The sequence below is a fragment of the Marinomonas posidonica genome (assembly GCF_043643765.1).
GTDB lineage: Bacteria > Pseudomonadota > Gammaproteobacteria > Pseudomonadales > Marinomonadaceae > Marinomonas > Marinomonas posidonica_A.
Window position 1 is genome coordinate 308029 of sequence record NZ_JBHZSP010000002.1, and the last position, 54914, is coordinate 362942.

Consider the following 54914-nt stretch of genomic DNA (forward strand, 5'->3'; position numbering starts at 1 on the left):
GTTTTAATACCCGCCTCTTTGATGAAAAAACCGCCATCACTGGCTGGAATCTCTGCTCGAGCAATCCACACGTTGGGGTCTAGTTCATCCTTTTCTATGGTGATGGCGTATTCTCGCACTTGGTGAATTAAGTCTTCTTGGGCGGTTGGGGACGCATTGTCTGCGAGCACACCATCACCTACGACTAACACCGATAGGTCAACATGAGTGTTGTTAAACTTGGCATCCCGCTCTAGGCCAAAGCCCGTTTGGGTGATGTAGGTTCTAAAGTCGCTCATTTCTGGCTGGCTCCGAAGTGGAAATAATTCTTAGATGTTGGGCAATGCCCGTATGGGGTAATGCATTTACCTCACTACCTGCGGGAACAAATGGCGTTGAGGTACTGGTGATGCCTATTTCGGTAGCAACAGCTATTCTAGGAATGGCAATCGACTCACGAGCAAGGTTCATTGAGTAGAAATCCCGCTCTGATTTCATTTCTAAGATCAGTGCATCCACTCGTGTATTGATTTCTGGAGTAAGTACTTGATCGGATCCGTATACCCAAATGTTAAAATGATAGGGTTGGCCCTCATTCTGATACCAAGGAGTAATAGCCGCACTAAAACCCATTTGCTCAAAGGCTTTTACGAACCCCAAGCGTGTACCGCTTAGCTGACGGTTTCGCCATGCAAATTCTCCACGAGTCCGCTTTATTGCTTCTGTGTCGCTTGATTCCCACACGGGTACCTGACGATCAATACCCAACAATGTGACGGCAGATTCTGGACAGGATTGAGCATTGAACAGTTGAGGATAAGCATGCTCTACCGCAAAGAGGGATTCACTCAGTGCCAGTTCTAAGGCTCTTTCAAGTGGGCTTCTGTTGTCCGGTAAAAGACTATGGATTTTGAGCTGCGACAGTAATGTTGACTGACTCAAGGTAAGGTGCCTCACTGTATTGGCAACGAATTGGTGTGGTTACGCTATTTAACTCACCACGATATGCCCCAGTGGCTTTGAGTAAAATGCTGTAGAGCATGGAAGGCTCTATACTGCCTGACAGCCTGTGTTGCTGACTGGCGTAGTCTTGCACGGCTTGTTCTGCTAATTGTTTCGCTTGAGCTTCATCCACCCCCGGCATCACAAACAAGGTCGCTTCGCATGACCAGTTCACGATGTTTGGCGCTTTGACTGTGAGCAAATCGGTTTCCTGTGCTATATCATCCCGTTCAAGATACGCCTGAGTGGCTTCCAAGAGCGCGTTGCTTGGTGTGCCATTTCCTGTGTGAGATAGGATGTAGCAATCCACTTCACCTGGAGCCACTTGGCGAGCTTGGGCGTCTTTGGTTTGGCCTGCCATATCATGGCCCAGAAATTCATACTTCATGATGACGGTGTTTGCTTCAAGGCTTTCAAGCTGGATTTTAGGACGACCACCAAGCGTCATGGCGTTGAAGCGATAACCCGACCGCGTCCCCGTCGTGGCTAAGGCATACACCGCTAAGTAATACCGAGTTAAAAGTGCATCGTTGCTTTCCATGGTGGCAGGCACTTCAGGAAAAGCATTTGGATCGCCCTCATCAATAATCTGTCGTTCAATGCCAAGCTGGCTTACGATCAGATCCACCATGTCGTCACCTGTGGCGTACATGCCAAACATTTGTAACGCCTGAGCGTTCATTTGTCGAAAATGGCTTTGCAGTATCACTGTGAAAGCTTCAGTGAGCTTGGTCATGAGCTCCGCTTGGTTTTCAAAGGTTTCCGCTACGGCTTCCACATCGTCTGGCGCATTGGTGTTTAAGTAATCCAGCACATTGTTTTTAATGGTCTGAAATAAGTTATCGAAACTGGGTGTTTTGATGATCTCAGGTTTAGGCAGTGGATTCTGATGTGGAAACATCCAGTGGTACCTCAAATTCTATTTTCTTACCCTTCCACTGCCCTTCAAAGTAAAGAGCAAGGCCATTTGTTAAACGCCTAGCAACGCAGCGTGAAGGTACGAAATCCGTTAAGCCATTTTTGGGTTCGTAAAAGGCTTCGATGGCAGCCGATTGAAGACGGATTAAGGTACTGTCTGTCATATTCGCGCCTAAGTATTGCCTAACATCACTGCCAAAGTTAGCGCGTTTGACTCGACCCGCTTTTGGTGTGGTCATCACTTGTGTGATGCGGCTAACGAGCTGTTCAAAGTCTTGTAATGTACGCCCTGTTTTTCGATCAATGCCTATCATTCGCCTACCCTTTTTTTACTTTTAAGTGACTTTATAGGTACCTGCAGAAGAACCGCTTGCCACAGCTACATCAGCATTTTGGGTGATGTGATTTACAATGCCTTCGGCAAATGCCAACCACCATTCGTGACCGGCTGCATTATTTGCCAATGGGTCAAATCCCTTTGCCTTCATGGCCGCTTCAATGTCTAGTGCTAGTTGCTCTGAATTTAATGCCATCTAGGTTGTCTCCTATCACTTGGCCGCGGTGACAGTTGAGGAACAGTCTGCATGGGGCAATCCGGTGATCATGCATTTGTGCGCACCTGTAACAACGCCGGTACCGCCATTTAATTTGATGTTTGACGCATCTACTGTGGTATCACCAGAGGATTTCAGTGCAGTTGTACCCTTAACATCAACCGTGGCATTTTGCTCCACGGCGACTACGGCTGAGCCACCGACATTGATGTTGAGGTCTCCAACCGATTTGATGGTCATTTGGTGCTTTTGAGTGTGATATGACACGAGTGACCCATCGGGGTAACAGCGCACTATTTCATTCACATCCTGACTTGGGGCTGGGAACTTGTCACTGAATAAACCTATCAATGCAACGGTTTGGGTGCCGTTGTGGCCAGCTCCGTAATTCAGCAATACCGCTTGCTCCCCAAGTGATGGGCAGCGGTAATCTGTGGTCGCGCCTGCTGCAGTGGAAAACCATCGAATGAACGGACTTTTCAACGCACCATGTTGCACGCGAATTAGGGTATTAGACTCATGTATTTCACAGACAAAGCCCAAACGAACCATACTTTGGAGGCGTCTTCTTAGGTCTTCTGTTTCTTCGCTTAGCTCTTCGATTCTATCGAGATAAGGGGTCAACATGTCCCGAACCATGGCTTCAATCAGTTGACGCATTAAAGGCTCCGATATTCGTCTTGGTCGTTTTCATTAGTTGGGTTGGTCGTTATTCGAATGCCGTGTTTAACGATTTCAGGTTGCCAAGTGGATGCTCCGAGGTAGAGCTTTTGCTCCCAATTCACGACCCACGAATCAAAGCCGCCTTGAGTTTCTTTGCGAAAGTTGCCGGGGTAGGCTTCAATGTTGAATGGTTTTTCTAGAACAGAACCCGTTAGCCAAATGCCCTTTTCATAAACAAATTGGGATACCGCGATGGCAAACTCTTGGAGTTCCATTTGTAGGTTGTCGACTTCTTGCCCCAGCACACAATGAATAGCGAATTGCGCCACAACGGGATAACGGCCATCCCCCACATCGGGAGCTTTTGGCAGCTCTTCGATGTTCAATAAACAGGCTGGCGCCAGTTCGTACATATTTTTGTTTGGGTCATAGCTTTCTATGGTGACTTTAGGAAAGCGACTTTTTAGCGCATCCGTGATGGCTTGGTGCACATCGGTTAAGTTGATATGGGTTGCCACTCATTGCCCCTCAATGTTCATTGCAAAGTGTATTTCTTGCTTAAGTATCTGTTTGAATCGCGCCTCGGCTCTGGCGTGATAACGCTCAATGATGGGTTGTGCGATCTTATCTATTTCCATGGTGACGGCTTCAATGGGTAATTCTGTCCATTGGCCATCTTGTCGTTTCGTTCGTTTGCCACCAGCGGCATATTTTCTTTTAAATATGCCGGTGTGACCTGACTTCATTGTGGCGATGAAGGCGCCTATAAAATGATGTTTGCCCACTCTGACACCAAGGTCGGTTTGTTTCGCTTTACCAAGTGAATAAACGGAAATGGGTGATAAGCCAAACCAAACATTCACTGTTCGCTCACCGTTTTTTAGATAAAAGGTTTTGTAGTAACGTGCCGCCAAAACCCTTTGTGGTACTGATAGCGCCACCCCCAGCTCACGCTTGGTATGGGTTTCTAACCAACGAGCCGTTTTCTTGAGCGTGCGTGTGACCGCTTTCTGTAACTGACGAACGGATAGCTCGAGCTGCTCTTCTAATTCTGCTATTTCGCTTCCTAGATGGATTTCTAAAATCATATCAGCGCCAGTTGTGGTCTTTTTGTTGGGTCACTTTAAGGGGTAATACCGTTTCAAATTCCCCTTTGTGGAAAGCTAGTACCAGATAATCCACGCCATCTATTTGCAACGTGTCACCTTCCTCACACACACATTGGTTTGGTCTTACGCAAAACGTGGCAATCACGGTGTCTAGGTAAATTTGACCCGCTTGCTTTGCCTTTGAATGAGTGTGTATTTCTTTTTCGATAAAAGAGAACGTCCCTGTCAATGTGCCGGTTTGCCCGGCTTTAGAGAGCCATGTCGCCTGTATGCCAAACAACTCATCAATGTCACTTTTTAAGGCGTCTAAGTCAGCATGGTGCCTGAGATTCATAAACGCCTCATGTGATTTTGATTAAGTATTTGGCAGGTGAATGGCTAGTTTGAAGAGAAGATTTCCGCTAACAAGGAAGGATCACGAGCGATCGGCAAGTAAATCGCACGAGAGCGAATTTCCAAGCCTTCGTCGTGTTTCATTGGCTCTGTCGTGATATGACACTCACGGGCTTTAGCTGAACTTGAATGCAGCACGTCCGCTGGCGCTCGTAACATACCAAACAAGCCTTTCACTCCAAGAGGATAAGAGGCGCCTTTTTCAGCGACTTCATCGGCTTCGTCAGACACAAACTTGATACCACAAATATTGATTTCACTCGGGTCATCCGCAAAAGCCACCACACGTTTGGCGTGAATTTCTTCGCTATAAAACGCTTTGATGCTTGCATGATTCAGAATGCGCTCAATCATTTCTTGACCAATGCGACACTCGACACCCTGCAAAGTAAGATGACCATGCTTTTTCGCATTATCAACCGTTTGCTTACGAAGGGATTTTAGCAATGCGGGAACATCCGTGCCTGTATTGCCTAGCTTCAAATCCAACTTGCGCTCTACTACACCCAGCACTTTGTGAAGATCCACCAGCACTTTGTTTTTCTTGTTTTTAACCTTGCCCTTTAATGCAGAATAAGCGGTAAAAGCAGCCGTGTAGCGATGGTTGTCTTTGTGCTTGCTCATATGACTTTTGATCAAAGACGCCAGCTCTTGCGCTTTGATCTTTTTATCACGCAATGAACTAATGCGTGACAGGTCACTCGGAACAATTTGTGTTTCAAATGGATAACGAATCAAACGCACCGGTACCGCGCTTTCGGCATCGTGTTCGTCGATGTTTGGGTTTTGGCCAATTTCACCTGGCATTAAGACTTGAAGCTGTTGACCAGACTTCACAATCATCACATTACGATGCTCTACATTTTCCACTGTGAACATGCTTAAGACGGCAGCATCAATGTGAACGGACGCATTAAAGCCCGTTGTTAATGCGCTCAGCGAGAACGCTTCGTGATCGAATATATCTTCCATTACTGTGACCCTTCTTTGATAACGATGAATGCTTTTTCAAGCTGTTCGGTGATCAATGCCTTCACTGGATCGGTCACCCCTTCTGGCCACGCGATGTAGAGCGTATTGAATACGCAATTGGCCCAGTACACTTTGCCGCCACCCGCATGAATACCGTAGGCGTCACTGCCATCGTAGTTTTCATCAGATACGGACAAGCCTTCACCTTCTTTGGTCACAATGGCCCACTGAGGTTGGGAAGCCGCTGCATCGATTTGCTTAATGCACATTTCCCCTTGCTCGTGAGCCCAAAGAAGAATCAGCGACTCGGAGACTTTGTTATGAATCTCTTGCATTACGCTTCCTCAATCAGTTGTAGCATGTCGTAGTCTTCATCCTTGGATGACTCCAACCCGCTGGTTAATGAAATGTCTTCATCCTTTTTCGCGGCGGCTTCCTTTAGCGCTTTTGCTGCCGCTTCTTCACTGGCGTTATCTTGAATAAGCTGCCCTGCCAATTCTGGTACACCGGCGGCTTGTGCAAGCTGGTTAATTTTCTGGGCCAGCTCTTTATGCGAGCTTTCCTGTGTTTGCAGCGAGGTTTGTAGCGCTTGGATCTGTTCCTTCATATCGGCTGTTTCAGCGTCATGAGTGGCTTGGATCTCGGCGACAATTCGCTTGTGTTTTGCGTCTGTCATCATGGCGTGGATCTCTTCCTCTGTTTTGATGTCGTCAATTAAACCGTGAGCCAACAGGTCACGAGCGGTAAAGGATTTCGCTTGAAGGGCCTGCACCTGAGCCGCTTCAATGCCTCGGTTGTGAGCCACTAGCTGAAAGAAAGCATCGCCTAATTGGTCGACCATGGTTTGGTGTCGCGCTCGCTCTTCATCACTCAATGCCAGATGCGGTGAACCATCGGCTTTGGCTTCCCCTGTGGTGAAGTAGGTAATGGTTTCTTTGTCGTTGTGAACTTCGCGGCGACCAAAGATCACCCCAATGGAACCGGCCATGCTGTGAGGGCTGGCATAGAGCTCAGTACAGGCACTGGCTAAGGCATAATTGGCCGAGTAAGAGCCACCATTGATGAAACCAATCACCGGCTTAATCGCGCCAATGTCTTTGATTAAGTTCGCCAGATCAAAACAACCACTTGCTTCCCCACCGGGGCCGTCAAATTCCACAAAGATGCTCTTCACAGAATCGTCTTCAACAAGGGCGTTGAAGCTTTGCCGTAACGATCGATAAGACAGTACTTGGTTACAAAGCGCATCTAGGCCATTGAAACGGTGTGACGTTGGACCAAAGATGCCGATGTGGCAAAAAGTGTCTTTGTGCGTTTCTTGTTCATTGGAAAAGAAGAGTTCTGGATTCAGGTAAAACTGGTTAAGTAAATTGAGATTGGCCTGATGAGCGTCAATCGTCATCATCATCGGAGCGTTCGTCATCAATTGCAGTAGATGGCGCATCGTGTATTCCTCTTGTTTGTTTGGCGTCTTGACTGCGTTTCACCCCATCGAGGTGTTTGTCCAGTGTCTTACCACGGCTATTGGAGATTTCTTCCAGGGATGTGATGTCGTTCTGAACTTCAAGCACCAGTGCTTTGGCGGCTTTAAGTGGGTCGATTTCTTCCCATTCTGGCCAAATCCAAGTGGGGTTCAGGTAGGTGTATGGATTCTCAAAGTAGTTGGGTAAGCCGTCTGTGTTGGCGAGGTGATAAGCGTCGATAAACCAGCCAAGCACACGGTTAAAAGCAGGGCCAAGCATGATGTCCCTTAGCTGACCAATCAGCCTTCGGTGGTTGATCATGCCCGCGCGAATACTGGAATAGTTCACCTGAGTTAGATCACCTGTCAGCATTTCGTAGGTAATACCCAGTAAACCGGCGATCATGCGCAGCACTTGGTTGTTGTGTTCTTGATAGTTGCCCGCGATCTCGGCTGGCGAAGCGGTTTTCACTTCTTTGACGCCATTCAAAAAGGTGACACCACCTGCGTGATGCACTAATTTACTTGGTGTTTTCTGGCTGTTTGGGCCTGCTGTTGTTTGGCTGACTTCGGCTTCTTTGAGTGCAAATACCTGTTGGCCTACTCGCTTCATTCGAGATTTGATTTCAACGGTTTGGTTGTCTTGGTATTGCTTGGCGAAGTCGGCCCCTGGGGAAATCCAAGGTTGCGCGGTGCTTTGTGACACATGCACTACATCTCGCAAGTGAATCACATCTTCTGCGGGTAGCCAGTTCACCGAGTCTTCATCAAAATCTGGATGATCTCTTGGCAGTTTGTAAAAAGCGTATTTTTTGATTTTGCCGTTCTTTGCGTACAGGATGCCGCCACGAACGTAACTGTTAGAGCCTGTTCGCTCCAAGTCGATTGCCAAACTAAGTGGACTGACTACTTGGATTTGCAAAGGAATTGGGTGCAAGGTACGACGACGAACAAGAAAAGCACTGCCGTCTAGTAACATGGTCATCACGGCTAACGCTTGAACGCCCGCTAAGTTGGTGTTGTCGTAGAAGTCACAATACAGCTCCCATTCTTGAAAGCGTTTGATGAAGGCTTCGCTGAATAACTCAGGATCAAATACGGGTTTGGCGCCACCACCAATGCAGCTGGCACGAAACCGTGACGCGCCCACTCGCAGCAATGGGTTGTTTCGAATGAGGTGATGGCTGGCGGTGATCTCTTTTAAAAGATGGCTTTCGCTCTTTTCGTTATCATGCAATTCGGCCCCTTTGAATAAGGGGGATTTGGCAACACTGGAATAGCTCAAAATAGCACCTCGACATCAACGCTTTCCATGAGTGGCGTGGTTTGCAAATCGCTGATCATTTGACGCTCTAAAGCACGTAACTCTGACAAGCTCACTTCCGTGTACTGCATGGCCGTTCGGCCACCTTGAGGGTTGGTGTATTCCACTCTCACTTTGCGCTTGCCTTGCACTAGGTCGGTAATGGCTTGCTGAACGATTTTGAGATTGTCTTCAGTGGAATAAATCGGCATTAGTAATCTCCATAATCTGACGTTTCGTAGTAGTCGCCATAATCGTTCTCTATCACGTCATCCGTGAGTTTGTGGGCATTTGGGTCTATTAGGCCAAGTGGATCTTGTGGGGACGCATGTTTGATTTCTGGGCGCAGGAAGTCCCACAACCACAGCACGTACACGAGTAAATCCCACGGTTCGTTGCGCTTTTGATCTGGCTTTTTGTCCCACTTCACATTGCTGCCACTGCCTTTCAGTTCTTCAGCGGTAAGCATTTGGAAGTAGTTCAGGTCAAATACATCACTCACGGGAAAGTGAATGTAGTTTTTACCTGGTGCTTCATTGTTTAGTCGTTCGGCAGCTCGGTTCTTGAGCTGATGCACGTTAAGGCTGCGATACTCACACTTTACCTCTGGGTGCACTTTAAAACTGAGCGTAAATTCTGGCTTGAATTTGGTTTTTGCGTTCACTTCACCGCGAATGGCGAAGATCCAACCCTGGTAAGGCGCGCAAAACTCCAGCATGGCTTTCCACGCATGGCCGTTACAGTCCATGGCCGCGGCAAACACGCCAATGTTTCTCCCATCGGGCAAGGTAAATTCGGTTTCTAATTCATGGATGAGGCTTTGTTGCGTGCTTGTATCTTCAGGATCGCCATGAACTTTGCCATAGTGGATGGCCCACATTTCACCACGGTCACCAATCGCCCAAAAGTGGTAATCAAACCGGTTCTTTTGGGTATCTATGGTGGCCAGTACACAGCGCGTTTGCTCGGGCAGGCTTTCCATTGGCGAGTAGTATTCTCGTCGTTGGTATAAGGTCTCAAAATTATTGAGTCTATGAATTCGCGCGGCATCGGAATATTCGACACCGACCTTCGTGTTCATGAAGGTCTGCATCTTTCGCGGGTCTTTTTTCGCCTTATCGTATTCAGCGGCAATCGATGGCAACGAGGTATTTGGGTTGTCGTTGTAAGCCGACCAGACATGAAAACCTGCGTCTATTTTGCCGCGTTCGTTAGTGTCCCCTGGTTCACCACATTTACAGCACAGTGCACTGCCTGTTTCATCCCATTGTTCTGGTACCTGATGAACACCGCAGCATTCAAACTCTCGCGTGGCACGCCATTCGCCTGCTTCCACCATATTGAACTTATGGTGTTCTTCTATCTTGCCGCTGCAGTGAATACAAACGAAATGGGCGTTTTTGTAGTTCTTTGGTGAGTATCGGAGGTTTTCTAGTTTAAGACGCTGTTTAAAACCACAATGTGGGCAAGGCACATACAAGTATCGCTGATCGGTTTGTAGAAACTCGCGGGTAATCTTACAGGTACCGGCTTCTTTCGGCGTGGAGCCAAGTACAATCTTACGCTGGCCTTCACTTTCGGTTCGAGTGATCGCCAAATCAATTGGGTCACCCTCTTTGTCTACGTTATCTGTCCAGCCCGATATCTCGTCCATGAACAGATACTTGATGGTCACCATCCTAAAACTGCTGGCAGACGTGGCCCAAACCACAGACAAATCGCCACCAAAAAAGCTTTTTTCAGTAGTGGTGTTTTTGCCGTACAACTTCGATATCACGGGTAAGCAGTGATTAAAAACCTTACCTATCTCTTTCGTCGCAAACTTTTCTGCATCACCCTGAGTATTCTGAACAATCATGATGTTGCTAGGGTCATTGGAGACCAGCCATGCCACCGACGTGTTTATAAAAATGGCATAACCAACCCGAGCACTCTTGGATAAAACGATCTTTTCGATGTAAGGCGATTCCATTGCCAAGAGCCAAGCCTCTTGAAACGACTTAGGAGGGTAAATCTGAGCATCGGAGTTATAGTTTTCCTTGCTCCACGGTATCAGTGGTATCTTCTTCGGCGGGGACGTAATGCTTAGAATATTTTTCGAGAATGTTCTCGATAAGCGACGGTAATTCATCATTTCCAAGCTCATTTAAACTGTCAAAAGCGCCCTCAACAACTTGCTCAATCGATTTCACCTCTTTGGGAGATAGCTTTAAGCGTTTTTGTAACTGGTTGGGTACGTCTAAAAGCTTCCTTCTAAACATCGAAAGTGGGCCATTGACCAACTCTAAAAGCGCGTCATAAGGCACTAACTCGCCGCTTTCACGGCCATTTTGTAAATGGAGTTTTATGGCCGCCTGCTTTTCCTTCTCTTTTTTCCAATCATCAAGGGTTTTGGGCTGTTGAGTATTTCTTCTAGTTCCACTCGATTCCCTCCCTTTATTAGCCTTCATGTGACGTATTTTTTCAGACTGATATTTCACATAAGAATGAACCGATTTTTCTATATCAATTTTCCCTGATGCCAGATAAATCAATTCATAGCCATCTTTAATATGATTTCGAATTGTACGATCAACAATACCTAATGCACTGGCAAGCCCAGTAATAGAACTCATATCAAAATTTCCTCTTATTAATAGAGAGAGTGGATAAAACCGGAAACGGAATAACAAGTTATTTTCTGAAAAATTTCTGAGAGGCCGCGCGTCTATGACTCGCAGAAAAAAGGGCCCTATAGAGAGTACCTTTTCTATATAAATCAATATATTACAATCAATCCAAAAAACTGACCGATCGATCAGGAATGACCTAAAAAACGGCAAATTTGCACATTTATTGCACACATTAGAGGTGAGCTATTTTGTTAGCATTTTGTGGAATTTTTGACAAAACGAAAAACACTCGAATTTTGACAAAAATCACGATTCGTTGAGAGCTTTTTTTACTTCGGCAACAAGCTTATCATCGAGAGTATTCGTGCTCTTTTTTGTCAGTGATTCGGCTATATGTATGAAAACCGCAATTAACACCTTTTCAGTCACCAATTTCGTGAGCATTGTCTGCAAAATTGCTAATAAAATCTTTGTCATTTTAGTTCTCCAGAAGTAATTCAGCCCCATACAACTCAGACGGGAAGTTATTGATAAACTCTTCAACCGTTCCAGCACCCAAATGAGTGTTGTAATGATCTTTCCAATACTCGCCCAAAGCCTTAATATCATTGGCTTGCGGCATAGACTGAGGCTTTCGCCAATAATGAACGCGACACATTGCCACGGCGTATTTCAAATTACTGACCAGCTCAAGAGGGTCAGGCACACCACTCACCTCATACACATCATCCGCTTCACCAGACAACAAACCACGCAAATCACTGATAAGCGCTTGTTTGTAATGGATAAAGTTCACCCAAATGTCATGATGCGTAGCAGGCTCCATTTGGATGATGCCCAATGCTGGGCCCTCTCCTAGCTGTTTCAAATAGACTGCACGCGATTCCTGCGTGATCGTTCCCATAATCAACTGATCAGCCGCTAGGCTGTACATGCCTAGGTTTGAAAGCGTTGGAATCACAACGAACTCACGCAATTGCTCTAGGTTTAAACTCATGACAAACCTCGCTTAAATCGATCTATGAATAGCTTTATTGCCTCGTCTCCCATCAAGCCTGCAACACCTGCCATAAACCCAGTCAGTGGCCCGCCCATATTGAGAGAAGTACACAAAAAATAGGTCAACATCCCAAGGAAGCCGCCAGTAAACACCGCGATAAGCATATGAATTAATGAGAATTTCTTTGCTTTGTACTGAAAGTCACGAAGATATTTCACAGCACCACCTAGCACTCCGACCACCACGAAAACTGCAGTTTGTATAAGCTCATCGGGCAGGAATTTCATAAAGTGCATCCAGTCCAGAAACGAAAAAGCCCCGCACATTGCGAGGCCCAGAAATGACAAAGCCCCGCAAAACGCGAGGCTCTAAATTGTGTTGCCGCCACACACAAGAATGACAGCTTGAATAAACTGTAACGGCTAATTCCTAGGCTCGCAAGCCTCGCGCGCGTATTTATCGAATGTCGTTCTCTTCTTATGAAAGCGACATTTTATAGTTAAAGCCTTATTTTTATTGAGCTAGAGGGAAGCGCATTCACAGCGCAATGGCGGCATGTTGGCGGTAAATCACAAATATTTTTTAAGGAAAACGTTTCATTCAGGCACAAAAAAACCACCCGTAGGTGGTTTTTTAAAACACTATGATTTTTATTACACTTGTTTCCATAATGTATTACTGTCGGTATGAAACTCTTCTGGTAAATTTGAACCATATTTCAGACCTGATACTTCAAAATAACAAAGCTGCTTCCTTTTAACTGTTATAGTCTTTGAGGGGTCATATACATTAGGTTGCTGCTGCTCAATTGTATTAATTTCAATAATCTGAGCAAATGAGTTGATGTCAAAATTTTGATCAAGATAGGGCGTATTAAGTATCCCATAGCATTTGCTGCCCGCAGATGCAGAAAGATAGATAATAAAGTCAGTCGTATTATTACTCGTTGCCTGATAGCTGGCATTAACCATTTTTCCGGCCTCGTTTTCAAGGAAAGTAGGAGGAATAACTGGACCTGGCTCAAGGGGAAGATAAAGGCCACCGCTCGCCATCAACGCTTCTCCACGAGGAATTGCAAACGTTTTGATAATTTCTTTACTTTCAGGGTTCCATAATAAGTACCCCGTTTCTTGATGCTGCTGTTGAAGAAATGCATCACCGATCAACTCTGTCAAATAGCGAACACCATAAAGAGTCTGAGGACCATTTTGTATTGGTGCTATTGGAGAAAAAGTCATTGTTTCAACATAACTACTTTTTATTTTTGGTCCAGTATTAGGTGGTGTTGGAAATACATCTTTTCCTTCATTTCCATACCATACTCCAACTAAATCAGCTAAAGGCCCTAGGTTTGATAAATCACTCATAAACAACTCCTGTAATTCAATTGATTTATTCCCGTGTCAGGGAGATTTAAACATAGCAGGAGAATGTACAAAAAACATACAAAATATATAAAAGCTAAATAAGTTACTTCTATCATTACTTTTGCCAAACACCACGCGCCACATTGCGCACCACACAAGTCACCACGCCCATTATCTCCAAGCCAGATTCCTCCGTAATGGGAATCGCCTTGTAAGCCTTGTTCTTCGGGCGAAGCAACACATTCGGTTTCAGCTCAAGCGTCTTCACCGTGATTTCACCATGAATGCACGCAATCACAACGTCCCCATGCTTGGCCGTGAGAGACCGATCAACCACCAACACATCGTCGTGAAAAATAGCCACCTCCTTCATAGAATCGCCACTCACTCGTACAAAGAAAGTGGCACTAGGATCGGCAATGCACAAATCATTCAGATCCAATGGCTTTTCAACAAAATCTTGTGCCGGTGATGGAAAACCCGCCGACACAGAATCACCATAAAGCGGGATCAACACTCTATTTTGTGCAATAAGAGAAGCGGAGCCGGATGCCCCAAGGTAAGAAACACGCATAAGCCACCTGAAATTATACTGTATATTTGTACAGTATAATTTCAGAGTATGATAAAGGCCAAATAAATTTTTGTAATAGGTAGGTTTTCCGGTTGTTTGACCAGAAATGAGGGTACTAACTAATCACTTTTTAGCATGATAAAGTTAAAGCCCTGACATTAGTATGACACTCAGAATGACCACAATGACAAAGGAAGTTCCAATGCATAAAAATAAATTATCGTATGCTTTAGTGATAATCGGACTAATAATAGGCGCTTTCTTTGCTATAAAGTGGGATTTAAAGCTAAGCGGCCACTGGAATTTAGACTTAAATTTAAAAGTAAAAGAGACATCAGAAAACACTATTTGGGAAATAATTTCTTCTTTGGGATCATTTTTTTCAGGATTCCTAGCCTTTATTATTTTTATATTAGGCTTAATGAAAGGTAAAGAATGGGTTTCAGAGGTTAAACTATCTAACTTCCTAACAGAATTCAGATACTCCGCTGAATCCATAATGAGAATGGAAGAGTACTTTTTTGAAGAATTTTACCCAGGCTGCAGTGAACTTCTTAGGATTCAGAATCTCAGGATTAAGATTAAAAACGGTGATGTTACCATTGAAGAAGTAAAGAATACACATCGAGAAAGAGTCCATGATTGCGACCTAAACAAAGAGCTAATAATTCATAAGAACAGAGCAAGAATAAAGCTTTGGGACATCTATTATTGCTTAACAACCCTCATAGGCTTAGCCCAGAAAAACACAGTACAGTTAAATGATGGTCAAAGTTTAATAGACAGTATAAAACAACTACTGAATATGGTCGATTTACTTGATGCTGAATTAGACAGCTTTGAACAAGACCTCATAAATATCTCACAAAGCCTAGGGAACATAAGTAAAAAGCACAAAAACTATTATGAAAAGGAACTAAAGCAAGCCAAATAAAAAACCAAGGGGCATTTCGCCCCTTGTTGCTCCCTGCTCTAACCCTCCCCGAAGTGTCTTCCTGTGGCGTTTTTGACGCGTTCGATGGTTTGGTCGACCCATGCAGGGCTGGTTTGGATTTTGGCGAGTTGTTGTTGGTAATTTCGGATGGTTTGGACCATGTCCATGATGTCCGTGGCGGAGACGACGGCGATGCTTTCGGTGATGCCCAAAGATTTGGCGACGTCGTTAATGAGTTTGAGCTTTTCGTCGTCTTGGATGGGGTTGGGTAGGCTTTGTTGCACCGGTTCGGGTTCTGACTGTTGTTCTGTTTGGGCTTGATCGAAGGCGCGGATGACCTCTAAGTGGAACTTGGGGCTGATCCACATGGCGTAAGCGTAAACCAGTTCTTTGCAGACATAGGTTCCTCTATTGGCTCCACCATGAACCGATTTTATTCCAAGACCCAAACTTGGGTTTTGGTTATTTCCTTCAAAGCAGGAATTACTGCTTTGCTCAATTTCTTGGATTAACGCTTTGGTTTGTGCGTTGGCAATAAATAAACTTGGACGATGTTTATTCTCTGCGCCAGCGGCTTTATGAAGATCATTAAGGGAATACAATCCGTCGAGTGTGCGGATATCTTTCGAAGAAATAGTTAGATGAGCCATCTATGGCCTCCTACGGTCTAAGTTAGACCACCTAAGCAAGGTTCCAATCTCATTAAGGTGGTGAGTCAATATCTGGGTTGGAACTACCGCCCGTAGGAACGGCCTAGCCGAAGCTAGCCCAAACAAAGACCCACCATAACAGGCGAATCTCGGCCACAAAAAAACACGCGGTGCGTGTTTTAGGCCGCTACGGTTCAAACGGGGTTCCAATCCCGACACTGGATTTTGCCAGTGTAGGGAAATAGTAGATCAGGAAGGCTGGGAGGTCAACTGACTAACAAAAGTTCACAATTCGGGTAAAGAAAATGTCAGCAAGGGGCTGACAAAGTGTGATGGGTCACATAGTATCGAATTAACAACTTAATCAATGACAATTTCGCGACAACCAAGGAAGGTGAAGCAATATTAAACCCTCCCCTTCTCTTAGCTTGTCAGCATACTAACAGAGAAGATTTATGCAGTTTTTGAACCCAGTAATTAGCCGTATTGTAATACATCAAATTTACAAAAAAAATAAAGATGAAAAGTTAAAAGAGCCCCCATTTAAAGGGACAGAACTGACTAACTTTGAAGACTCAGCAATGAGAAACTTCACAAAAAGATATGATGAGGCTATTGGCGAAAACAGCAGAGCGATTGAAATGCTTATAGATCTAGATAGAAATGATGCTGTTATCCAAAATGTTATTAAATCAATACACGATTCCGATGACGATTTTATAGACTCATCATTTGAAATAGCAAAAAAACTTGATAAGGCACAAGACCAACCAATACACAAACAAGGGATTGTTGTTGTTTTTACAGGGACATGTAACTACCCAGTAAGAGAGTTTCTAGGAATAATCAAAGCTGAAACACATAGCGGTTATGAAAAAATAAAAAATCCTAAGACAGGTAAAATTTCTTTAAAGTTTATAGAAGAAGTACTATTAACTCCGGGCACGAAGCTTTACAAAAGTGTAGCCTTCTTAAAAAAAATACAATATAACCCTAACGAAACTAACCTAAATAAAAACTGGGAAGTTTGGGTTTCAGATAGCCAAGTAAACAAAGCCGAAGGGAAAGCTGCCGCCGCATATTTTCTAGAAAAATTCCTTGGCTTTGTTTACCCTCAAACAAGTTCGAGAAAAACAAAAATCTTCTATGACACCACCTTACAATATATTCAACATTTAGACATTGAACAAGAAAAGAAAAATGACTACTTAAATGCCTTAACTACGTATTTAAAAGTCGACAAATCAAATATAATAGACCCTATTGATTTTTCCGAAAAATACTTTGATAAAGAAGATAATACAGGCTATCTAGAGCATCTAGAACAGATGGATATTGAAACCACTTCTTTCGTCAAAGATATTGAAAATATAAAGTCAAAGTTAAAAATCAGAAAACTTTCATTTAATGGAAATATCAAAATCATAGGATCACCAGAAGAATTTAAAGATAAGGTTTCCTTTGAGCCAATAGACGGTGAACCAGATAAACATGACAACATTCCTAAATGGACTAAAATAATCATTAAAGACGTCATCAAGAGCCAAGAATGAACGAAGAAGACTTTTTAGACTTATGGAAAAAAGACAAGCCTCGATATGAGGCTTGGGGAAACTATATACAAGAAAAAGTCTGTAATTCTCTTAAAAATCAAAATAAAAATCTCGATACCTTCTTAAAAATCCCAGTTAAATATCGTCTAAAAGAAGACAAGTCTATAGTAGACAAAGCGTTCAATAGAAATAAAAAGTATGGCAACCCCTATGAAGAAATAGAAGATAAGGTAGGTATTCGATTCATAGTTCTTTTATTAGAAGACATTAGAGATATTTGTAAAATAATTGATAATTGCGAAGACTGGGTTCATGACCCTTGCAGAGACTTTAATAAGGAAAGAGAAGATAACCCACTTCTATTTGACTACCAATCAATGCACTACATTCTTAGACCTGTAAAAACTTTAGTCATCGGTGAAGTAGAAATACCAGAAAATACTCCATGTGAAGTACAGGTTAGAACGCTACTTCAACATGCCCATGCTGAATTAACTCATGATGCTATTTACAAATCCAAGAAAAAAGTAAAAGCAAAAACTCATCGTAAAGTTGCTAGAAGTATGGCGCTAATAGAAACAACGGATGATTTTTTCGAAGATGTGAATAATGAACTTAATACATCCAGACTGCAAGAATTTCAGTTAAAAGAAAATCTAGATAACCTTTATCAAACATTGATTGGTGTTCCACCAAATTTCGAGAAGTCGTCTCTTATAATTTGGGATGCTTATGATGATATAATTGACGATAAATTATATTCTAAAATAGACAGACACTTACAAAAAAGACCAGACATAATAGAGCTTATAAAAGAAAAATCAAGAACAAAATCAATATATAGACAAGGGATTATTTTTTTCCTGACTTGGTTAGCCATGAAAAGGAGATCAGAAATAGAAAATAAGTGGCCTATCGCATCAGAAGTAATTGAAGAAATCGCATTGGATTGTGGCTCAAGCTATTTTAGAGATTAAAACCATAGTTTTTCCTAAACCAATTATTCGACCCAACATCTCATCCATTCAATAAATAAATATTCATAGTAGTTGAAAATAATAAAACCATCCGTATATAAATAAAACACACAAATAACAAAATAGGAAAAAATATGAGTGTATTTAAAATAGAAATTTTTAGCCCAAGATGGAAGCACAATGATACTTACACTATCGAAATGACTCCTGAAGAAATGACAATTACTATGCAAGTTAGGGCTGCTACTGCAGTCTGGAGAGAGAATCTTGACCCAGAATGGCAAGGTGAAACTCTTGAAAGGATAATGAGTAACGATCATATTCCAGCACCAGCCATCCTTCCCCAATTACTTGAACATGCATGGGAAGAATGGAGAAATGGCGATATAAACGATGCTCAATTACAAACAGAACTAGAACAACTAGCTAATTGGCTAAATATCGTTACAAAAAACAAACCAGATAGTCAGTTTTGGAGCAACTATTTTTAACCATTAGAAAAAATGTTAATAGTTCCCCCCCACTCCCCCAACGCTTTGCGCATCTGTTCTCTCGAATGGGTGTGCATGTAGCGTTTGTCCAGTCCGTCCCGTTCGTGGTTGAGTAGCATTTCCCCTATTACCCAGTCGATGCCCATGTCTTGCCAGCAGTCACGGGCGAGTTTGCGTATGTCGTGGCTGGTGAATTTGATGCCTAGGTCGTCACTCAAGCTTTGGTACCAACGCTCTACGGTGCGTTTTGCTATTGGGTTGGTGCCGTTGGCGCTGAACACGTAATCGCCTTGTTTGGGTAGGCTGTTGATGAGGTTCATGGCCTGTTGGGTGATGGGCAAGCGATGTTCGTTGCCGTTTTTGGTGTTCTCCGCAGGCAGATACCATTCCAACATCTTGTCCGAAAAGTGCGACCATTTGGCAAGGCAGGTTTCGCCTATGCGGGTGCCGTGGAGTAATTGGGTCATGAAAAACACGCGCTTCATGTGAGGCTGTCGGTTTATCGCGGCCACTAGGTTGGTTAGGTCATGCGGTTTGAGTTTACCGGGCTTGCTGTCTGGCTGGGTAGTGGTAAAGCTACTGAAAGTGATGTGTTTGATGGGGTTGGTACCAATCAGGCCAAGCTCGCTGGCGCGGGTAAAGGCGGTTTTGAGTACGCCCAGCACGCCTTTGATGGTGGACAAGGCATAGTCCCTTTGCATAGGCATGTAGAGCTGTTTGTACAGCAAGGCTTTGTTGATGTCGCCAATACGGCAGTCATGAAGCACGGCCAGTAAGTGGTTACCAATGTAGCTGGAAGCCGTAGCCGCGTACGATTCTGAGTAGGTTTTGTCGGCGTCTATGTGTTGCATAAACCAGAGCAAGACTTCGCCGCCGGTTTGGTAGGTGGCAACCGTGAGGCTGGCTTGCCGATCGGCCAGCGCGTTAGCACGAATGGCAGGAAGCTCGGCAAACAGACTTTTGGCACTCACCGCTGGCCACTTGGCGAGCTTGGTACGCTGGCGCTTTTTGCCTTTGTAAACCACATCGTAAAAGGTACCGCCAGTACGCGCCGCGTTGATGTAAAACTCCACGCGGCGGGTGTCGTATAGGTAGGTTTTGTTGCGTTTTAAGGCGGCTCGGATAGAAGCATCTGTGATGATTTTGGCAGAGCGTTTGGTCATGCAATGGCCTTGGCGTTTTGCTTTTCTCTGACTAGGCTAATGAGTTCTTTTTCAAGCCGTTTAATAAAGCGCTTGCGCCCTTCTGCCACGTTGTTGGCGAAGGTCTTTTCGCTCATGCTTTTGTGTGCGGGGCCAAGGCGCAGCTCGGCAGCAAAGACAGGCAAGCTGGCTGCGATACGAGCGTTGCTTAGCGGTTTGCCTTGTGTGGTTTTGCGCCCTTCGGCCAGTACCGCAGCAAATAAACATAGCTTTTGCATGCGGGATAAGTCTGCAAATAGCCAAGCAAAGCCTTTATCTTTGGCTGACAGCATGCGGATTTGTCGCATCATGGCGGCATTGCTTTCTCCACCACCCTGGAAGCTTGGTACCACGCCAGTTTGTAATGATTCACAAATGCGCCCTGTGTTGCCCACGCCTGTCCAACCGGCATCGGCTGAGCTGGCAGTCAGGTAGGTGATTTGGTCGTTGATGATCCGCCATCCTAGCGCGCCCAGTGTGTTTGGTTTGTCCCGGTCTAGCCAGCGCATGGTTTTTATTTCCTGTTTAAAACGTGGTTGATTGGTTTGGAACCTTGTTACTCTTACTGCTACATTTAAGCTCTACATAACATCAGAGGACGATTTTTTATGAGAACGAAAGAGCAACTTAAAAGCGCCAAAAAACTTCACTCTATTCAGAGCAATATCAACTTCAATATAGATCTGTTTGGTGATCATCTTGCCGAACGTGAAGGCTATAAAGTGCACGATGGCATTGACGCTATCCATTTCTATTTAGTTCAAAAGTACAACTGGACACCCGCCACAGTCAGACAATTCTCTTTCGACGACTTAGATTTCTTATTGAAAGAAGAAATGCATGGCTGGTCCGTGCCGAAAAAACTAAGAGATATCTGACAACTTTCTTTTTAGTGATTTAAGCTTTTCACGTTGGAGCTGGCGTTGTGCCAACTCCAACTTTAATTTCACTTTAAATAAATCACTTTCCAGCTTTTCAACTTTGTTCATTAAACTTCCCTGTTCCATTCTTGCGTGTATCGCTGCGGCTCTTAGGTGCATGCGATCTGCCACGCCAAAGCGATCCCATAACCACTTTACAAATCGCTGGCTAGGTGTGTTTTCCCAATGTTTGTATTTCTGCTTTTTCATTATTGGCTCCTATTTCTCATACTCCCACTGGCCGTGGGTAAGCGTTTTTCATAATCTCTGTAATTCGAATGGGATTAGTGATCTGCTCCCACTCATGGAACTCAACATCCACTAATTTCCATAACCCTTTATCATTCACTTTCAGGAAGGCGTAGACGCCCTTAAAAAAGTAAATGTAATTACAGTCATGTGTTGCATCTCTCCAGCTCGCAGTGACCTCAGTGCCATCGTCAAAGTGATAGCGAATTAGGTTTTCTGTGCTCATGTCGTAGCCCTTAACAAATCTTTCAACTGACTAACTCGCTCGCGACCAATGACACGACGTTGCAGTAATTCTCGCTCTGTCAGCTGCTCGCCAAAGCTAGGCGCTTCGATGACAACACGCTTAAATCGCTCACCTCGTTGCCATGCCTTGCACACGTCTTGGTAGATTTTGGTGAAGGCTCGTTTGCCAGCCCCAGTGTCGCGTCGACGCAGTTTTGAGAAACCGACTCGTCGCCCAGCTTCGTACACCGTATCGTGGCTTGGTTGCCAGTGTGCTAGGTCGTGTGAGTTGCTTGCGGCTTCAAAATACGCCGCTTCTGCGGTTGGGAATTCATCAAACAAATCGTACATGGCTCGCTCCTACCAGTTGGTATCGTGGATATTCGACAAGCTTTCGCTCACTTGCTGTTTGGCCGAGTGCAGCGGCGGCGGTCGCCCTGTGGCGAACTTCATGGAATTGCGCATCCACGTTCGCCATGCGGCCACCCAATCCGCCATGGTTGAGCCCTTGGCTCGGTGATGGTCCAAGAAATTATTGGTCTCGGTTCGCCAGTCGGTGGTGATTTGGTTCACCGCCAGCCAGTCGAGCATTCGCTGGTCAACGAGAAATTCATCCGGAACGCCAGAAGCCCGTTTTGATTTTTTGCGTTTGGGCGGAACGACCAAAGAATTGACTGGTTCTTTGACTGGTTCAAGAAAGTGACTGGTTCTGGGTGCAGCATTTGCACCCCCCCCTGGTGCAGCATTTGCACTAGGGGGTGCGACATTTGCACTAGGGGGTGCGACATTTGCACTAGGGGGTGCAGCATTTGCACCCCCATTGTTTACTGGCTTGGCGTCGAGATTCAGCACATAAACATTGGATGAATTCCCTTTTGCGCCTTTTCGAATGGTTTTCGTTAGCAAACCAGACTCTATCAACGAATCAATGTGACTTATCACGGTTCGTTTACCGATTTCACATTGATCTGCAATGTACTGATAACTTGGCCAACACTCACCATGATCATTTGCATTATCAGCGAGCTTAATAAGCACAAGTTTACGAAGTGGGTTACCTACCTTGGTCTTCATGGCCTTAACCATTAATTCCATACTCATGGCAGCTAACCTTTCATTTGCTTCATACTGTGTTTGAGCACCGATTCACGAAGCTGCATAAGCGCCTCGATGGCTTCGGTGATTTCCTTCTGGCATTCCTCTTGCTCTCGCATCGTCATGCGGCCGTCTTCCAGCGACTTATAAATCGCCTGAACCACATCGCCATGCTCTTTGCCCGCTTTAAAGGCCGACTCTAAGATGCCCAACACAGGCCCTCGCTCTTCCGTTTGCACGCTAAGCTCGACGCCCATTGCACGGTGAATAGCGTGATTACCGGTAATGAGTTGCAAGGCAACAGACTCCCGCAGAGTGAGTTTGTGCGTCTCTGATTGTGGGTTGGCCTTATTGATCAGAACTTGATGCCCTACCCCCATCAGCGGCGCGATGGCTTTCGCACCCATCCCAGAGTTATGGACTGTGTCGTATATCGCTTGGTCAATGTGATCCATTGTTTTCTCCTGATTCATTCAAACGCGTCCTTAACTTGAAGCCACGTTTTTAATGTTCTAAATTCGGTATTCCATTACTCATAAAGCAAGGAAAGCGCATGAATATTGTGATTCTCAAAGAAATCGGTACGAGCCTTCACGTTAGTAAAAGGCTCCCAAACATCTCTGGCCCTGTGCCCCGCTTCTTAGAAGTTCTTAACCTTCCAGCCGAAATTCAAATCGAACTCAAGGCTCCAGATGGATTTATTGTTGTCTCTGTTACCTACGAAATTGAGAACAACGTATTAATCCCCACCGTCGACTGTCTCCCCTTCCTCGGTGAAGAATCTATTCCTGACCTGATTAGAAAGTTCAGGCACTACATCGTGGAAAAAGCACCTGAGGAAGACGAAGAGGATTAGCTCTCTCTGTCTTTATTAAAAAATTCAGGCGTGATGGTGAGGTTTGTTATGTCTTTAAGGACAGCCTCAACCATTTTTTCTGTTTGAAATATTTGATCTCTGACCTTCGTATCACTTAAGCCGGAGCTTTGAAGCTTTAACCCTGCGGTGTTACAGGAATCTCTCAAATGATTCAAAGCCCGCACTACACGTACAGCGCTAGGGCAAATAATGACGCGGCGTATCTCTTGTTGTTCACTCATTGTTTTCTCCTGATTCATTCAAACGTGGTTTGCTTAAACACCGTTCGCTATGCTGATTTGGAATAGAATGCTGGGTCGTACTTCAATTCTCCATTGGTCAATTTCTCAATTCGAAGCGCTTGCTTCTCAGGAATAATCTCTCCCCATTGAGAAATTGAACTCGGAGATATTTTTAAAACGGCAGATAAATTTGTTTGACTACCAAAATGTTTCATCACTTTGTGTTTTAGCATTTCTTTACGTCCGACCTATTAAGTTTTCCTAAATATAAATCATTAGGAAAACTTAAGTCAACATAACTTAAGATAACTTACATGAAAACATTAGGCTCTCGAATTCGCGTCAAGCGAAATGAATTGAAAATTACCCAAATGAAGCTATCTAAATTGGTAGGGGTTTCTCACGTCACAGTCTCGCAATGGGAAAGTGACACGACAGCACCTAAAGGTGAAAACCTTTATAGACTTGCTCAAGTATTACGAACTCAAGCTAATTGGCTGATATCTGGCGTTGAATCTGATTCAGAAAGCAACGTTGTCGCGGCTCCATTCTTTCATGAAACCAAGAAGCTTCCTGTGATTAGTCATGTACAAGCTGGCTCTTGGACGGAAGCGATAGATTACCGAACTCTCGGTGATGATATTGAATGGGAAGATGCTCCATCAAACTCAGACGAAAATTGCTTTTGGCTAAAAGTCGTTGGAGATAGCATGACAAGCCATAATGGCATTAGCGTGCCAGAAGGAAGTTTGATTTTAGTAAACCCGAACATCCCCGCTGAAAACGGCAGCTTAGTTGTTGCAAAGCTAGAAGGTACAGATGAAGTCACTTTCAAAAAACTTGTACTTGATGCTGGTCAAAAATACCTTCGCCCTCTCAACCCCAACTACAAAGCTCTTGAAATCAATGGCAACTGCCGAATCATCGGTGTTGTGACTGAGTCGAAATTTAAGTTTTAATCATTCCCCCGGGATAGGGCAAAGATCATTTTTGCCTTATCTGTTAATCACAATATTAAGTTTTCCTAAAATTTATTTGACATTTGATTTAAGTTTAACTAAATTCACATTAAGCAAACTTAAATCAACAAACCAAAAGGATAGGAAATTATGTTAATTCTGACTCGACGCATTGGCGAAACCATCATGATTGGCGATGAAATCGAAGTAACGATTTCAGGCATCAAAGGCAATCTAATCCGCATTCGTACCGCTACCCCCGCCCTACTCACGCAAACTCGCAAGGTTGGACAAGCCATCAACATTGGCGACAACATCAGCGTGGAAATTCTGAGCGTAAAAGGCATGCAAGTTCGCCTTGGCATTACCGCACCGCGTGATATTGCCGTTCATCGCGAAGAGATTTACCTAAAAATCAAAGCCGAACAAGCCGGCACAGTTGCCAGCTTGGCACACTAAAAAATGAGCATGGATGCATCATTAAATCGCTGTTAGCCACACAAGGAGATACCATGAATACCAATCAATATAACTGGCAAGAAGACCTTACTGCTGGCCACGACCAAAACAGTCATCCAATTACCGTTCGACAGCTTATCGAAGCCATTAACGGCTACGAAAGCCTATGCACAATCGCCTCTATGTCTGACAGTATGCGGGATAACCTAGCTCGAGCCGCTGCAGAAAACTATCGAGTAAAGCAGCACAACGAAAGCCTGCAGCGCACCGTCAACCAACTTGAGCAGCAACTCAACTCTGCCAATGCTCGCATTAGCCAACTTCTAAATGAACACGCAGAATTTGATAACAGCAAAGCCCTAAACATTTTGGCCCAATATGCTGACCCAACATACTGGCGCAACCCCTACAACCAACATGGCGAGCTAAACACCCAACAAAGAAGCGTGTTCGCCAAAGGTTATCACGGCTATGAACTGGCCATGTCCGTCATCAAGACAACGCAACAGGTTGCGTAAAAGGAGGATGATATGAGTTTCGCAGTATTTGGAGTATCAAAAGAACTGGCAGAAAAACAAGCCAAAACACGCCTCGCTAACATTGAAAAAGCGGGAGCCAAAGCAGCACAAGAAATAGTCTCTAAGTGGAAGTTCGACAGACGACTAAGCAAAGTCGACATCGCGGTAAAAATCCTTGCCAATATTGGCGAGATTCCAGAAGAACCCTATCAAAATGCTTTGAATGAATTAGTAAGCCAGTACATGACAAAACTAACGCCAAAACAGATATCACCGCTGTATGGCGACCCAAAGCGCTGCAATGAATTCACCGAAATCGCTCGTAAATTTGGCGCCAGTCAAATTGGCTATAAACAATGTGTTCGTCTGGAAGACCCAAAACATGCGGGAAAATTCAAAAGCACATGGATAGACGTTCCACCACGTCTATTAAACTAGGGAGTATTGATATGAGTTCAAAAACACTATTTTTACTCATGGCTGAGTTCGAAGGGCGTGCTGCTGTAACACTTGAAGAAGCATTGCATTACACCAACTTCAAAACGCTGCACGAGGCCAATAAAGCAGCCAATTGTGGGGAGCTTCCCATTCCAGCCTTTCGAATGAGCAAGTCACAGAAGAGCCCCTACATCATTCATCTGGAAGATTTGGCCGAGGCACTGGACACAGCGCGCGAAGAAGCCAAACAACGCGCCTTACTGCTAAGTGGTAAAGCGCCTATTGCGGCAAAACCAAGCAAAAAGCAAAACCTAACGAAAGAAAGCCCTGTAAGACGGGGCCGACGCGTTCAAAGAGAAGCTATACCGGCTTAACTAAGCCGGCCTCTCCGAGGTTTCTTGCGGGTTCAAAATCGGCGTATTTATCAAACGCTTCCACTTTATTTAGATGCGTGTATCGCGCCAAATTATTCCACGAGCGATGTCCTGACACCATGCTCACTTGTGGTATGGTATAACCCAGCTCAAACAAGTGACTCACACCTTCGTGGCGCAGATCATGGAAGGTCAAATCTTCAATATTCGCAGCCACGCAAGACCGACGAAAACCCGAACCAATTGTTGATTCAGCGTACGGAAATACTCTAGGCTCTCCATCTTGCCTTGGTTGGCGTTTAATAATCTCGATCGCTCTATTAGGAAGATGCAACAACATATCGTTGCCCTTCTTTTTACGAGGGTGCTTCATGTCTTTGATCAACACCACACCTTCTGCAAAATCAATATCGTTCCATTCGATACGACAAATTTCACCCAGTCGACGAGTTGAAAAGATGGCGAACAATACAACATCGGCCAGTGGGGTTTTAAACACCGAGCTTCTGGACTTCCCATTCCTTTCTCGGTGGACATAATCACAAATACCGATTAACTCATCGAGTGATGGTCGACGTGTTCTGGCGGTTGAACGATCGATAATGCCCATCCGATTACCCAGCTCTAATGCGTCGTCTATCTCTTGTAAGTCGATAGCAACTGACCACGCCACCCTGGCATACTTTGCCAACACACGAATATAACTGATGTCTTGATTCACTGTAGCTGGTTTGGCGCCATCTTCATGGTAACGCTTACGAAGATACACCATTAAATCGGCCGAGGTCATTTCAGACAAAAAGACCTCTTTTAACAGTGGCTCTTTGCTCATTAGCATCATCGTACTGCGTTTGGTTTTGCCAAGTGGGATTGGTGCGTCTTCATGTTCAGACACATAACGCGCCATGCCCTCAGCAACCGAAAGCTGAACCAACGACTTGCCACTTTCTAGCTTGCGCTTAACTTCAGCTTCACGATTAGCTGCCCATAACTTAGCATTTTTAGAAGCTGATTTTCCTTCGAAACTCGATGCCTCACTAAAAACAACCTTGCCTCCACGAGAAATTCGAATTTGAGCAACGTGAACAATACTTCCATTTTTTTTAGTTCTAGTTTTAAAAGTTGCCATATTAATTTAGAAACCTGTAATTTTATGACATAATCAAACGCACTAAACGGTAACGAAGAATAATGTCTGGTATGAGACTAATTACAACGCGAAATGCTACAAAAAAAAATGTAGCAATCTTGTAGCATTATATTACCTAAAAGCCCAAATAACGACCCAAATTGACCCTATAAATGCTAAACGAAACCACAGACATTTTAAGCTCTAAGCCAGTAAAATCAGGCGATACAGTCGATAGACGCTTTTCCGTCGCACCCATGATGGATTGGACTACGTCTGATTATCGGGTGTTTGCGCGTACCTTGACAAAGAACACCTTGCTTTATACCGAGATGGTGACATCGGGAGCTTTATTAAAAGGCAATAATCCAGAACGTTTTTTACGTTATGACGATTGTGAACACCCTATTGCATTGCAATTAGGCGGTTCCAACGCTAAAGATTTAGGTCAATGCGCAGCCATGGCGGAAAAGTTTGGCTACGACGAGGTCAATTTGAACGTGGGTTGTCCGAGTGACCGCGTGCAAAACAGTTTGATTGGCGCTTGTTTGATGGCGCATCCTGACAAAGTTAAAGACGCCATGAAAGCCATGCAGGACGCTTGCAGCATTCCGGTGACCATTAAGCATCGTATTGGCTTGGATGAACAACAAGATTACAGTGTGGTACGTGATTTTGTAGGCGACGTGGCCACCACCGGGGTTAAGACCTTTATTGTGCATGCGCGTAATGCCATTTTGCAGGGTTTGAGCCCAAAAGAGAATCGTGAGATTCCGCCCCTTAAGTACCATTTTGTACATCAGCTAAAAGAAGATTTCCCAGACCTTGAAATCATCATTAACGGTGGCATTAAAACCATAGAAGAGTGCCAAACGCAGCTACTAAAAGTAGATGGCGTGATGATTGGCCGTGAGGCATATCACAACCCTTGGTTATTAAGCCAAGTCGACCAAGCCATCTATGGCAATGCGCCATTGGTAACAGACAGATATCAAGCATTGGAAGCATTTGTGCCTTATGTTGAGGAACAACTCGCACGAGGGGAACGTCTGCTTCATTTAACGCGTCATATTCTTGGCATTTTTCAAGGAGAGCCTGGCGGCAAACAATTCCGTCGCTGTCTTTCCGAAAATGGTCATAAAGCCGACGCAAACGTTAATGTATTATTAGAGGCCATTGATTTGGTCAAACATCATCAACACAAAGGATAAGAGCAATGAGCAACAAGTTATCTCAGTTAAAAGAGTTCACGACCATTGTAGCCGATACAGGTGACATCACGGCAATCAAAGACTTTTTGCCAGAAGATGCGACCACTAACCCATCTCTAATGCTAAAAGCCGCTCAAATTCCTGAATACGCCCCTTTTCTAGAGCAGGCGGTTGCTTGGGCGAAGACTCAGAGCGATGATAAAGCACAACAAATTCTAGACGCTGGCGACAAACTTGCGGTTATCGTTGGTACAGAAATCTTAAAATACGTTCCTGGCCGTATTTCTACGGAAGTCGATGCGCGTTTATCTTTTGATAAAGACGCGACGCTTGCCAAAGCACGTAAGTTGATCGCTTTGTACGAAGAAGCTGGCGTGTCTCGTGATCGTGTTTTAATCAAAGCAGCGTCTACTTGGGAAGGCATTAAAGCGGCAGAAGAGCTAGAAAAAGAAGGCATCAACTGTAACCTAACGTTGCTTTTCTCTTTTGCTCAAGCACAAGCTTGTGCTGAAGCCGGTGTTTACCTAATTTCACCTTTCGTCGGTCGCATTCTAGATTGGTACAAAAAGTCGACTGGTCAAGATTACACAGCCGAAACGGACCCAGGTGTTGTGTCTGTGACGGAAATCTACAACTACTACAAACAACACGGTTACAAGACGGTTGTCATGGGCGCAAGCTTCCGTAACATCGGTGAAATTGAGCAACTGGCTGGCTGCGACCGTTTGACCATCAGCCCAGCGTTGTTAGAAGAACTAAAGAAAGACGAAGGCGTATTAGAGCGCAAATTGGTGCCAACTACCGACGTGAAAGCTGCACCAGCTGCGATTTCGGAAGCGGATTTCCGTTGGGCAATGAACGAAGACGCTATGGCGACTGAGAAGTTGTCTGAAGGCATCCGTAACTTCGCGGTTGACCAACGTAAGTTGGAAGACACTTTGGCTTCTATGCTATAAGACGCGTTGTCGTTAAGTAGTGCGATTCTAAAAACGCGGCCTAGGTCGCGTTTTTTATGCCTGCTCAACGAGTAACACAGGATAAAACCAGTTAGGGTTTAGGCACGATGACAGAATTTGAAAAAATGATTAACGGCGAACACTTCAATAGCCTAGACTTAGCTCTTCGCCTAAAGCGCGAAGCCGCCCGTCTTGCCTGCGCTAAATACAATGCTCATCCTAGTAAAGGCAATCTCAGACACATTACTCGCCTCTTTGCACAGTCTGAACAAGTCATCATAGAACCCGGCTTTCAGTGTGATTATGGCAGCCAGATTTATTTGGGCAAAGGCGTGTACATTAACTTTCAGTGCGTGTTTCTTGATAGCGCGCCCATCCATATTGGTGACCAAGTGTTAATCGGACCAGCCGCGCACCTGTATACCGTTGACCATCCTCGTGAGTCCGCTGCAAGAGTCGCTGGCGAATGCTTTGCTCGTCCTATTCATATCGGCAATCGCGTGTGGGTCGGCGGTGGTGCCAAGGTTCTACCCGGCATTAGCATAGGGGATGACGCCATTATTGCCGCCAATGCGGTCGTTACTCGAAATGTTGCACAAGGTGAACGTTATTTTGGCTAATTCGCCGCAATTATGACCAAATTGTCACGCTTTTATTCGATAATGGACGAGGGGCTGAACACTTCATCAAACTAGGTAAGCAATCAGCAATACTAAAGGAAATGCCTTTCCTAGTGCGGTTTCTTTGACTATTTTCTATATACTGATCGAAAATTTTCAGGGGGCCAAATGCAATATTGGATCATGCTTTTTATCAGCTTATTATCGCTAAACGGATACGCCAACAACGTGTCTCGCGATGATCAGCACCTTAATGTCACGCAAGTTGCCGAATTTAACGGTATACCTTGGGGCATTAGCCTACTTAATGACCAATTTGCCATCATCACTGTCAAACAAGGTGAGGCGTATAAGGTTAATCTGACCAATGGTCAAAAGCAGGCTCTCAGTAACCTTCCCAAAGTCGATAGCCGTGGCCAAGGAGGCCTATTGGATGTCGCTAAATCACCCGACTATGCACAAGATGGTTGGTTGTATTTTACCTATGCAAAACCAACCGAAGCCGGCTCTGTTACCACGTTAGCAAGAGCCAAGTTAGACAATAATCGCTTTATCAACTGGCAAGATTTATTAATAAGCCGATCTGCCAGTGCAACCAGTAAGCACTATGGTGGTCGCATTACCTTTGATGATCAGCAACATGTATTTTTTAGCATTGGCGATCGCGGCGTTCGTGAAAATGCCCAAGACCTCCGCAATCATGCGGGCAGTATCATTCGTTTGAATCTGGATGGTAAGGTTCCAGCGGATAATCCATTTGTTTCTCATGCCAACATACGCAATGAGATTTGGAGTTATGGCCATCGTAATCCACAAGGCTTGTTTTATGATAATAATACCCAGACTCTCTGGTCGAATGAGCATGGCCCACGGGGTGGGGATGAAATCAACTTGATTCGCCCAGGCGCGAATTACGGCTGGCCAATTGTCTCTTATGGCAAAGAGTACTGGGGCCCTATAAGCGTTGGTGAAGGCACAGAAAAAGACGGCATTAATAGCCCGATAAAGGTGTACATTCCTTCCATCGCGCCCAGCAGTTTAATCCGATACCAAGGGTTGTTATTTTCCAACTGGAATGGCGATTTTTTGTCTACAGCGCTTGCCTTGAGACACTTAAACAAAATTCACGTTGAAAAAGATGGTTCCACCAAGGAAACCCGTTATCTTGAAGACTTGAATGAACGCTTGCGTTCCATCGCTCAAGACACTCAAGGGATTCTGTATTTAGGAACTGACTCTGGAAAACTACTAAAAGTGACCCTTCAGTAAGAAGACATTCTGACTTTTATAGCGAATCAATCACCACTCTATTTCGCCCTGCACCTTTGGCCTGATACAAACAGGTATCGGCCAAAGAATACAGGCGCTGGAAGGTCTCAGTAATTTGCTCAGAGGTGACCAAGCCAATGCTAACCGTATAATGGATGGAGTGACCTTGAAACATAAAAGGTGTGTCATGAATGTATTGGCAAAATGCCTCAGCCCAAGACTGACAAGTATGACTTGGTAGCCAAACACAAAACTCTTCACCGCCTAACCGGTATAAACTGTGATCTGCTTCACTAAAGGATCGCAGCCGCGCCGCAAAATCCACCAACAAAGCGTCTCCCGCATCGTGGCCATAAGTATCGTTTACGTCTTTAAAGTTGTCCAAATCCATCAAAACAAACCCCAACCCTTCTGCTGAATCTATCTTACTTTGCAATAGATTGTTGAACTTCGCATCAATGTTTCTTCGATTAGACAAACCTGTTAGAGGGTCTGTAGACGCAATCTGCCTGAGCGCCTCCAACATTCTCTTAATGACCGATTCCGCGCCGTGACTCAAGCCCCAAATAAAAGCATAAGCAAGCACTAAATTAATCAGAATGCCGCGCATATAACTTTCGTATTCGCCTTCAAAACGATTAATGATGATGGCTGAAACCATGGCTAAACATATGGCACTGAGCGACACGGCTACGCGCCGTCCTAACATCAAGTAGGATGCAACGGGAAAGATCAACACCCATACCTGTCGCCCCGAAAATAAAGGAGAAAAGGCGATGGAGGCAATAATCCCGCTAAAAAGAAAAGCGACGTAGAAAAGTACTGACCATTTAAAGAGAGACCAGTGTCTGGGCATAAACCAAACACTCACGGTAAACACGAGTAACACAATTTCCAATATCGCTAGTATGGTCTGACCAACGAACAGATTTAGTACAATCAGAATGGTGCTGGCCGCACCAATAACACACAAAAACCCTTTTAGTATGACTTCTCGAAAATAGTCGTCATTAAACCAAAAATTGATTGAAGTGGGTTTCCGGTTTATATCGGTCATTCCTCATTACTCCGACCAGCTACTCCCTGCATTGTCCTCTTGCCAACTAGAATCTTCGTTTCCCCAACTAGATTCGTCTTCGTCGCCCCAGCTAGATTCGTCATCTCCCCAACTGTCATCAGCATCGTTAAAGCGATCGGATTCCGGTTTTTGAGGAATGTTGCCATCATAAATTTCATAAGTACGGTTCTGTAAATACACATCGCGAATAAAACTGTATCGATCTCCAAAGATCATTGATTCAGCATTGAGTAATCGCGCCCGGGTTTCCACTACATCCAGCGCGAACAAGCCAAGTCTTTCATCAGAATTCACCGACAAATAACTGATACCATCATCATAGGTCATATCAAACACCCTACCCGTTCCATCTCGGACGGTGGATGGACCGAAGAAAGGCAAGACAAGATAAGGCCCCGACGACACTCCCCAATAGGCGAGGGTTTGACCAAAGTCTTCATCGTATTTTTTTAATCCCATTTCACTGGCAACATCAAAAATACCAAACCAGCCTGCCGTACTATTGATAATAAAACGCCAAGTAGACGATGCCGTCTGATCCCATTTACCTTGTAACAGATTATTGGAGATGTTGCCGATTTCGCCTAAATTGGAAAAGAAATTACTCACGCCTTTTTGCACTGGCGATGGCGTTACCGCTTTATAGCCTTTTGCTAAAGGCTTGAGCACCGCACCATCCACGGCGTCATTAAAGGAAAACATCGCCCGGTTGAACCCTTCCCACGGGTCTTCCTCAGTCGCCGCCCAAACAGATTGAGCCAACATCATGGCTAAGGCAAACAACAAGACATTGATACGATTAAGCATTTTTTTATCCCTGTAAGTGGAAATCTAGACTAGGTTTTACATTCTAGCCAATTTTTATTACACCAATTTTTTGACGTTTTGCCATTGTTTCGCAAGGCGTTTTTCAGAAATAGGCTCTAAGGTTCCAACCGACTGTGCAAACAAAGAAATCCGATACTCTTCTAACATCCAGCGATACTTCACCAATTCAGGATCGTATAGCGCTTTCTCATCATGAGCCTTTTTCTGCTTTTGATAAGTTTGCCACAATCCTTCTAACTCAGACACGAACTGATTCTCTTTATTCAAATGGTTTTGAAAGCGTTCCAAACGCACTTCAATGCCTTTGAAATACCTTGGCAATTGCCCCAACCAGAACAAAGGCGTGTTACCAATAAAACCAGGATAAATAAGTTGCCTTAATTGAAACTGAATATCGCCATAGATTCGTGACCATGGCAAAGGAATACTGCCCTTCATACGTTTCGCGACACCTTGATAAGAGGACAACACACGATGCAACTGTGTAGCCATCTCATTTGCCATTGAAATTAAGAGGCTCTTATTAGCCGTAACACAATGTTCAAAATCGTGTTTTGTGCGAGGTAAAGAACGACCGTCAAGAAAAACTTTGTCCAAAATGGCACTGAGCAAATCGTCCAATAAGGACTCTTTCGGACCCAAAGGCGAGAAAATCAACATAGACTCTCTTAGATGCGGCAAGTTCTTTTTCAGGTAACGCACGTCTTTACTCAACGTCAATTTAAGTAAGGTAATCACCCCTTTACGATGCGCTTCGGTGGCCGTGCTTTGATCATCAAACATTTTCAATGAGACGGTTTCACCTTGAGAGACCAAAGCCGGGAACGCCGTGACTTTGATCCCAGCTTGTTTAATTTCTTGGCGCTCAGGAATGCCTTGCTCCGGCCATTCAGTTAGATCAGCCACCTCATGTGCTTTAGTACCGAACTTAGCAAAGCTTTCTTCCACAAGGTCACTGAATTGACTCTGTAATTCGGCTAAGTCTTTGCCGCTGCCTAGCACCTTGCCACGTTCATCCACCACTTCCAGCCGCAATGTTAGATGAGACTCAAGCTTTTCCGCATTCCACTCATTCAATGGAATATCAATCAAGGTTTCACGTTTAATCTGCAAGCTTAACTGCTCAAGTAAATCGCCTTTCTCTTTCGATAAATTCGGGTAAATGCGGTCAACAAACTGCGGAATCGGCACAAAGCGACGACGTAACACTTTTGGCAGCGCACGAATAAGCGCCTCACAACGTTCTTTAATGTAGCCAGGTACGGCCCAACCTAAATCTTCAATGCTTAGCTGGCGCAGTAATCCCACAGGCACTTTCAAGGTGGCGCCATCGGTTGCCTTACCCGGTTCAAACTTATAATCGATGGGTAGCGCCACACCGTTCAAGCCAAATGTGTCAGGAAAAGCGACCTCATCCAAAACAACTTCTTGATTGATGAGATCTTCTTTCGTCATCATCAAGGCATCAGGGTGTGTCTTAACAAAATGCTCTAAGCTTTTCAGATTGCGAACTGTGTCTGGTAAACGTTGATCGTAGAAGTTAAATACCGCCTCGTCATCGACTAAGATATCGCGTTTACGTAATTTCGCCTCTTGTGTTTCCAGATTATCAATCAGAGCTTTATTGTGTCGATAAAAAGCCTGTTTGGAACGCAGCTCGCGCTCAACCAAACCGGTACGAATGAAAATCTCACGGGCTTCTTCAGGGTTCACGTGACCATAATCAATACGACGCTTCGCGACTATGATCAAACCGTATAACGACACCTGCTCATTGGCCATGACTCGACCTTGATTGGCCTCAAAGTGAGGGTCAAGGTACTGACGCTTAACAAATGGTGCGGCGTATTCTTCAATCCAAATAGGGTCAATACGCGCCACCACACGAGCATACAGTTTACTGGTTTCCACCAATTCCGCTGCCATGACCCATTGCGGTGGTTTTTTGAATAACATAGACCCTGGGAAGATAGACAGTTTGCGTGAACGACAACCAAGCATTTCTTTACTGTCGTCCATTTTATTCGCTACCTGAGTAAACAGACCTGCGAGTAAGGAGCGGTGGATGGCTTCATAATTTCGAGCATCACTGGCGCGATCTTTAAAGCCTAACTGTTTACAGGCAATCATAATTTGACGATGAATGTCTCGCCATTCTCGCATGCGCATAAAGTTCAAAAACTGCTTACGACAAAACTGTCGTAATTGGTTTTGTGATAAAACCTGACGTTGACCTTCATACCGTTCCCACAAATTCAAAAAGACGGCGAAATCCGAGTCCTCATCTTTGTCTTGCGCATGAGCCTGATCTGATTGCGTCTTCTTGTCTTGCGGTCGCTCTCGCGGATCGGCAATGGACAAGGCACTGACGATGATCGCCACATCCGCTAATACCCCATGTCGTTCGGCGGCGATTAAGATTCGCCCCAGTTTCGGGTCAATGGGTAATTTGGCCAGTTGTCGGCCAATGGGCGTTAAACGATCTTTTTTTAGTGCCCCGAGTTCGGTCAACGCTCGGTAACCATCGTTGATCATGCGCTTTTCAGGCATTTCAACAAATGGAAATTTTTCAACGGCGCCGAGCTTTAAGTTCGCCATTTGCAAAATAACCGAAGCCAAATTGGTTCGAAAAATTTCAGGGTCGGTAAATTCCGCACGACTGGCAAAATCCGCTTCGTCGTATAAGCGGATACAAATACCGTCCGCGACTCGACCACAACGGCCCGCCCTTTGATTGGCACTGGCTTGGCTGACCTTTTCGATGGGTAACTGCTGTACTTTAGAACGAACACTATAACGACTGATGCGCGCTAAACCTGGGTCAATCACATAACGAATGCCAGGGACAGTCAAAGACGTTTCCGCCACGTTAGTCGACAACACAATACGCCGCCCTGAATGAGGCTTAAAAATGCGCTGTTGTTCACTGGCCGTCAAACGAGCATACAAAGGCAGGACTTCGGTCGATCTCAGTTCCGCACGTCGAAGAATTTCCGCGGTCTCTCGTATTTCCCGCTCACCCGGCAAGAAGACAAGAATGTCCCCCGCTCCGCGATAACCCGACACTTTTTCTTCTGCGATCAGTAATTCCACCGCATCCAACACGCCTTGTTCCATACTTTGGTCTTCGTCTAAATCAGAATCCGCCTTACTTAGTAACGGCTGATAACGAATTTCCACTGGGTAAGTTCGTCCGGACACTTCAATCACTGGTGCATTATCAAAGTGCTGTGAGAAACGCGCCACATCAATGGTTGCCGACGTCACAATCACTTTAAGATCCGGACGCACAGCCAATACTTGTTTAAGATAGCCCAACAAAAAGTCGATATTCAAACTGCGTTCGTGGGCTTCATCTATGATGATGGTGTCGTATTTATAGAGGCGTTTATCTTGTTGTATTTCAGCCAACAAGATACCGTCAGTCATCAGTTTAATTAAGGTATTATCAGAGCTTTCATCACTGAACCTAACCTGAAAACCCACCTGCTCACCGAGCTCAACACTCAGCTCATCCGAAATGCGTTCGGCCACACTGCGCGCGGCAATTCGTCTTGGTTGAGTATGACCGATGAGCCCAGCTCGACCACGACCAGCTTGCAAACACATTTTCGGTAATTGGGTGGTTTTACCTGAGCCCGTTTCACCAGCGATGATCACCACTTGATGTTCTTGAATGGCGTTAATAATTTCGTCAGCGCGAGCGGCGACTGGCAAACTCTCATCGTAAGTTATGGTCGGCATAGCGGCCAGCCGCGACTGATAGCGGGCTTTTGAAGTGTCGATTAAGTCCGTCAATTCATTAGATAATTTATCGAATGGCTGACCGTCTTTTTGGCGCTTTTGAATTTGCTCTTGCTTACGGCTAATACGATGACGATCTCGCGTCATCACAAGATGATTTTGCATGGTTTCCAAAGAAGTATCCTAATTGATTAGGGTGTTAGGAGCGCAGAAAAAAAGTAAGGCGCTCCGTATTCTATCGATATAGTTGGAAATTCTAACATTAATCCCAATGAAGAGGTTATAGTGAAACAAATCTACCCGATTCATAAAGACGAAAAAAGGATAATGCTATGTCTCATCAAGTATTTGAAGATAACTCGCTTACCATTGGCAATACACCGCTTGTACGTTTAAATCGCATTGGTAATGGCAACATTTTCGCAAAACTCGAATCTCGTAATCCTGCTTTTTCTGTAAAATGCCGTATTGGCGCGAACATGGTTTGGGACGCCGAAAAGAAAGGCCTGCTGACCGAAGGCAAGTCTATCGTTGAACCGTCTAGTGGTAACACGGGCATTGCATTGTGTTTTGTCGCCGCTTCTCGTGGCTACCCCATCACCATTACAATGCCAGCCAGTATGAGCCTAGAGCGCCGTCAGGTGATGAAAGCATTGGGAGCGAACATTGTCTTAACCGAACCAGCTAAAGGCATGAAAGGCGCGATAGAGAAAGCACAAGAAATCGCCCAAGACGACAATTTCGTGCTGTTACAACAATTCGACAACCCCGCCAACCCAGAAATTCATGAGCAAACCACTGGGCCAGAAATCTGGCAAGACACCAACGGCGACATTGATGTGTTCGTGGCCGGCGTTGGTACAGGTGGCACCATCACAGGTGTGAGTCGCTACATCAAGAACACGCAAGGCAAAGCCATTACCAGCGTGGCGGTTGAACCCACCAGCTCGCCAGTGATTACGCAAACCTTAAAAGGTGAAACGCCTACGCCAGCACCTCACAAAATCCAAGGTATCGGAGCGGGTTTTGTGCCTAAAAACTTAGATTTATCGATGGTTGATCTGGTTGAGCAAGTAGACAATGATGATGCCATTGCGATGGCGAAACGCTTAATGCGTGAGGAAGGCATTTTGTGCGGCATTTCATGTGGTGCCGCCGTTGTGGCCGCCGAGCGTTTAAGTCAGCAAGCAGCCTACAAAGACAAAAAAATCGTTGTGGTATTACCTGATTCAGGTGAACGTTATCTATCAACCGCCTTGTTTGAAGGTGAATTCAGCGACAACGAATTAGTTCAATAAGCCTTTTCGTTTAAACCTCTTTGGCTTACACCAAACAAAAAAACCGCTTAAGCTAAACCTAAGCGGTTTTTTTTTATCCTTTCAGACAAACGGCTGAAGAGGCACTGTGCTATACATTAGTTTAGTGTTTACGTGGTCCATAGCGAACAATGTCTTTACCATTTTCAAACACGTCACCAGACACCCAACGCCCTAATAAAAGCTGCTGATTATCATCCAGAACGGCCACAAAAGGACGGCCATTACTGTTGTTGGTGGCCAGCGCCAAACCAGCAACATTGTTCAACCCCATGCCACCGGATTCAACGGCCAATACAAAGGCTTCCAGCTCTTCTAATGTGCTGATTACGTCATTGTCATTTATCATTCTGTTTACTCTGTTACTGTTCAAATGCCGCAAGGATACCAGTTATTAGTGATCAAATAAAAAGTTCCCGCCCATGATGATCATCAAAGTGGACTTTTCACCAACTGAGCAGTCCCTACGATCATGTCATTATTACGCTTAGACGGCTGATGCTGGGCTTTTTATCTGACAGACAACTTCACCACCATCAAACACACACAACTCACCTTCTTGCATTTGTTGCCAGGTTTCGTCTTGTGTTAACGGCTGAGTTGCAATGACCGTCACCACGTCTTTATCTGTGGTCACTTCTTGGAAATCCACAATAACGTCTTCATCAGACAAACTGGCTTTCTTAAAGGGGGCCCGACGGGTAATCCAATGCAGCTTGGTTGTACAGAAACAGTAGAGTCGTTTGCCATCCGACAGCATCATGTTAAATACGCCACGCTCTTTTAACTGCAACGCCAATTCAGATAAGGCTTGCGATAAACTTTCGACCTCAGGCTCAAGGCTATCAAAGCGGCGTTGAAGTTGTTCAATAATCCAACAAAAAGCCCGTTCGGAGTCGGTACTACCCAATGGGTGTGTTTTTTCGATCGCCAAACTCTCAGCTGACTCCAATTGACCATTGTGAGCATAAGACCACGTTTTACCCCACAACAAACGACTGAACGGATGGGTATTAAGCAAACACACAGCACCGACATTTGCTTGACGAATATGACTAATCACGATGTCACACTTCAGTGAGGTATGACTCATTACCTCGGCCATGTCAGAATCGGCACTCGGTCTAGGGTCGTGAATGGCCCACACATCGCCATCTCGATACATCGCCATTCCCCAGCCATCTTTGTGTGGTCCAGTGCGACCACCGCGGGCTCTTAGCCCAGAAAAACTAAAACAAATATCCGTTGGCACATTGGCACTCATGCCTAACAATTCACACATGCTCGCTTATTTCACTCTTATTTGGACGCATTCTTACGAATACGTCGATACAACAACACACCCGCCACAATCACCGCCAATCCAGCAACATTTAGTGCCGCATACATAATCCAATCGGTCGGTGTCATGGTGTCTACTTCATCCATCACGTCTTCTTTTTCTGTGGCAGGTAATTCAGTCGGTTCAGTATCAACTGATGCTTCTACTGGTTCTTCATTCTCTTCGACTACGGAAATGGCCGGTGCAACCACCACAGGCATAACTTCTCGATTAGTCGAATTGGAAGGCGAAAGCAATAAACTCTTAGCGGCTTGCTCACCAACACCAACCGTCGCGTCAGCCTCACCTTGGCGATCAAAGTGCCATTCCGGTGTTTGATATTCAAATCGTAAACCCGCTTGAGTCACGCCAGACAGTTTGGCACGTACCATCACATGATCATCTGGCGACACCGGCATGACTTTTTCCCAATACCCCTGTCCGATAAGCGGCATCTCTTCTGTTCGTTTGCCACCATTTTTATCCGTAAACTCCAACACAACATTAGAACGCAATAGGTTGAGTTTTAAGTTCACTGGCGTAGCCGTAAAGGCCACCAGATTATCGCTCGGTGTTGAGCCCTCAAATTCAATCGCTGGGTGCACAGTAAAAAACTGACTCAGCTGACGCTTGAATGTCTGACCGTCCACTTCACTGACCAGTTCATAATTGCCTGCTAGGCCAATCCCTGCCAAACGAATTTTAAATTGATCGTTGGCTTTAGGCACATCATAAGACAGGACTTCTTCTTTTTGCTCTCCACTCAAACGATACAAGGTTTGCTTAACATTCACTAAATCCAATAACTGTGGATCTTGCATTAACAAACCGTCCAAAAAGAGGCCAACCGAAGAATATATCTCTTCGTTTGTAAAAATAACGGGAGAAATTTTCGTTGCTCGCGCACTCAAATCGGTAATGATACGAACGCTACTACGCGATAAGTCGACATTTTTAACCTGCCAAGTACCAGGCAAAGGATCCTGCACACTGATTAAGGTGTAATGGTCCGCCGACGACACCGACACATTAAAGCCCCCTTTAATCGGCAGTAACGAGTTATCAGGTAAAATCACCTCGGGTAATTCGCCTTTTTCATGAAATACCACAAGAGTTAATTCATCGATGGCTTCATCCACCACAAACTGATTACCATTCAAAGGCAATTCATCGGAAGGAGAAGCTTGCGAGAAAATACGGTCGAACGTGTCTAACAAGTCCACTGGTACGGCCACTTCTGTGTGAGTTGCATTGGTACGAAGAGACAAGTTTTCTAATAACGCTTTATCGGTATAACCAGTCATGGAGATGGTGTGCAGATGGATATCCAACAGCTCAAGTTGCTGTGACAGTTCATTGAGTATGCGATCGCGAGACGCTTTGTTTATTGCCTCATCTAAACTAATGTCCACCATACCATCAGTGACGAGAATCCAATGACGATCAAAACCTGGCTCTAAACCACCCGCGTCAGGGGTATCGAGCAATAGCTTAATAATGGCTTCAAGATCGGTTTTAACGTCTTGGGTCAGGTAACTGTTAACATAATTGGCGACTCGAGCCTTAGTCTGAATATTCACTGGTGCTTCAGGCACCAGCACACGCGGTGTTTCCCCAAATAACCAAATACCTAAGGTGGCTTTTTCATCTGGTGCGAGATTGGAAATAAGGCGCAATGCCTCGGAAGTGAGTTTATCTGGATCACTGATCAGCATACTGCCAGACGCATCGACAATGACTCGAAATTGCGCGTCAGCTTTCGCAAGAGGCACCCAAAAAGTTAATGAGGCCAATAACAACACTGTACTTAACTTCAACCACTTCACGTCTGCGAACTCCTTGAATCACACTGCTGCTATTGACCAACCAATCGGATTAACTTACGTCATAAGGTTCGGGCATACCGTGAACCCATTTAATAATATGGGTATCCCAGTCCTCTTCTTTTACCGATTGCTCATTCACAGCATAATGCTGGACGGTTAGCCCCTGACGGAGCATTTCTTTATGACTACCAACCACCAAAGGATGCCAACTTGGCAAGTCTTTGGTTTCGTTTAACACTCGATAACTGCAAGTGTCAGGTAGCCAATGAAACTCATCGATCTGATCTGGTGTCAGCGTAATACAGCTGGCCACCTTAGTCTGTCTTGTTTCGTAAACATTACACTGACAACTCGTTAAATTGAGTTGCTGACAAGATAAATTGGTGTAGTACACCTCTTCCGTGTCTTCATCTTGCAATTTTTGCAGGCAACATTTGCCACAACCATCACAAATGGATTCCCATTGATCCGATGACATTTGTTCCAATGGCACCGTTTTCCAAAAAGGTTCGTAACGCTTTGCGATCATAGTTAGTAAACAGCTTCCGTTGGGGTTTTATAAAGATCCAACAAATAGTCGTCTTTCACTGGCGGCAATTGCAAATAGAAACCCTTATTACGAATTTCATCCATGACCTTTTGCGCTTCCGCCCGTGCCAACTTCTTTTCTGGTGTGAGTAGCATTGTCATGGCACTAACACCTTTGCCAAAACGCTCCATCAGCTCATCAGGCACTTTCGATAAACCCACGGCTTTCTCTACGAAAAGATACATGCCTTCTCGCTTCGATGAATGGAACACTTCAATAATCAATTGCTGTTTCATAGTTTTCTCTTGACCATTATTATGGTCGATTAGGACGATTTAAATTTATCTAAAATTGGGTTCACAATGACATCTTGACGCCAACCTGTCATTGCTGGGTTTTGCCAATCAATCGCAGAACCATCAAACAAATGGCGCACCACAGGCTCCAATAATTTTCGCTTCATCATGGCTTCTGGGGCCACGCCCATGGTTTCCGCTCGACCACGAACAAACGCCTTCACCGCTTTCGTTAATTCACCCGCCTGAGAGGGTAAAGGCGTCTCCAATGGCATCTGATACTCATCAGCAGACAGCTCTTTCAGCATCGCGACTTTTTCAAGGATGGTTTCACCATACAAACGCTGTTGACGGCCTGTAATTTCCTCGGCAGTAGAGATGGCTTTATGATGCGTCGGCAGAATTTTAGCGATCGACCATAAAGTGCGATCTTTCAGAACTTGCCCTTTTGGCACGTCTTCTTTTCGCGCTTGCTCATCACGCCAAATGAACAACAAGCGTAACAAGGTCAAACCTTCTGGAGATAAGCGCCACGCCGTCTTCACACCCGCCCAGTTTTGCTCTGGATCCGAGTTCATCTGGTATTGCCACTTGAGCGTTTCACAATCTTCTAATGCCCATTCGAGCATTTTCTTGTCTTTAAGGCGAGCGACCTGCATCGGATACACTTTTGCAAGATACACCACATCCAATGCCGCATAACGTTTTTGCGCATCGGTTAGTGGACGTTGCGTCCAATCTGAACGAGTTTCATCTTTTGCCACTTCAATGCGTAAATATTCATGAATTAATTTCACATAACTCAATGACCATTGCGCACTGGCATAGGCTTCGCCTATTTGTGTATCGTAAAATGGGGTGGGTAGAACCCCTAACAGACGATCAAAGACATCCAGGTCTTCAGAGCAAGCATGAAACACTTTCATAACGGCAGAGTTCACCATTAAGGCCTTCAATGGTGACCAATCATCAATGCTTAAAGGGTCAATTAAAACCGCCTTTTCCCCTTCACTGATCTGAATTAGACCTGTAATCGGAAAATACGTTGTACGACGAATAAATTCAGTATCCACCGCAATCACGGGCAATTCAGCCCAATAGTCACACCAACTGGCTAAGGACGCATTGTCCGCGACCCACACAATATTCAACGCCTCATCATGATCATTCATTTTAGAGTGTCTTCCGTCCCTCTAACGCTAAGGCCAGAGTATTGCCATCAACGTATTCCAGCTCACCACCCATGGGCACACCATGGGCAATGCGGCTTACATTAATATTCAATGTTTTGAGTTTTTCCGCAATATAATGACAAGTCGCCTCGCCTTCTACTGTGGAATTCGTTGCAATTATGGCTTCTTCTACTTCGTTGTTAACCACCAAGGCTTCCAAACGATCCAGTCCTAACTCTTCCGGCCCGATCCCATCAATCGGAGACAAATGCCCAAGTAAGACAAAATAACGACCCTGATACGATCCTGCCGATTCAATGGCGACAACATCCGCAGGTGTTTCCACGATACATAAGCGCTTTTCATCGCGCTCTGGATCTTGGCAAATATCACACTCAGACTCTTCCGTTAAAGTACGACAACTACCACAGCGACCGACTTTATCCAACGCCTCGCGAAGTGAACTGGCCAATTTATCGGCCCCTTGATGATCACGCTCTAACAAGTATAACGCCATTTTTTGAGCCGAGCGCGGCCCAACACCGGGCAAACAACGCAAGGACTCAATCAGTTCCGAAATAAGAGGACTAAACAAGAGGTCAGCTCCTAGAAAGGCATTTTAAAGCCTGGTGGAAGAGACATACCAGCTGTCGCTTCTTCCATTTTGTTTTTCTGGTTAGTTTCAATATTTCGAACCGCATCGTTCATTGCAGCGGCAATCAAGTCTTCCAGCATTTCTTTATCGTCTTCAAACAACGAATCATCGATAGAAACGCGTTTCACATCATGGCGACCTGTCATCACGACTTTTACTAAACCCGCACCCGCTTGACCTTCTACTTCCATATTGGCAATTTCTTCTTGCGCCTTCTGCATGTTCTCTTGCATCTTTTGCGCTTGGCGCATCATGTTGCCCATACCACCTTTAAACATTATCTCTCTCCAAATTATTAAGCTTTAACTTTTACTGAGTCATAAACCAACTGTGCGCCCATCGTACTGGACAAGGCTTGCACAACTGGATGTGAATTTAAGTGTTGAATCGCGACCTGCAAAGCTTCTGCACGTTTACTGACGGCGAATTCTTCTGCAGTCACCCCTTCGGTCTCTTCTACAGTATCAATGATCAAGGGCACTGGCATGGCAAAGAAATCACTCAGTGCACCTTGAATTTGTTCATAACGAACTTGGTTTAGCATGTGCCCATATTCAAGTGGCACTTGTAATCGAATACCTTGATCACTGGCATCTACCATACTGGAGTTCATCAAAATATTCTGCACCAAGCCTCTCAAAGGCAAACGTGGTGCCACCAACCACCAAATTTGCATGGTAAGCTCATTATAATGATTCAGCTCAGGCAATGGCATCCCTAAGGCGGGTTGAGCAATGGTATCTGGTACTTTGGCCAATCTAGGGTCAGTGGAATCGTTCTCTGCCAATTCCGGCTCTGCCTCAACCACATCAGACGCTAATGCCTCAACGAGGTCCGCCGCGGGATTAAACGGGTCTGCCACATCGGCAATAGCTCGCTCTTCCGCTTCTTCTTCGTCTTCCTCTTCATCATCAACCGACTCTGATACGTTATGAGACGTTTCCAGCAAAGATTCTACTCGTGCTGCCGCTCGCTCTGACATTTTTGGGGCATTTTGCTCTGAATCAAGGCTAACTTGGGAGTCATTAACCGCCTCCTGTGGCGCTTGATGGTCGACTGAAGTCTCATGCTCATGCTTCATCCCATTGGATGCTTCGAGCTCATCACGAGTATGATCAGAACTGACAACTGCAGGAGCCTCCGAAGCAAGAACTGGCTCAAGCCGTGTATCTGTTTGCTGTGTTTCTGACGTTTGCTGTTCTGCTGTAAAATCTGACACAGGTGCTAATTTATCGCCTTCCACCTCATCAACGACCTCGTCCGCTGACGCCTCTTCCCAAGGGGGTCGCTCATCCGCACTCAAACTTGTAGATGATGACTCCACTTGAGCCGACGAAGACGGCACTTCACTTTGTACTGACTCATTACCAGGTCTCGCCTCAGTTTCAGGTTCTGCCCTAACAACATCGGTCGACTCTAGGGTGCTTTCAGATGTCTTGGCTGACTCAACTTCCGGTGTTTTTTTTTCCGCGTCCTCCGCGACGAGCGGTGGCGCTTGATGACTCATGGTCATAGGTGGCGCAGGACGGAAAGCAATTAACCGCAGCATAAGCATTTCAAAACCTGCACGCGCAGAATGCGCCAAATGCAGATCTCGACGCCCCACTAATAAGCTCTGATACATCACTTGAATTTCTTCAGGGCTGACGGTTTGGGCAATGTCTTGGATGCGGGCTAAATCACCTAATTGATCAGCCAAAGCACCTGGCACTTGTTGCTCTATCGCCACTCGATGCAAGGTATCCAATAAGCTACCACAAATGGCCACAAAGTCTGGCTGATAATCGGCTAAAGCCTCAATACGAGACAGCACATCGGCCGCATTTTTTGCAGCAATGCATTCCAGCAAATCTAAAATTTGAGCTTGATTAACCAAACCTAGCATGGCCGTCACACCGGATTCGGAAATACCACCATCGCCAAAAGCAATGGCTTGGTCCGTTAGACTTAAAGCGTCTCGCATACTGCCATTGGCGGCTTGACCAATTTGCCACAAAGCAGGCTGATCAAATGCCACCTGCTCCGTGTTCAATACTGTCTGTAGATAATCCACCACTCGCTGCGGTGACATGTTTTTCAAGTTGAATTGCAAACAACGGGAAAGGATGGTCACCGGCAATTTTTGTGGATCCGTCGTGGCCAATAAAAACTTCACATGCTCTGGCGGCTCTTCAAGGGTTTTTAACAAGGCGTTAAACGAGTGCGTTGACAGCATGTGGACCTCGTCTATCAAATAGACTTTAAAACGGCCACGGGTTGGTGCGTATTGTACATTTTCCAGTAATTCCCGAGTGTCCTCTACCTTAGTTCGAGACGCTGCATCGACTTCGATTAAGTCCACGAAGCGCCCTTCGGCAATTTCGCGACAGCTGTCACAAGTACCGCAAGGTTCAGGGGTAATGCCGTTAGTTTCACAGTTTAAGCACTTAGCAAAGATACGTGCGATGGTGGTTTTGCCCACCCCTCGAGTTCCTGTAAATAAATAAGCATGGTGCAAACGCTGCTGACGCAAAGCGTTTACCAAAGCTTGGAGAACATGGTCTTGCCCTGCCATTTCTAGAAAGGTCTGAGGACGCCATTTACGTGCTAAAACTTGATAACTCATGATGAATTCTGGCTAATGAAAAGCGATTTTTTATTGTACGGTAGTCAGAGCAATTTCGAAACCATTGTTCGACCTTACCATGCGAACAATTTAACCTTGAAAGCAAAAAAGTTCACTTTAAAGATCAAGCGTTTGGCAGAAACAAAATAGGCCTACACAGATGAGTAAGCCTATTCAATGAGTGTCGATATGCGTTCTGATTAGTTCGCTTTGGCTTCGCGGATTTTACGCTGGCGCTCTTTTTCAGCCGCCTTTTCTTGGCGATGCTTCTCGACAGCATCCAATACTTCTGCGCCGATGTGCTCTTCGCCACGCTGACGAGCCAACTGCACTTGACGCTCGCGCTCAATAAAACGCTGACGCTGCTCATCGGTATACTTATCAAAGCAATGCACACAACTTACACCTTGCTGAAAACGCTCGTCTTGCTTCTCTGCTTCGGTAATCGGCATACGACATGCGTGACATTGGTCATATTCGCCTTTTTCCAAATCATGATTCACCGATACTCGGTTATCAAACACAAAGCATTCGCCTTCCCACATAGTCTCTTCTTTTGGCACTTCTTCCAAGTACTTAAGAATGCCACCTTCTAAGTGATACACTTCCTCAAACCCCTGTTCTAGCATGTAGGCAGTGGACTTTTCACAACGAATACCACCGGTACAAAACATGGCGACTTTCTTCTGTTTCTTTGGGTCCATGTTGTCTTTTACATAAGATGGAAACTCTCGGAAAGTCTCTGTCTTTGGGTTGACGGCATTTTTAAACGTACCGATCTGTACTTCATAATCATTGCGGGTATCAACCAGCATGACGTCAGGGTCTGAAATCAAATCATTCCAATCTTGCGGTTTCACATAAGTACCGACCACGCGTTTTGGATCAATCCCTTCCACTCCCATGGTAACGATTTCTTTTTTCAGTTTTACTTTAGTGCGGTAAAACGGCATGTCTTCGTCATAAGACTCTTTTGTGACAATGTTTTCGAGACTCGGCTGTTGATCCAGCCAAGCTAACAGGGTATCAATCCCTTCACGCGAGCCAGCGACCGTGCCATTGATGCCTTCACTTGCCAATAACAAGGTGCCACGAATCTGGTTGTCTTCTAGGACATTTAACAAAGGTTCACGAATGGATTCGTAATGCGGAAGTTCAACGAACTTATAAAGGGCACATACAACGACTTTTGACATATTTTCTCTCCTATGCGATCTGGAACGTAAAACCAGAGCAATGATTAACGGCGCGCATTATAGAGATTTATTTGCCATTTTTCGAGTGTATTAACACAAAAAATGGCAATGGATTAAAACCATAACAGAGGAAAGAACTTATTGGTCGGGATCGACTATTTGGCCGGTGGAATTATTAATACGAAACCAGCCAGCAATGCTGTGGCGAGTTCGATTGGCCAACAACACTTCATGGGGAAATGCTTCACTCAGAAAGATTGCCAGGCGACCTTTTTGTGGGTAAAAGCGCCCTAACTCTTGATCGGCTTCTCGTTCGTCATAAAGCACAAATTCACCACCATCTTGATCTTGCCAACCCTCATTCAAATACAAAACCGTCGATAGCACTCGATTACTGCGGCCTTTAAAAGCATCAAGATGCTTTTCGTAAAACGCGCCTTTTTCATATCGTGCAAAGTGCGCCTCGTAATCAAACAAGCCTAGAAAAAGTCGTCGATTCAACGCCACTCGCAACGCTTCCATCACCTTTAAAAATTCTCGACGCACCGGACGATCAGGGTCAATCCATTGAATATAATCACGACGAGCATCTAACATCACTTGGTGATCTTGTTTACGACCAATACCTGCCTGCAACATGTCAGCATTATTAATGTTATGCGCCTCAACCATGAGAGCTTGAGTAAAATCATCAGAAAAAAAATGGTCTTGCACACTCCAACCTTGAGTTTGTAAATCCATCAAGACATTGGCAAAAGGCTCCTCCCGACTAAACGTCGGAATCGAATTCTCAACGTACAAGGTAGGAGCGGATAAAGTTTCAAGAGACATAGATTAATCACTTTTAAACAGGCAAAATTGCCAATTTGGCTATCATACTGTAGCCACACGATTAACACACCTAGATAATCTAACCATGAGCACAGCTTTTCAACTTCGCGATTACCAAATACAAGCCGTCGAGTCTTCCCTCGCGCATTTTCGTCGCTCCGATGATCCTGCTGTCATTGTATTACCAACTGGCGCCGGTAAAAGCTTAGTGATTGCTGAGTTAAGTCGACTGGCAAGAGGCCGTGTTATCTGCCTTGCTCATGTAAAAGAATTGGTTGAACAAAATCACGCTAAATTTGTAGCAACAGGCAGCCCCGCAGGTATTTACTCAGCAGGTTTAAAGCAAAAAAACCATCACGAGAAAACCATCTTTGCTAGCATCCAATCCATTTCCGCCAATCTAGACCGCTTTGATCAAGCGATTAGCCTAGTCATTATTGACGAGTGCCACCGTATCGGTAAAGACGATGACGGCCAATATTTAAGCACCATCGCGCACTTCAAAGCCCTCAACCCTAAGGTAAAAATTCTTGGTCTCACCGCAACACCTTATCGACTCGGTAGCGGCTGGATTTATGAGCAACATTACCACGGTTATACGCGCCCAACCCAAGACGCCTTTTTTAAAAAGTGCATATACGAATTACCACTACAACACATGGTCAAAAAGGGCTACCTAACACCCCCAATTCATTACGACGCTGCCATTGCCCACTATGATTTCAGCCTATTAACAGAAAGCCTCGATGGTGAACACAGCACAGACGATATCGCCCTCAATGAGCTCATCCACAAACACCCACGCGTCACACAAGCGGTCAGCGAACAGATCTTGCAACTCAGCCAAGACCGTCAAGGGGTAATGGTCTTCGCCGCCACCATAGATCATGCGAAAGAAATCGTCAGCTACTTGCCTGCTGATCAAACTGCCCTCATCACGGGAAAGACGAATAACAAAGACAGGGACTCACTGGTACAGGCCTTTAAAGCCAAAGAGATAAAGTATTTAGTCAATGTGTCTGTGTTGACCACTGGGTTTGATGCGCCACATGTAGATGTCATTGCCATTTTACGCCCGACACAATCCATCAGCTTATTTCAGCAAATTGTTGGACGAGGCTTACGTTTAAGCCCAGGTAAGAAAAATTGTTTGGTACTGGATTACACGAACAACGGCTACAATATTTTCCAGCCAGAGATAGGCGAAAAACAACCAACAAGCGATTCCGTTGCCGTGCAAATTCATTGTCCTGAATGTGATTTTGCCAATACCTTTTGGGGACGAAAAGACGCCGATGGCAATGTCATCGAACACTTTGGACGTCGTTGCCACGGACTGATTGAAACACCTCATGGTGAAGAGCCGTGTTCGTATCGGTTCCGATTTAAACGCTGCCCTCATTGTAATGAAGAAAACGACATTGCCGCTCGACACTGTCAGCATTGTCAAGAAAAGCTGATTGACCCTGATGAGCTACTGCGCAAAGCATTAAACCTAAAAGACAACAAAGTGCTGCGCTGCGCCGGCATTAGCCCAAGTATACTTACCTCAGACAACAGCGTTAAAATTACTTACCATGATGAGGATGGATTAACTCTGTCAGAAACCTTTCGCTTTGATTATAAAAAATCTCGACAAAGTTTTAATGATGTATTTGGCCGTCGTATCGCCAATGCAAGTCAGACCATAGACTTTGACAAAGCAGAACAAGTCGCCCGCTTTGTCGACTACCTACCGATCCCCGACTTCGTGATCGCAAAAAAGAATAAACAGCACTGGCAGGTCACAGAACGATTATTTGACTATCAGGGACCTTTTCGAAAAGCCAACGACCTTAACTAGCCCTCTTTCTTTTGGCGAAACAAAGAGAGTCTAATAACCTTATTGTGTTTTCTTTGCGGCGTTTTGATAAGAAACTTCAAAGGGTAAATTTAAGGTCTTCAAGCGCCCCATGGCAGCCTGCCCGAGCTGTCCTTGCGGCACACTTTCCAGCAAAACGAACCAATAATTTGCAACCATATTTTCAGCAAAAATGTGTGCCGTTTTTTCGTCTACACCCACTTGCTGGAAGCGTTTTACTATACCTTCAGAGATGATTGCAATTTGATTGGTATGAAAGCCGCCCGTTACCACGCTGTCAAGCAAGACCTCTCGGGTGAACTCCGCGTATTCGTCATAGAAATGGAACAAGACTTGTGCCATCTGGGATAGATATTCAATTGGTGACACACAATGAGATTGAGCCTGAGCTCCAACTCTTAACGCAATATCCATTTCATCAAAAAAGATATCCTTCACCAAGGCCAGCTTATCGGGAAAATGTACAAACAAGGTGCCTACTGCAATGCCCGCTTGCTGACTTAAATAACGAGTGCTTGTGGCGTCAATACCTTGAGAGAGAAAAGCCTGCTTCGCAATGGCTTTGATTTTGGATCGAGTATGTTGCTTTTGTTGCTGTCGAAGACTCACGTCACCATGCCCTTTACTGAATAATCATCAAAGCCTAGCCTATCTGATTTTCAATGACGAGCAGATTTTCAATACAAAAAACAGGAATAATTATCGAACAGAATTAACATTGGGCATAGCAGATCGTTCAAGGCGAGTGTTTAAATCCGCCATAAAGGATTCGATGCGCTGAGCGTTGACACCGTAATCCCCTCGACCAACACGAGAACAAGAACGCATATCCACTCGTACTTTCCCCTCTCCGACTTGCAAGATACGAATCACAACATCATCTCGAAAGCCAAATATTGGTGTTCGGGCCGTTGCCTCAACAACACCCGCTGCGGGGTATTTGGCAATCACTTCCCAGCCTCTATCCTCTACTAGATCGGCCACGACATAATAAACCTGCTGTTTACTTTCTTGCGTGAATACAGGCTGAACATCTGGGTAGTACTTCTTCTGTATGGGTGCCCAATCTAGATTATAGGCGAGGTCGTTCTCATTGGAGCTGCGAATAAAATTGACATTTAAAAAAGCAGGCGGCATCTCAGTATCAGTAGAAATGTCATTAATAGAGGGCAAATCAGAACGGTGTAAATAAAAGCCGATCCACATAAAACTGTAGACGAGAGAAACAATGAGCACTAAAAAAAAGAAACGCTGACTACCGATGTTTTTTTCTTTACGACAAGCGCCCAATGAAACAATAGCTAATAACGACAACACCAATGAAGCATAGACACTTTTACGCAACATGGAAAAACCTGTCAGTGGCTCGAAGATCCCCACTCGCACACCAGCAATTGAAACAAATGCCATACATCCTACTAACATCAGAAGAACATACAACACAGGAGAGATATAACGACTCATAAATAACTCAGTAGTACCAAAATAATATCTCACACCTTAGCGTGAGAAAGAGGCCACGAACAGCGCTAAAAAGAAGCTTCCAATTCATTCCTCTGTATTTGCATAATTTGCTTAAAGCTATTCTCAGCAAAGTGTAAATTCACCAATTTCATTAACCAATTTATACATTAAAGACCAGCATGACAATAACACCAGATGGCATTTTTAATAACCAAAACGCCCATAGACATTATGCTCAAAAAAACCATAATGACGCCCTACCAAAAAAATGAAGACAACAATGACCAGACTGTTTCCAAAACACGCTGTCGATCAATTAAGAGAAGACAGCCAAGCCAAAGCCATGAGACCTTTTTTGGCACGAGGCTCAAACGCCAAGCGATGTGTCTATTGCTTAATGGCAAAATTCGCCTGCTTTTGTGACCACCGACAAGCACAAAACAGCGCCCTTCAGTTCATTCTGCTTTACCATCGAGATGAAATACACAAACCCACTAATAGTGGACGCTTGATCGCAGACCTTTTCCCAAATCAGACTCAAGCATTTATGTGGAGCAGAACCGAGCCCGAACAAGCCCTTCTTAACCTGCTAAATGAACGCAAAGAAAGCTGCACCATTTTGTTTCCCAATACAGAAACAGCCCAGCAACAAGAAAGAAAAGTAAGAGATCAACTAGACATCTTAAGAACAAAGAAGGAAACAGATAAACCACACACCTTTGTGATTCTTGATGGAACCTGGAAACAGGCCAGCAAGATGTTCCATCAAAGCGAATGGCTCAAGCACATTCCGCATTTTGAAATCAATCAAACAGCACAGCGTTCGTTCCTAGTCAGGCACTCTCAGCATGGCATGCAGTTCGCTACCGCAGAAGTCACCGCCATGCTGTTAGACAGCTTAGGTCACCCTCAGCAAAGTGAAAATTTGCTAAGTTATTACCAAGCTTTTAATCAGGCTTGTTTAAACAGTCGCAAGCGAGGTAATGAGTAATGAAAATAAACCCAAACGACTGACTTAATGACCACTCCCAGCAAAACCTCAAATATTGATGTAATTAAATTACATCAATGCGCGCTCAAGCTGTTCACATTTTATCCAGTTAATTTATCTCAACAATAAATTAACCCAGCCATTAGAGTGAAACTGTAAAGCTTGCTTCTTCTTTTTGCCGACTAAAATCGGACCATTATCCAAAAACAAAAATGCCTTCCATGTACGTTTAAACACCCCCCAAGTAAGCTCAAAGATCTGCTCGTTATGACAACAAAAATACACTATGGTGTCTTCCCCCCAATGATTGCAATGGGCCAACACTTCTTCGGGTAAATCTGGCGCTTCGCCATCCCATGCCTTTTCCCATTGAGCCTTATGGATTTCAATGCCTTCAGGCGTTTTCTTGGGCCAATCTTGCTCCGTAAAAAGATCAGGATGAAGTTGCTCCTGACTAATGTAATCACGCCAAATCTGCTCTGCTTTCGATTCTGTCAAAAAGTGGATTTGCGCCAAATCTTCTGACGCTACTTTCGGATCCTGACGCTTAAAAATCCAACTTTTTGAAAACAGAGATAATGCTTGGTACAAGACAATTTTCCTTACAATTTATTAAAGGTGAAAAAAACTCAACTATAGAGTGAAAAAGGATCGTTTGTTCAATTGGTCAGCCTTAACTAATATAACTCTTGTTGTAATAAAACAACATTTTTCAAAACCAATTTAATTAAGGAGAGATTCATGGATTCTCAAAAACAATACGAAGCACTACTTGCTAAATGGGGCTATAAAGACACTACAGTTGAAGATCACGCTCGTCGTCAAAAACGCGCTCGTCAAGCTAAAGCTGTTATTGCTTTCTTTAAAACCACTGTACGCTCTATCAAGAAAATTAGCCTTCGTTCACAAACCCTAAGCCAAGCTAGCTAATAGCCGCTTAGGCCAAACTCAGTATAACAAACGCTTAGCGTACGATTATACCTTAGATATTTTCTCTTAAGGGGAGAAAAATAATAAAACCCCTCCCTTCCTTTCTTGTCCGTTTTTTTCTTTTATAACCTTTTCTCAATCAATGCACGCTTATTACTCTGTTCTACTTTCTTCATAACACGCAAATTCGTTATCATCAGTATACATTCATAACCCAACAAGCTGTTTTATGACGTATTCTTACAAGGCTGTTTTATTTGACTGCGACGGTGTTATCGTCGATACGGAAAATCTTTCAAACGATTTATTGCGCGCCATGCTAAAAGAGCAAGGACTAGAGTTGGATGATCAGACACTGCACGACAAATTTACCGGTTTCACCAATCAAGAAAACCTTCGTAACGCTGAAGCCATGCTTGGCAAAGCTCTGCCTGCTCATTTTGACGCAGAGTATCGCGACAAGTTCCAGGCATTAATGGAAGAGCAATTAGACCCTATTCAAGGCGTGACTGAGCTATTGAGCAAAATTCAAACGCCTATTGCCATGGCAACCAACGCCAGACGCCAAGAAATGAACTTCAAGCTTAATAAAATTGAACTTGCTGAACGTTTCAGTACACGCTTTTGTGTAGAAGACGTTGAGCACGGCAAACCAGCACCGGACCTATATTTAAAAGCCGCAAAAGCCGTTGGAGTTGCTCCTGAAGATTGTATTGTTATTGAAGATTCAGTGGCAGGCATTCGCGCCGGGCGAGCCGCTGGCATGCGCGTGTTTGCTTTCAGCGAAACGGTTCCAGCAGAATTACAACTGGCAGCAGGCGCAACGGAGGTGTTTGATAGTATGAAAGAACTGGAAGGCCTATTGGGATTATCATAAGCCTTTCCAGCTAACTCCAACTTCAATTTTTAAACTAATTACTAACCGCTTGTAACTGCTTAAGCAGACTCTTCGGCAAATCTTTGATGACCAAAACGCCAGAGTCTGCATCAAATTGGATGGACTCGCCTAGCAGTTCACTATCAAAACTTAAGGTTAAAGCACGAGAACTGCCTGACA

General features: G+C 44.7%; 69 protein-coding genes (2 of these 69 only partly in view). 20 read left to right on the forward strand and 49 right to left on the reverse strand.

The genetic code is table 11. The annotated features are described in order from the left end of the window. From ACHUFM_RS03535 to umuD, 20 genes are all read right to left on the reverse strand, one after another. Positions 1–278: the 5' end (the start) of a phage tail protein gene (locus tag ACHUFM_RS03535; protein WP_394179617.1), read on the reverse strand. Its footprint begins 1144 nt before the window's first position; the window shows 278 of its 1422 coding nt (coding positions 1–278); its start codon is at positions 276–278; its stop codon lies beyond the left edge, outside the window. Continuing rightward, positions 265–921 carry a phage tail protein I gene (locus ACHUFM_RS03540; protein ID WP_394179619.1) on the reverse strand — a complete coding sequence of 219 codons (657 nt, stop codon included), beginning with the start codon at positions 919–921 and terminating at the stop codon, positions 265–267. The genes ACHUFM_RS03535 and ACHUFM_RS03540 overlap by 14 nt, the downstream gene beginning before the upstream one ends. Continuing rightward, on the reverse strand, positions 881–1882 hold the full coding sequence (locus tag ACHUFM_RS03545; RefSeq protein ID WP_394179621.1) for a baseplate J/gp47 family protein: 1002 nt from the start codon (positions 1880–1882) through the stop codon (positions 881–883). Before ACHUFM_RS03545 ends, ACHUFM_RS03540 begins: the two co-directional genes overlap by 41 nt. Further along, entirely contained in the window at positions 1854–2213 is a 360-nt protein-coding gene (locus ACHUFM_RS03550) for a hypothetical protein (RefSeq protein WP_394179623.1), read from the reverse strand. The genes ACHUFM_RS03545 and ACHUFM_RS03550 overlap by 29 nt, the downstream gene beginning before the upstream one ends. A gap of 21 nt (positions 2214–2234) precedes the next feature. After that, positions 2235–2432, reverse strand: a complete 198-nt coding sequence (locus ACHUFM_RS03555; protein WP_394179625.1) for a hypothetical protein — start codon at positions 2430–2432, stop codon at positions 2235–2237. A 15-nt stretch (positions 2433–2447) separates the two neighbouring features. Beyond that, positions 2448–3113, reverse strand: coding sequence for a phage baseplate assembly protein V (locus ACHUFM_RS03560; RefSeq protein WP_394179627.1), 666 nt, complete (start codon positions 3111–3113; stop codon positions 2448–2450). After that, the gene (locus ACHUFM_RS03565) at positions 3113–3634 is read right to left on the reverse strand and encodes a hypothetical protein (protein ID WP_394179629.1); all 522 of its coding nucleotides are present in this window, start codon (positions 3632–3634) and stop codon (positions 3113–3115) included. The genes ACHUFM_RS03560 and ACHUFM_RS03565 overlap by 1 nt, the downstream gene beginning before the upstream one ends. Continuing rightward, complete coding sequence (locus ACHUFM_RS03570) at positions 3635–4204, reverse strand: hypothetical protein (RefSeq protein ID WP_394179631.1); 570 nt, start codon at positions 4202–4204, stop codon at positions 3635–3637. It lies immediately after the preceding gene. Position 4205: 1 nt separating this feature from the next. After that, positions 4206–4559 carry a hypothetical protein gene (locus ACHUFM_RS03575; protein ID WP_394179633.1) on the reverse strand — a complete coding sequence of 118 codons (354 nt, stop codon included), beginning with the start codon at positions 4557–4559 and terminating at the stop codon, positions 4206–4208. A 44-nt stretch (positions 4560–4603) separates the two neighbouring features. Next, on the reverse strand, positions 4604–5590 hold the full coding sequence (locus ACHUFM_RS03580; RefSeq protein ID WP_394179635.1) for a major capsid protein: 987 nt from the start codon (positions 5588–5590) through the stop codon (positions 4604–4606). Continuing rightward, positions 5590–5925, reverse strand: coding sequence for a hypothetical protein (locus ACHUFM_RS03585; protein ID WP_394179637.1), 336 nt, complete (start codon positions 5923–5925; stop codon positions 5590–5592). The genes ACHUFM_RS03580 and ACHUFM_RS03585 overlap by 1 nt, the downstream gene beginning before the upstream one ends. Continuing rightward, complete coding sequence (locus ACHUFM_RS03590) at positions 5925–7034, reverse strand: S49 family peptidase (protein ID WP_394179639.1); 1110 nt, start codon at positions 7032–7034, stop codon at positions 5925–5927. The genes ACHUFM_RS03585 and ACHUFM_RS03590 overlap by 1 nt, the downstream gene beginning before the upstream one ends. After that, positions 6982–8337: a phage portal protein gene (locus ACHUFM_RS03595; protein ID WP_394179641.1), complete on the reverse strand. Its 1356-nt coding sequence runs from the start codon at positions 8335–8337 to the stop codon at positions 6982–6984. The genes ACHUFM_RS03590 and ACHUFM_RS03595 overlap by 53 nt, the downstream gene beginning before the upstream one ends. Then, positions 8334–8567, reverse strand: a complete 234-nt coding sequence (gene gpW / locus ACHUFM_RS03600) for a gpW family head-tail joining protein (RefSeq protein WP_063334076.1) — start codon at positions 8565–8567, stop codon at positions 8334–8336. Before gpW ends, ACHUFM_RS03595 begins: the two co-directional genes overlap by 4 nt. Beyond that, positions 8567–10327, reverse strand: a complete 1761-nt coding sequence (locus tag ACHUFM_RS03605; RefSeq protein WP_394179643.1) for a terminase gpA endonuclease subunit — start codon at positions 10325–10327, stop codon at positions 8567–8569. The genes gpW and ACHUFM_RS03605 overlap by 1 nt, the downstream gene beginning before the upstream one ends. Positions 10328–10382: 55 nt before the next feature. Next, the gene (locus ACHUFM_RS03610) at positions 10383–10970 is read right to left on the reverse strand and encodes a hypothetical protein (protein WP_394179645.1); all 588 of its coding nucleotides are present in this window, start codon (positions 10968–10970) and stop codon (positions 10383–10385) included. Between the two features lie 475 nt (positions 10971–11445). Next, positions 11446–11964 carry a hypothetical protein gene (locus tag ACHUFM_RS03615; protein ID WP_394179647.1) on the reverse strand — a complete coding sequence of 173 codons (519 nt, stop codon included), beginning with the start codon at positions 11962–11964 and terminating at the stop codon, positions 11446–11448. Beyond that, the gene (locus ACHUFM_RS03620) at positions 11961–12254 is read right to left on the reverse strand and encodes a phage holin family protein (protein WP_113874580.1); all 294 of its coding nucleotides are present in this window, start codon (positions 12252–12254) and stop codon (positions 11961–11963) included. Before ACHUFM_RS03620 ends, ACHUFM_RS03615 begins: the two co-directional genes overlap by 4 nt. Before the next feature lie 366 nt (positions 12255–12620). Beyond that, positions 12621–13334, reverse strand: a complete 714-nt coding sequence (locus ACHUFM_RS03625; RefSeq protein ID WP_394179649.1) for a heme-binding beta-barrel domain-containing protein — start codon at positions 13332–13334, stop codon at positions 12621–12623. A gap of 115 nt (positions 13335–13449) precedes the next feature. After that, on the reverse strand, positions 13450–13908 hold the full coding sequence (gene umuD / locus ACHUFM_RS03630) for a translesion error-prone DNA polymerase V autoproteolytic subunit (protein WP_394179651.1): 459 nt from the start codon (positions 13906–13908) through the stop codon (positions 13450–13452). Positions 13909–14110: 202 nt separating this feature from the next. Between umuD and ACHUFM_RS03635 the strand changes: the two genes are divergently transcribed. Continuing rightward, entirely contained in the window at positions 14111–14842 is a 732-nt protein-coding gene (locus ACHUFM_RS03635; RefSeq protein ID WP_394179653.1) for a hypothetical protein, read from the forward strand. 38 nt (positions 14843–14880) lie between these two features. Here ACHUFM_RS03635 and ACHUFM_RS03640 read toward each other — a convergent pair whose 3' ends face one another. Beyond that, entirely contained in the window at positions 14881–15492 is a 612-nt protein-coding gene (locus ACHUFM_RS03640; RefSeq protein WP_394179654.1) for a KilA-N domain-containing protein, read from the reverse strand. A gap of 455 nt (positions 15493–15947) precedes the next feature. Here ACHUFM_RS03640 and ACHUFM_RS03645 point away from each other — a divergent pair, with 455 nt between their 5' ends. The 3 genes from ACHUFM_RS03645 to ACHUFM_RS03655 all read left to right on the forward strand — a co-directional run bounded on the left by ACHUFM_RS03645 (position 15948) and on the right by ACHUFM_RS03655 (position 18513). Further along, positions 15948–17045 carry a nucleoid-associated protein gene (locus ACHUFM_RS03645; RefSeq protein ID WP_394179656.1) on the forward strand — a complete coding sequence of 366 codons (1098 nt, stop codon included), beginning with the start codon at positions 15948–15950 and terminating at the stop codon, positions 17043–17045. Further along, entirely contained in the window at positions 17042–18022 is a 981-nt protein-coding gene (locus ACHUFM_RS03650; protein WP_394179658.1) for a GTP pyrophosphokinase, read from the forward strand. The genes ACHUFM_RS03645 and ACHUFM_RS03650 overlap by 4 nt, the downstream gene beginning before the upstream one ends. 134 nt (positions 18023–18156) lie before the next feature. Further along, positions 18157–18513, forward strand: a complete 357-nt coding sequence (locus tag ACHUFM_RS03655; RefSeq protein ID WP_394179659.1) for a hypothetical protein — start codon at positions 18157–18159, stop codon at positions 18511–18513. On the opposite strand, the gene ACHUFM_RS03660 is transcribed toward ACHUFM_RS03655, so the two are convergent. Both ACHUFM_RS03660 and ACHUFM_RS03665 read right to left on the reverse strand, forming a co-directional pair. Then, positions 18510–19676, reverse strand: a complete 1167-nt coding sequence (locus ACHUFM_RS03660; protein WP_394179661.1) for a tyrosine-type recombinase/integrase — start codon at positions 19674–19676, stop codon at positions 18510–18512. The genes ACHUFM_RS03655 and ACHUFM_RS03660 overlap by 4 nt on opposite strands. Beyond that, complete coding sequence (locus ACHUFM_RS03665) at positions 19673–20203, reverse strand: hypothetical protein (RefSeq protein ID WP_394179663.1); 531 nt, start codon at positions 20201–20203, stop codon at positions 19673–19675. Before ACHUFM_RS03665 ends, ACHUFM_RS03660 begins: the two co-directional genes overlap by 4 nt. A gap of 99 nt (positions 20204–20302) precedes the next feature. On the opposite strand from ACHUFM_RS03665, the gene ACHUFM_RS03670 reads away from it, so the two are divergent. Then, positions 20303–20572, forward strand: a complete 270-nt coding sequence (locus ACHUFM_RS03670) for a hypothetical protein (protein ID WP_394179665.1) — start codon at positions 20303–20305, stop codon at positions 20570–20572. On the opposite strand, the gene ACHUFM_RS03675 is transcribed toward ACHUFM_RS03670, so the two are convergent. The 5 genes from ACHUFM_RS03675 to ACHUFM_RS03695 are packed head-to-tail and all read right to left on the reverse strand — an operon-like array spanning position 20558 to position 22638. Then, the gene (locus tag ACHUFM_RS03675; RefSeq protein WP_394179667.1) at positions 20558–20824 is read right to left on the reverse strand and encodes a hypothetical protein; all 267 of its coding nucleotides are present in this window, start codon (positions 20822–20824) and stop codon (positions 20558–20560) included. The two genes, ACHUFM_RS03670 and ACHUFM_RS03675, sit on opposite strands and share 15 nt — an antisense overlap. A 16-nt stretch (positions 20825–20840) precedes the next feature. Beyond that, positions 20841–21089 carry a hypothetical protein gene (locus tag ACHUFM_RS03680; protein WP_394179669.1) on the reverse strand — a complete coding sequence of 83 codons (249 nt, stop codon included), beginning with the start codon at positions 21087–21089 and terminating at the stop codon, positions 20841–20843. Further along, on the reverse strand, positions 21086–21439 hold the full coding sequence (locus tag ACHUFM_RS03685; RefSeq protein WP_394179671.1) for a hypothetical protein: 354 nt from the start codon (positions 21437–21439) through the stop codon (positions 21086–21088). The genes ACHUFM_RS03680 and ACHUFM_RS03685 overlap by 4 nt, the downstream gene beginning before the upstream one ends. A gap of 9 nt (positions 21440–21448) precedes the next feature. Further along, positions 21449–22189: a helix-turn-helix domain-containing protein gene (locus tag ACHUFM_RS03690; RefSeq protein WP_394179673.1), complete on the reverse strand. Its 741-nt coding sequence runs from the start codon at positions 22187–22189 to the stop codon at positions 21449–21451. Between the two features lie 5 nt (positions 22190–22194). After that, positions 22195–22638 carry a phage regulatory CII family protein gene (locus tag ACHUFM_RS03695; protein ID WP_394179675.1) on the reverse strand — a complete coding sequence of 148 codons (444 nt, stop codon included), beginning with the start codon at positions 22636–22638 and terminating at the stop codon, positions 22195–22197. 98 nt (positions 22639–22736) lie between these two features. Between ACHUFM_RS03695 and ACHUFM_RS03700 the strand changes: the two genes are divergently transcribed. After that, positions 22737–23039 (forward strand): hypothetical protein, encoded by a 303-nt coding sequence (locus ACHUFM_RS03700; protein ID WP_394179677.1) that lies wholly within the window; start codon positions 22737–22739, stop codon positions 23037–23039. Here ACHUFM_RS03700 and ACHUFM_RS03705 read toward each other — a convergent pair. Continuing rightward, positions 23036–23281, reverse strand: a complete 246-nt coding sequence (locus ACHUFM_RS03705) for a hypothetical protein (RefSeq protein ID WP_394179679.1) — start codon at positions 23279–23281, stop codon at positions 23036–23038. The genes ACHUFM_RS03700 and ACHUFM_RS03705 overlap by 4 nt on opposite strands. A gap of 47 nt (positions 23282–23328) precedes the next feature. Continuing rightward, positions 23329–23514: a Cro/CI family transcriptional regulator gene (locus ACHUFM_RS03710; protein WP_394179681.1), complete on the reverse strand. Its 186-nt coding sequence runs from the start codon at positions 23512–23514 to the stop codon at positions 23329–23331. Between the two features lie 81 nt (positions 23515–23595). Between ACHUFM_RS03710 and ACHUFM_RS03715 the strand changes: the two genes are divergently transcribed. The 5 genes from ACHUFM_RS03715 to ACHUFM_RS03740 all read left to right on the forward strand — a co-directional run bounded on the left by ACHUFM_RS03715 (position 23596) and on the right by ACHUFM_RS03740 (position 26029). Beyond that, complete coding sequence (locus ACHUFM_RS03715; RefSeq protein ID WP_394179683.1) at positions 23596–24240, forward strand: LexA family protein; 645 nt, start codon at positions 23596–23598, stop codon at positions 24238–24240. A gap of 150 nt (positions 24241–24390) precedes the next feature. Further along, the gene (csrA, locus tag ACHUFM_RS03725; protein WP_463514146.1) at positions 24391–24699 is read left to right on the forward strand and encodes a carbon storage regulator CsrA; all 309 of its coding nucleotides are present in this window, start codon (positions 24391–24393) and stop codon (positions 24697–24699) included. Between the two features lie 53 nt (positions 24700–24752). After that, entirely contained in the window at positions 24753–25217 is a 465-nt protein-coding gene (locus tag ACHUFM_RS03730) for a hypothetical protein (RefSeq protein WP_394179685.1), read from the forward strand. Positions 25218–25229: 12 nt separating this feature from the next. Continuing rightward, a complete protein-coding gene (locus tag ACHUFM_RS03735; protein ID WP_394179687.1) occupies positions 25230–25655 on the forward strand; it encodes a hypothetical protein in 426 nt (141 codons plus the stop codon). Between the two features lie 11 nt (positions 25656–25666). Then, on the forward strand, positions 25667–26029 hold the full coding sequence (locus ACHUFM_RS03740; protein ID WP_394179689.1) for a pyocin activator PrtN family protein: 363 nt from the start codon (positions 25667–25669) through the stop codon (positions 26027–26029). On the opposite strand, the gene ACHUFM_RS03745 is transcribed toward ACHUFM_RS03740, so the two are convergent. Next, entirely contained in the window at positions 26016–27158 is a 1143-nt protein-coding gene (locus tag ACHUFM_RS03745; protein WP_394179691.1) for a site-specific integrase, read from the reverse strand. The genes ACHUFM_RS03740 and ACHUFM_RS03745 overlap by 14 nt on opposite strands. A gap of 173 nt (positions 27159–27331) precedes the next feature. Here ACHUFM_RS03745 and dusA point away from each other — a divergent pair, with 173 nt between their 5' ends. From dusA to ACHUFM_RS03765, 4 genes are all read left to right on the forward strand, one after another. After that, positions 27332–28369 (forward strand): tRNA dihydrouridine(20/20a) synthase DusA, encoded by a 1038-nt coding sequence (gene dusA / locus ACHUFM_RS03750; RefSeq protein ID WP_394179693.1) that lies wholly within the window; start codon positions 27332–27334, stop codon positions 28367–28369. 5 nt (positions 28370–28374) lie between these two features. Next, positions 28375–29325 carry a transaldolase gene (tal, locus tag ACHUFM_RS03755; protein ID WP_063334106.1) on the forward strand — a complete coding sequence of 317 codons (951 nt, stop codon included), beginning with the start codon at positions 28375–28377 and terminating at the stop codon, positions 29323–29325. Positions 29326–29432: 107 nt separating this feature from the next. Beyond that, on the forward strand, positions 29433–29945 hold the full coding sequence (locus ACHUFM_RS03760) for a sugar O-acetyltransferase (RefSeq protein ID WP_394179695.1): 513 nt from the start codon (positions 29433–29435) through the stop codon (positions 29943–29945). A gap of 168 nt (positions 29946–30113) precedes the next feature. After that, a complete protein-coding gene (locus ACHUFM_RS03765; protein WP_394179697.1) occupies positions 30114–31214 on the forward strand; it encodes a PQQ-dependent sugar dehydrogenase in 1101 nt (366 codons plus the stop codon). A gap of 16 nt (positions 31215–31230) precedes the next feature. Here ACHUFM_RS03765 and ACHUFM_RS03770 read toward each other — a convergent pair whose 3' ends face one another. From ACHUFM_RS03770 to hrpA, 3 genes are read right to left on the reverse strand one after another with little or no spacing between them, the layout of a single operon-like run. Then, positions 31231–32271 (reverse strand): GGDEF domain-containing protein, encoded by a 1041-nt coding sequence (locus ACHUFM_RS03770; protein ID WP_394179699.1) that lies wholly within the window; start codon positions 32269–32271, stop codon positions 31231–31233. 6 nt (positions 32272–32277) lie between these two features. Beyond that, positions 32278–33099 (reverse strand): MlaA family lipoprotein, encoded by an 822-nt coding sequence (locus tag ACHUFM_RS03775; RefSeq protein ID WP_394179701.1) that lies wholly within the window; start codon positions 33097–33099, stop codon positions 32278–32280. Positions 33100–33156: 57 nt separating this feature from the next. Beyond that, the gene (hrpA, locus tag ACHUFM_RS03780; RefSeq protein WP_394179703.1) at positions 33157–37029 is read right to left on the reverse strand and encodes an ATP-dependent RNA helicase HrpA; all 3873 of its coding nucleotides are present in this window, start codon (positions 37027–37029) and stop codon (positions 33157–33159) included. A 167-nt stretch (positions 37030–37196) separates the two neighbouring features. On the opposite strand from hrpA, the gene cysK reads away from it, so the two are divergent. Further along, entirely contained in the window at positions 37197–38162 is a 966-nt protein-coding gene (gene cysK / locus ACHUFM_RS03785; RefSeq protein ID WP_394179705.1) for a cysteine synthase A, read from the forward strand. Positions 38163–38283: 121 nt separating this feature from the next. Here the strand turns inward: cysK and ACHUFM_RS03790 are convergent, their stop codons facing one another. The 11 genes from ACHUFM_RS03790 to ACHUFM_RS03840 form a co-directional block, all read right to left on the reverse strand. Further along, positions 38284–38529 (reverse strand): hypothetical protein, encoded by a 246-nt coding sequence (locus tag ACHUFM_RS03790; protein ID WP_394179707.1) that lies wholly within the window; start codon positions 38527–38529, stop codon positions 38284–38286. 138 nt (positions 38530–38667) lie between these two features. Next, a complete protein-coding gene (locus tag ACHUFM_RS03795; RefSeq protein WP_394179709.1) occupies positions 38668–39462 on the reverse strand; it encodes a class II glutamine amidotransferase in 795 nt (264 codons plus the stop codon). A 17-nt stretch (positions 39463–39479) separates the two neighbouring features. Beyond that, on the reverse strand, positions 39480–41327 hold the full coding sequence (locus ACHUFM_RS03800; RefSeq protein ID WP_394179711.1) for a VWA domain-containing protein: 1848 nt from the start codon (positions 41325–41327) through the stop codon (positions 39480–39482). Positions 41328–41376: 49 nt separating this feature from the next. Next, the gene (locus ACHUFM_RS03805; RefSeq protein ID WP_394179713.1) at positions 41377–41856 is read right to left on the reverse strand and encodes a YcgN family cysteine cluster protein; all 480 of its coding nucleotides are present in this window, start codon (positions 41854–41856) and stop codon (positions 41377–41379) included. Positions 41857–41858: 2 nt separating this feature from the next. Beyond that, positions 41859–42152 (reverse strand): YcgL domain-containing protein, encoded by a 294-nt coding sequence (locus ACHUFM_RS03810; protein ID WP_394179715.1) that lies wholly within the window; start codon positions 42150–42152, stop codon positions 41859–41861. Positions 42153–42181: 29 nt separating this feature from the next. Then, positions 42182–43324 (reverse strand): ribonuclease D, encoded by a 1143-nt coding sequence (gene rnd / locus ACHUFM_RS03815; RefSeq protein WP_394179717.1) that lies wholly within the window; start codon positions 43322–43324, stop codon positions 42182–42184. A gap of 1 nt (position 43325) precedes the next feature. Then, a complete protein-coding gene (gene recR, locus ACHUFM_RS03820) occupies positions 43326–43919 on the reverse strand; it encodes a recombination mediator RecR (protein ID WP_394179719.1) in 594 nt (197 codons plus the stop codon). Positions 43920–43930: 11 nt separating this feature from the next. After that, on the reverse strand, positions 43931–44257 hold the full coding sequence (locus tag ACHUFM_RS03825; protein WP_063334118.1) for a YbaB/EbfC family nucleoid-associated protein: 327 nt from the start codon (positions 44255–44257) through the stop codon (positions 43931–43933). A 17-nt stretch (positions 44258–44274) separates the two neighbouring features. Further along, complete coding sequence (gene dnaX / locus ACHUFM_RS03830) at positions 44275–46584, reverse strand: DNA polymerase III subunit gamma/tau (RefSeq protein WP_394179721.1); 2310 nt, start codon at positions 46582–46584, stop codon at positions 44275–44277. A gap of 200 nt (positions 46585–46784) precedes the next feature. After that, on the reverse strand, positions 46785–47780 hold the full coding sequence (trhO, locus tag ACHUFM_RS03835; protein WP_394179723.1) for an oxygen-dependent tRNA uridine(34) hydroxylase TrhO: 996 nt from the start codon (positions 47778–47780) through the stop codon (positions 46785–46787). A 138-nt stretch (positions 47781–47918) separates the two neighbouring features. Continuing rightward, positions 47919–48611 (reverse strand): 2OG-Fe(II) oxygenase, encoded by a 693-nt coding sequence (locus ACHUFM_RS03840; RefSeq protein ID WP_394179725.1) that lies wholly within the window; start codon positions 48609–48611, stop codon positions 47919–47921. Between the two features lie 85 nt (positions 48612–48696). Here ACHUFM_RS03840 and ACHUFM_RS03845 point away from each other — a divergent pair, with 85 nt between their 5' ends. Next, positions 48697–50454, forward strand: coding sequence for a DEAD/DEAH box helicase (locus ACHUFM_RS03845; protein ID WP_394179727.1), 1758 nt, complete (start codon positions 48697–48699; stop codon positions 50452–50454). Positions 50455–50493: 39 nt separating this feature from the next. On the opposite strand, the gene ACHUFM_RS03850 is transcribed toward ACHUFM_RS03845, so the two are convergent. Further along, positions 50494–51081 carry a TetR/AcrR family transcriptional regulator gene (locus ACHUFM_RS03850; protein WP_394179729.1) on the reverse strand — a complete coding sequence of 196 codons (588 nt, stop codon included), beginning with the start codon at positions 51079–51081 and terminating at the stop codon, positions 50494–50496. 90 nt (positions 51082–51171) lie between these two features. Continuing rightward, a complete protein-coding gene (locus ACHUFM_RS03855; protein ID WP_394179731.1) occupies positions 51172–51936 on the reverse strand; it encodes a DUF1499 domain-containing protein in 765 nt (254 codons plus the stop codon). 280 nt (positions 51937–52216) lie between these two features. On the opposite strand from ACHUFM_RS03855, the gene ACHUFM_RS03860 reads away from it, so the two are divergent. Further along, the gene (locus ACHUFM_RS03860) at positions 52217–52927 is read left to right on the forward strand and encodes a tRNA-uridine aminocarboxypropyltransferase (RefSeq protein WP_394179733.1); all 711 of its coding nucleotides are present in this window, start codon (positions 52217–52219) and stop codon (positions 52925–52927) included. 114 nt (positions 52928–53041) lie between these two features. Here ACHUFM_RS03860 and ACHUFM_RS03865 read toward each other — a convergent pair whose 3' ends face one another. Next, positions 53042–53518, reverse strand: a complete 477-nt coding sequence (locus ACHUFM_RS03865; protein ID WP_394179735.1) for a DUF2947 family protein — start codon at positions 53516–53518, stop codon at positions 53042–53044. A gap of 150 nt (positions 53519–53668) precedes the next feature. Here ACHUFM_RS03865 and ACHUFM_RS03870 point away from each other — a divergent pair, with 150 nt between their 5' ends. Beyond that, the gene (locus ACHUFM_RS03870) at positions 53669–53857 is read left to right on the forward strand and encodes a hypothetical protein (RefSeq protein WP_394179737.1); all 189 of its coding nucleotides are present in this window, start codon (positions 53669–53671) and stop codon (positions 53855–53857) included. Positions 53858–54086: 229 nt separating this feature from the next. After that, positions 54087–54734, forward strand: a complete 648-nt coding sequence (locus ACHUFM_RS03875) for an HAD family hydrolase (RefSeq protein WP_394179739.1) — start codon at positions 54087–54089, stop codon at positions 54732–54734. Between the two features lie 34 nt (positions 54735–54768). On the opposite strand, the gene ACHUFM_RS03880 is transcribed toward ACHUFM_RS03875, so the two are convergent. Continuing rightward, positions 54769–54914, reverse strand: partial view of a nucleoid-associated protein gene (locus ACHUFM_RS03880; RefSeq protein ID WP_394179741.1) — the final stretch only. Its footprint extends 883 nt past the window's final position; 146 of the gene's 1029 nt are visible here — the last part of the coding sequence; the start codon falls outside the window, past its right edge; it ends in the stop codon at positions 54769–54771.

Bases quoted from the DNA above. Each gene is read 5' to 3' on its own strand.
- ACHUFM_RS03545 (WP_394179621.1), bottom strand. From the start codon at position 1,882: ATGTTTCCACATCAGAATCCACTGCCTAAACCTGAGATCATCAAAACA.
- ACHUFM_RS03550 (WP_394179623.1), bottom strand. From the start codon at position 2,213: ATGATAGGCATTGATCGAAAAACAGGGCGTACATTACAAGACTTTGAA.
- ACHUFM_RS03555 (WP_394179625.1), bottom strand. From the start codon at position 2,432: ATGGCATTAAATTCAGAGCAACTAGCACTAGACATTGAAGCGGCCATG.
- ACHUFM_RS03560 (WP_394179627.1), bottom strand. From the start codon at position 3,113: ATGCGTCAACTGATTGAAGCCATGGTTCGGGACATGTTGACCCCTTAT.
- ACHUFM_RS03570 (WP_394179631.1), bottom strand. From the start codon at position 4,204: ATGATTTTAGAAATCCATCTAGGAAGCGAAATAGCAGAATTAGAAGAG.
- ACHUFM_RS03575 (WP_394179633.1), bottom strand. From the start codon at position 4,559: ATGAATCTCAGGCACCATGCTGACTTAGACGCCTTAAAAAGTGACATT.
- ACHUFM_RS03580 (WP_394179635.1), bottom strand. From the start codon at position 5,590: ATGGAAGATATATTCGATCACGAAGCGTTCTCGCTGAGCGCATTAACA.
- ACHUFM_RS03585 (WP_394179637.1), bottom strand. From the start codon at position 5,925: ATGCAAGAGATTCATAACAAAGTCTCCGAGTCGCTGATTCTTCTTTGG.
- ACHUFM_RS03590 (WP_394179639.1), bottom strand. From the start codon at position 7,034: ATGCGCCATCTACTGCAATTGATGACGAACGCTCCGATGATGATGACG.
- gpW (WP_063334076.1), bottom strand. From the start codon at position 8,567: ATGCCGATTTATTCCACTGAAGACAATCTCAAAATCGTTCAGCAAGCC.
- ACHUFM_RS03605 (WP_394179643.1), bottom strand. From the start codon at position 10,327: ATGGAATCGCCTTACATCGAAAAGATCGTTTTATCCAAGAGTGCTCGG.
- ACHUFM_RS03610 (WP_394179645.1), bottom strand. From the start codon at position 10,970: ATGAGTTCTATTACTGGGCTTGCCAGTGCATTAGGTATTGTTGATCGT.
- ACHUFM_RS03615 (WP_394179647.1), bottom strand. From the start codon at position 11,964: ATGAGTTTAAACCTAGAGCAATTGCGTGAGTTCGTTGTGATTCCAACG.
- ACHUFM_RS03620 (WP_113874580.1), bottom strand. From the start codon at position 12,254: ATGAAATTCCTGCCCGATGAGCTTATACAAACTGCAGTTTTCGTGGTG.
- ACHUFM_RS03625 (WP_394179649.1), bottom strand. From the start codon at position 13,334: ATGAGTGATTTATCAAACCTAGGGCCTTTAGCTGATTTAGTTGGAGTA.
- umuD (WP_394179651.1), bottom strand. From the start codon at position 13,908: ATGCGTGTTTCTTACCTTGGGGCATCCGGCTCCGCTTCTCTTATTGCA.
- ACHUFM_RS03635 (WP_394179653.1), top strand. From the start codon at position 14,111: ATGCATAAAAATAAATTATCGTATGCTTTAGTGATAATCGGACTAATA.
- ACHUFM_RS03640 (WP_394179654.1), bottom strand. From the start codon at position 15,492: ATGGCTCATCTAACTATTTCTTCGAAAGATATCCGCACACTCGACGGA.
- ACHUFM_RS03645 (WP_394179656.1), top strand. From the start codon at position 15,948: ATGCAGTTTTTGAACCCAGTAATTAGCCGTATTGTAATACATCAAATT.
- ACHUFM_RS03650 (WP_394179658.1), top strand. From the start codon at position 17,042: ATGAACGAAGAAGACTTTTTAGACTTATGGAAAAAAGACAAGCCTCGA.
- ACHUFM_RS03655 (WP_394179659.1), top strand. From the start codon at position 18,157: ATGAGTGTATTTAAAATAGAAATTTTTAGCCCAAGATGGAAGCACAAT.
- ACHUFM_RS03660 (WP_394179661.1), bottom strand. From the start codon at position 19,676: ATGACCAAACGCTCTGCCAAAATCATCACAGATGCTTCTATCCGAGCC.
- ACHUFM_RS03665 (WP_394179663.1), bottom strand. From the start codon at position 20,203: ATGCGCTGGCTAGACCGGGACAAACCAAACACACTGGGCGCGCTAGGA.
- ACHUFM_RS03670 (WP_394179665.1), top strand. From the start codon at position 20,303: ATGAGAACGAAAGAGCAACTTAAAAGCGCCAAAAAACTTCACTCTATT.
- ACHUFM_RS03675 (WP_394179667.1), bottom strand. From the start codon at position 20,824: ATGAAAAAGCAGAAATACAAACATTGGGAAAACACACCTAGCCAGCGA.
- ACHUFM_RS03680 (WP_394179669.1), bottom strand. From the start codon at position 21,089: ATGAGCACAGAAAACCTAATTCGCTATCACTTTGACGATGGCACTGAG.
- ACHUFM_RS03685 (WP_394179671.1), bottom strand. From the start codon at position 21,439: ATGTACGATTTGTTTGATGAATTCCCAACCGCAGAAGCGGCGTATTTT.
- ACHUFM_RS03690 (WP_394179673.1), bottom strand. From the start codon at position 22,189: ATGAGTATGGAATTAATGGTTAAGGCCATGAAGACCAAGGTAGGTAAC.
- ACHUFM_RS03695 (WP_394179675.1), bottom strand. From the start codon at position 22,638: ATGGATCACATTGACCAAGCGATATACGACACAGTCCATAACTCTGGG.
- ACHUFM_RS03700 (WP_394179677.1), top strand. From the start codon at position 22,737: ATGAATATTGTGATTCTCAAAGAAATCGGTACGAGCCTTCACGTTAGT.
- ACHUFM_RS03705 (WP_394179679.1), bottom strand. From the start codon at position 23,281: ATGAGTGAACAACAAGAGATACGCCGCGTCATTATTTGCCCTAGCGCT.
- ACHUFM_RS03710 (WP_394179681.1), bottom strand. From the start codon at position 23,514: ATGCTAAAACACAAAGTGATGAAACATTTTGGTAGTCAAACAAATTTA.
- ACHUFM_RS03715 (WP_394179683.1), top strand. From the start codon at position 23,596: ATGAAAACATTAGGCTCTCGAATTCGCGTCAAGCGAAATGAATTGAAA.
- csrA (WP_463514146.1), top strand. From the start codon at position 24,391: ATGTTAATTCTGACTCGACGCATTGGCGAAACCATCATGATTGGCGAT.
- ACHUFM_RS03730 (WP_394179685.1), top strand. From the start codon at position 24,753: ATGAATACCAATCAATATAACTGGCAAGAAGACCTTACTGCTGGCCAC.
- ACHUFM_RS03735 (WP_394179687.1), top strand. From the start codon at position 25,230: ATGAGTTTCGCAGTATTTGGAGTATCAAAAGAACTGGCAGAAAAACAA.
- ACHUFM_RS03740 (WP_394179689.1), top strand. From the start codon at position 25,667: ATGAGTTCAAAAACACTATTTTTACTCATGGCTGAGTTCGAAGGGCGT.
- ACHUFM_RS03745 (WP_394179691.1), bottom strand. From the start codon at position 27,158: ATGGCAACTTTTAAAACTAGAACTAAAAAAAATGGAAGTATTGTTCAC.
- dusA (WP_394179693.1), top strand. From the start codon at position 27,332: ATGCTAAACGAAACCACAGACATTTTAAGCTCTAAGCCAGTAAAATCA.
- tal (WP_063334106.1), top strand. From the start codon at position 28,375: ATGAGCAACAAGTTATCTCAGTTAAAAGAGTTCACGACCATTGTAGCC.
- ACHUFM_RS03760 (WP_394179695.1), top strand. From the start codon at position 29,433: ATGACAGAATTTGAAAAAATGATTAACGGCGAACACTTCAATAGCCTA.
- ACHUFM_RS03765 (WP_394179697.1), top strand. From the start codon at position 30,114: ATGCAATATTGGATCATGCTTTTTATCAGCTTATTATCGCTAAACGGA.
- ACHUFM_RS03770 (WP_394179699.1), bottom strand. From the start codon at position 32,271: ATGACCGATATAAACCGGAAACCCACTTCAATCAATTTTTGGTTTAAT.
- ACHUFM_RS03775 (WP_394179701.1), bottom strand. From the start codon at position 33,099: ATGCTTAATCGTATCAATGTCTTGTTGTTTGCCTTAGCCATGATGTTG.
- hrpA (WP_394179703.1), bottom strand. From the start codon at position 37,029: ATGCAAAATCATCTTGTGATGACGCGAGATCGTCATCGTATTAGCCGT.
- cysK (WP_394179705.1), top strand. From the start codon at position 37,197: ATGTCTCATCAAGTATTTGAAGATAACTCGCTTACCATTGGCAATACA.
- ACHUFM_RS03790 (WP_394179707.1), bottom strand. From the start codon at position 38,529: ATGATAAATGACAATGACGTAATCAGCACATTAGAAGAGCTGGAAGCC.
- ACHUFM_RS03795 (WP_394179709.1), bottom strand. From the start codon at position 39,462: ATGTGTGAATTGTTAGGCATGAGTGCCAATGTGCCAACGGATATTTGT.
- ACHUFM_RS03805 (WP_394179713.1), bottom strand. From the start codon at position 41,856: ATGATCGCAAAGCGTTACGAACCTTTTTGGAAAACGGTGCCATTGGAA.
- ACHUFM_RS03810 (WP_394179715.1), bottom strand. From the start codon at position 42,152: ATGAAACAGCAATTGATTATTGAAGTGTTCCATTCATCGAAGCGAGAA.
- rnd (WP_394179717.1), bottom strand. From the start codon at position 43,324: ATGAATGATCATGATGAGGCGTTGAATATTGTGTGGGTCGCGGACAAT.
- ACHUFM_RS03825 (WP_063334118.1), bottom strand. From the start codon at position 44,257: ATGTTTAAAGGTGGTATGGGCAACATGATGCGCCAAGCGCAAAAGATG.
- dnaX (WP_394179721.1), bottom strand. From the start codon at position 46,584: ATGAGTTATCAAGTTTTAGCACGTAAATGGCGTCCTCAGACCTTTCTA.
- trhO (WP_394179723.1), bottom strand. From the start codon at position 47,780: ATGTCAAAAGTCGTTGTATGTGCCCTTTATAAGTTCGTTGAACTTCCG.
- ACHUFM_RS03840 (WP_394179725.1), bottom strand. From the start codon at position 48,611: ATGTCTCTTGAAACTTTATCCGCTCCTACCTTGTACGTTGAGAATTCG.
- ACHUFM_RS03845 (WP_394179727.1), top strand. From the start codon at position 48,697: ATGAGCACAGCTTTTCAACTTCGCGATTACCAAATACAAGCCGTCGAG.
- ACHUFM_RS03855 (WP_394179731.1), bottom strand. From the start codon at position 51,936: ATGAGTCGTTATATCTCTCCTGTGTTGTATGTTCTTCTGATGTTAGTA.
- ACHUFM_RS03860 (WP_394179733.1), top strand. From the start codon at position 52,217: ATGACCAGACTGTTTCCAAAACACGCTGTCGATCAATTAAGAGAAGAC.
- ACHUFM_RS03870 (WP_394179737.1), top strand. From the start codon at position 53,669: ATGGATTCTCAAAAACAATACGAAGCACTACTTGCTAAATGGGGCTAT.
- ACHUFM_RS03875 (WP_394179739.1), top strand. From the start codon at position 54,087: ATGACGTATTCTTACAAGGCTGTTTTATTTGACTGCGACGGTGTTATC.